This is a genomic window from Methylobacterium sp. Leaf465, from assembly GCF_001424705.1.
Lineage (GTDB): Bacteria > Pseudomonadota > Alphaproteobacteria > Rhizobiales > Beijerinckiaceae > Methylobacterium.
The window spans coordinates 109,798-163,293 of the sequence record NZ_LMRA01000002.1; the positions used below are offsets into that span (position 1 = coordinate 109,798).

Consider the following 53,496-nt stretch of genomic DNA (forward strand, 5'->3'; position numbering starts at 1 on the left):
GGACTAACTCTTCCTGTGACGGAGAACGCTCGCATGTCGCGCATCTTGTCCTTCGCCCTCGCGGGCACCACTGCCATCGGTCTCTCGGCCGGTTCCTTCACCGCCGCTCAGGCCGCCCCGATGCCGACGCTCAGCGCCGCCCAGGTCGGTGGCGGCGCGGCCATCGAAACCGTGCGCTATCGTGGCTATGGCCGGGGCTATCACGGTGGCTACCGTCGCGGGCCCGGAGTCGGCGGCGCGCTCGCGGCCGGTGCGGCCCTCGGCATCATCGGTGGCGCCATCGCCGCCAGTCAGGCCCCGCGCTACGGCTACTACGATCGTGGCTACGTCGGAACGGGCTACGGCTATGGCTACGGCGCGCCCGCCTATGGCTACTATGCCGCCCCGTCTTACGGTTATGGCTACGGCTATCCGACCTACGGCTACGGTTACTGACGTCTCGCCGTCCGGGTGCGCTTTGCGCCCGGACCGGACGTCCATGATCCCGCTGACGGTCGAAGCCGTCGGCGGGATTTTTCATTCCTTCAGGGGGTAGAACAGCGGTGAGCGGGAAAGCTGCGGGCTGGGATGCGTTGCCGATGACGGACGGAGGCAGCGAGACCGAGCATCTCGACCTCACCGGCTTGAAGTGCCCCCTGCCGGCCCTGCGGACCCGGAAAGCGCTGCGCCGGATGCCGTCCGACGCCGTCCTGGTGGTGACGTGCACCGATCCGATGGCGGGGATCGACATTCCGCATCTGGTCAGGGAGGAGGGCGACACCCTCCTCGCGCAGGCGCGGGACGCGGATCGGATGACGTTTACGATCCGCAGAGGCCGCACAATCCCCGAGATTGTTGCCGAAAACACGCGCCTCACGCCTCATTGATGCGCCAACGCCCTGTTAGGGCCCTCCCATCCGGTCGCCGCAGCCTCGGCGATCCGACGGGGGAGAGCAGAATGGCGCCGATTATCCGCGGCACCCGAATCGTGCACGACGGCTGGAGCCGGTTTCTCGTCGCCGAGGTGACGATGGACGACGGCACACGCCTGGCGCGCGAGATCGAGGATCACGGACGGGCGACAGCGGTACTGCCCTACGACCCGACCCGGCGGGTCGCCCTGCTGGTCGAGCAGTTCCGGACCCCGGCCTTCTATGCGGCTGGGGTCACCTCCGTGCTGGAGGTCCCGGCCGGCCTCCTCGACGAGTCGGAGCCCGAGGAAGGCGCACGGCGCGAGGCCTACGAGGAGACCGGCCTGCGTCTCGGTGCCCTCGAACCGGTGACCTGCGGCTGGAGCATGCCGGGAATCTCGACCGAGCAGATGGACCTGTTCCTGGCCCCGTACGAGGCGCCCGACCGGGTCGGTCCCGGCGGCGGCCTTGCCGGGGAGCATGAGGACATCACCGTTCGCGAGATGGCCCTGAGCGAACTTGCGGCCATGACGGATCGCGGCGAGGTCACCGACATCAAGACCCTGGCATTGATCCTGACCCTACGCCTGCGGCATCCGCACCTGTTCGCCGCGGCCTGATACCTCCTCGACGCTTCAGGGCGTATCGGGCGCGCGCCGCGCGTTGGGGGTCGGACGCGGCCGGGCAGCATGGTGACGCTGGCGGGATGTCCCGAGCAGCGATCGGCGCAGGGCAATTCCGATCAGCCCCCAGGAGCGGACGAAGTAGCGGCGGAATAGCCGGTGCGGCGCGTGCCAGAACCGGAAGAACCACTCGAGCCCGAAGCGCTGCATCAGGGCGGGCGCGCGGGGCACCAGCCCGGCCGCGACGTTCAGCGCTTCACCGACGGCCAGGACCACGGGACCGCCGAGGGCATTTCCTTGGCGGTCGACCCAGATTTCCGAGCGCGGCGCACCGACGCCGAAGACCAGGAGGGTCGTCCCGTGCGCCCGCACCGCCGCACAGAGTTGCGCCCCATAGGTCTCATCGTTCTCGAATCCGAAGTGCGGCACCGTGAAGGCGATCGACGCGCGCGGGATCCCCTCCGCCACCAGGCGCTCGGTGAGGTGGAGCCCGACGGCCTCCGTCGAGCAGACGAGGAAAATCTGCTGGCCGGCAGGCCATGGCGCAGCGAAGGCGGCCGCGATCAGATCGTGGCCCGTGACCCGCTGTGCCGATCGGCCCCCGCGGAGCCGGGCGAGCCAGACGAGGGGCATGCCGTCGAGGGTGTGAGCGACGGCGCCCTCATACGCTTTCCGGAACGCCGCGTTCTCCGACAGCGTAACGATGTGATCGAGGTTCGCGGTGACGATCATGCGCGGCCGAGTCGCCGGCTGGCGGGCCGAGGTCGCGAGGATGTCGGAGGCCGATCCGGGCGTGAACGTGATGTCAAATAAGCGAACGCTCATGTCATCGCCTTTGGGACCTGTCCCGTGCGCACCCCGAGGATGAGCGACGGGAACCCGGGGCTGATCCATCGCGCCTCGGGGGAGGCTGGCGCGGGGGAGGTTTGAGGGGATCGATCGTGGGAGCCGTGGCGGACGGCGCTGCGTTCAGGCATCGACAGCTCGGAAGCTGCGGGCCCCGGTCGACCCGCTCGTCCGAGGCGGACGGGTCATCACGCGTCGGTCGCGACGGGCCCCGAGCCAGAGAGCGGCGGCGGCGCCGAGACCCATGCCCAGTAGCAGGGCGAGCGGCAGCACCAGCTTGGGGGAGGGTGGCCAGGCTCGGCTCCGCGGCGGCGTCGCCGTCGAAATGACCCGCACGTTGGAGCTGTTCACGCGCTCCTGTTCGTTGGTCTCCCGTGAGCGGCGCAGGAATGCCTCGTAGATCGACCGCCGGGCATCGAGCTCGCGCTCGAGTTCGCGCAGGCCGACATTGGCGCGATCGTTGCCCGCCGTCTCGGTCTTGGCCCGCTCCAGGCTCCGGCGTACGGCGGACTCGCTCGCCACGGCCCGGTCGTAGTCCTTCTGCGAGGTGTCGATGATGCGCTCCTTCTCGCGCTGGATCAGGCGTTGTAGATCGCGCTGCTGCGCATACTGGTCGGCCATGGCCGGGTGGCGGTCGCCGAGGCGCTGGGCGAGTTCCGCGGTGTTGCGCGAGAGCGTCGCGTATTGCTGCCGCAGGTTCTGCATCTCGAGGGATTGCAGCATCTCCGGCAGGGCGGTCCCGGCTTCGCCGGTGCGCATGTGCCGCGCCTGATCGAGGCGGGCCTTGGCCTCGGCCATTTTCAGGGTCGCGGTGACGAGCTGTTGGTTGAGGTCGCTGAGCTGCTGGTCGCTCAGGAGGCGCCCGCTCGACGTCACCAGCTTGTTCGTCACCCGATATTGCAGGACCCTGCGCTCGGCCTCCTCGACCGATTGGCGCAGCGTCGTCAAACGGCCCGACAGGGCCTCGGAGACACGGCGCGCCGCATCGGTGCGCGCTGCCGCATCCTCCGCGAAATACGCGTCCGCGATGGCATTGGCGATCCGGGCCGACTTCTCCGGGTCCCGGGTCTGGACGTAGACGTCGATGACGAATGTCCGTTCGGCCCGACGCACGCCGAGCTTGAGGCGGAGGTTGTCGAGGGCGAGATTGACCGGCTCGCGGCTCGCCGGCGGCGGCTCCATGCCGAGGAGCGCCTTGAGGCTCAGCACCAGAGGATTTGTCGAGGCTGCGGGAACGAACTCCTCGTCCCGCGTCAGATCGAGGCGGTCGATGACTCGCCGCAGGACGTTGTCGGACTGCATCACCCGCGTCTGGCTCTCGGCGATCGAGACGCCGCTATCCGCCTGGGGCTGCCGGTTGCTCAAGTCGTTCTGGATCACCGGAAGATCGGCCGGATCGACCAGGATCTGCGTCACGGCGGTGTAAGTCGGTGTCACGGCGTTCAGCAGCACCACGGCGAGGATCACGGCCGCGAGCCCGCCGAGCAGGATCACGCCGGTGCCGCGCCACAGGCGACGCAGGATCAGGCCGCTGTCGAGCCCGCTCGGTACTCTGGTCTCGAGGATCACCGGCTCGCCACGGACCGGGCTTCCGAAGTCGAACATCTGTCTCGTCTCCCGACCTGGTCGCCGCTCGCGCGGTTCTTGTCTTCCGCCTCGAACAACTCTGTTCCAGTTTTGTCGCCGGTCTGTTTCGAAACGGAACAGGCGCCCACCGAAAAGTCCTCAACAACGTCGTCTGCGCAGAACCTATGCCAAGGGAGCTGCTGCGCTGTGCGTCGCGATGGCCGCACCCCACGATGTTCTCGTCCAAGCCGGGAATCGAGATGATATTGGCAAGAACAGGCTTGATGACAGGTTGCGATCTACGTAGTCCGCCGGACCTTCGTCATTTGCCTGTGCACAACTGCGCCCGACGTCATGCTGGGTCATGATTGGGTGGCTGTACGAGCCGATCTTCCGCGACCTCGTAGGCGGATGGGCCGACCTTTAGAAATGTCGAGAAACACGCCGCGTCCCCGGCGGCCAAGCGGTTCCAGCGTGCCACGTTGGCCCGGGCGGCCGCCGGGACCCCTGCGAATGCGGGATTCTCGACCCAAGCGAGGATCGCGGCCGCGGCACCCTCCGGATCGGAGGGTTCGATCTGCAAACCGGAGCCGGCCAGGACTTCGGAGAAGACCGGTCCGTGCGGTGAGACGACCGGAAGCCCGCCGTGCTGAGCCTCGAGGAGCGGCAACCCGAGCCCCTCGGCCTTCGAAGTCGAGAGCAGGAGATGACACCGGGCGACGAGGCCGCGCAGGGCCCCGTCGTCGAGATAGCCGTGCAGGGTGAGGAACGGCGGCGGTGCGGCGAGAAACGCATGGTGTCCCCAGCCGACCCGGCCGACCACATGGAGTTCCGCCGCGACCCCGCCCGCATTCAGGGCTGCGACGATCGCGAGCGCGGACGGGTAGTCCTTCCGCGGCTCGATGGTCCCGATGCAGAGCAGCCGAAGCGGCATGCCGGGGGCGGGCGGCGGGCCTGCGGGCAGGTCGGTGAGTCCGAATACATCGCGCACGGCGGGCCGCAGCAGGGCCACCAGGGCCTCGCGGGCGCAGAAGGTCCTTACCGCCTCTCCGGTGGTGCGGGAGTTGACGAGGAAGGTGCGCCCGAAGCGCAGCGCGAAGGCGAAGCTCGGCGCCATGTAGAGGCGGCTCTTCCAGCTGAGGTCGTTTGGGCGCGTCAGCAGAAAGGTGTCGTGCACATACGTGATGCATTGGCGACGGCGCAGGACCGAGAGCGGCCCCGGGGGGAACCCCGGAAAGAGGAACAGGGCCGAGGGATCGCGCAGGGCCCGTAGGGGCAGGCCGAGATGCTGGGCCGCGATCATGCCGGCGATCCCGCGCGCCCGGACCGTGGTGACAGGGTGCGGATGGAGCGTGTCGGACGTGAACAGGTCGAGGGCGACGCGCTCGATCCCGGTGACGTGCCCGCGCAGATGGGTGTGATCGAGATAGAGGCGGCGCGGCTCGGACGGCACGGTCATCGCGCCTCTCCGCCGGGAACGGGCCGGAACGTTCTCCGAAGCGCCGCGACCGCGTAGAGGAGCCGGCGCAGCCACGGCGGCATGTCGCGACCCACGAGAGCGTGCTTGGCCCGCCGGGCCAAGCGGACTCCCCGCGACGCGTCGCCGGGGATCAGGCCCGTACGTCCGGGCGCGCGGTCCAACGCCATCGCGAAGGTCGACAGCATCTCCGGCGCGAAGCGGAGACGTCCGGCCCCGGCCGAGGCCGGCAGGATCCCGCGCGCGACGAACACGTCGTTCAGGCGCATCGCACAGGCGGCGTGGCTGTTGCGGCTCTCGAGGGCGATCCGCCCCAGGGCTCCCAGGCGTCTGCGCTCGGAAGCATCGGCGATCAGCGCTCGGAGTGCGTCCTCGAGGGCGCCCCCGTCCGGTGAGACGAGGCGGCCCGAGACCCCGTCCAGGACGGCGGTGGCGAGACCGGTAGTGCGATAGGCGACGGTCGGAGTTCCGCACAGCCCGGCTTCGACGGGGGTTTGGCCGAACGTCTCCTGGCGGCTCGCCGTGATGGCGAGATCACAGGCACCGTACCAGGCTGCCAGCGTCGCCTCGTCGCCGATGGGACCCGCCGCGATCAAATCCGGGATTCCCAGGGAATCCGGATCGTCGAGCCGCCCGACCGCGACGAAACGGAGCCCCGGCCGGGCGACCCGGCGCAGGATCGCGGTCAGCTCGGTGGTCCCCTTGCTGGGCGCGTCCGCGATCACGGCGGCGAACATGACGAGGACGTCACCGGACGGCAAGCCGAGTTCGCGCCGCAGGGCTTCCCGCGATCCGGGCCGGAACACCCCCGTCGGAAAAGCCAGGTCGATGCGGTGGACGCGTGTCCCCTCCGGCGCCAGCGCGCGCGCCGCGGATTCCGACCAGTCGGAGGCCGCGAGCAGGAAGGGTCCCTCGGGTCCCGCGAGGATCGCCTGCTTTTCCGCATAAACGCCGGCGATCCGCTGCGGCAGCAACTGCGGATAGGCGTTGGGCGAGGGGCAGCGGGCGTCGCATCCCTCGGCGATGATCGGGCAGCCGGACGGGGAGGCGCAGCGCCCGGTGACGGGGAAGAGATCGTGCAGAACGGCGGCGACCGGAACGGTGCGGGCGAGCCGCCCCAGGATCGTGGTGCGGCGGGTCGCGCCATGAAGGTTACCCGCCAGGACAACATCGTAGCCGCCCTGCGACAGGGCATGCTCCGTCTGCGGAAACCGCTCGACCCACTCGGCCGCGGCCGGCGGCGATTCTGCCCCGAGGCAGTGATCGCCGACGGCGTGGCCGGCAAGGGCAAGCGCATCGCATAGGCGCCGGTGGGCGATCCCGGCGCCGCCAAGCTGACCCTGGTCGGTCAGGCTAGCCACCGAGAGGCCGGAGGCCATCGCGGGCGCAACGTTGCCCGGCGCATAGTGCAGGAGCACCGGTCGGCCTACGCGTGCGAGTGCGGCGCCCTGTCGGACGAGGTGGGGCCAGAGGGCGGCTACTGGATGCGCGGCCTCGGGGTCGAGGCCGCCGGCGGCCTGCACGCAGGAGCGCTTGAGCAGAACCTCGCCGCCGGTGAAGGGAGCGAGCGGCCCGTCCGGCGGCGCGGGATCGACGAGCGTCCCCGGCGCCGCCGCCGGTGCGTCGAGACCGAGTGGTCCCATATCGAAGACGACTCGCAGGCCGACGACGACATCGGCGCCACTGAGAAGGAATTGCAGGCCAAGGGCCGCGAGCGCATCCGGGGCCAGAAGATCCCCCGGACGAAGGACCAGAAGAGCGTCCCACCCCTCGTCCGCGACGATGACGGGCAACTGCACCGCGCCCTCTGCCAACGGGATGAGGTCGTGGCGGAGGTTCGGATAGCCCTGAGCCTCCACGGACGCCCGGGTGGCGGCGAGCGGCCCGTCGCACGAGCCATGGACCAGCGTGACGACACGCAGGCGAGGCCAGGCACGATTCGTCAAGGGCGGAACGACCAGAGCGGGACGGGGTGGTCCGAAGGGCCAGGCCGCGATGCCATGCGCACGGGGTCCGAAGCGGTCCGCGACTCCATCGACCGTCGGCTGCGCGACGGATCTGTCCGATAAGTCCGTCACGCTTGCCCGATCACCCTTCGCCCGACCACTGCTTGCCTGGGCGCCGTCGGGAATGCCGAGGGCCGCCGCACAGGATGCGGGGGAAGATCTGAATCGTCCGTATGCGCGGAGCTGAATTCCGGCGGACGACCCCGACGTACCCCCAACGTGCGATCGCCTCACTCCAGACGGACAGTCCGAGCGGACAGGGGCTTGCCTGTCACGCGAACGCGCGGGCCGAATTTTCAGGCGAAGAGGGACGTCGATCGGCCGAGATCGTGACGTCGCGAGGCGCTCCCGTCAGGATAATTCGCACGAAAAGCCGGACAGCTTCTGGTGTTCGATGATCTCGGGAAAGACAGGGTCTTGATGATACTGGTCGGAGTGGCAGGATTTGAACCTGCGACCCCCACGTCCCGAACGGCGTGCCCGCCCATTTCCACCTCGCGCCACCCGGTTCGGGTCCCATCTGAGAATCGCGATTCAGACAACGTTCTCAACCCCTAAGGTAGGGAACCCCGTGCCGTGCCGTTCCGCGGGGTGCCCTACCATTCCGCTCCGTTCCGCCCTGAAAACTTGGCGCAAACTTGGCGCGGCGTGCTTCATTCTCCGCACGCCCTGGCGGCCTTCGTCAGCCCCTGCTCCGCTCCTGGTAGGTCTCGACGAGGAACGTCGCGATGGCGCCGGCCGCGTTGACTGCGAGGCTCGCGTGCCGGGGCGACGGTCGGACCCGGGGCCGCTCCTCCGTCGGCGGGTCGTCGGCATGCGCATCCGAGAACCGGTTCCGCAGGGTGCCGAGCCCGTTCACCAGGTTCATGGCGCCGCCGAGGATGGCCCGGATCGGCTCCTCCCGGTGCTGGTCAGGGGCGAGCTTCAGTCCGCGGGCGACGGCGCCGTAGAGCTTGGGCAGATCGTCCTTCGGGGCGTAGGCGATCCCGAGCCCGTCGAGGATATGCTTGCACACCGCCTCCAGCAGAGTGCGCGCGACCGTGATGGCGCCCTCGGGATCGGCGGTCCGGCGCGCCAGGGCCTTGGCCCAGACCGCATGCACGCCGTCGGCGTCGAACGAGGCGAGCGCGTCCCCTACGACAGCGTCCCCGGGAGCCCGGTTGCGCCCTTCGAGGTGGTCCATGACCGGTGCGAAGGCATCCCGTATGTAGGTCCGCCGCTCCTCGTACCGGTCAAGCCGAGGCTTGATGTGGGACCAGAACGCCCCGAGATCGCGGCAGGTCCGGACGAACTCCGGCAGCATTGGCTTGAGCTCGCCGTCGGCGAGGACCTCCCGGCGCAGGTACTCGTAGGCGTGTCCGTCGGGCGAGCCCCCGGTCGCCCGCGAGGTGAGGATACCCTCCATCATCGCCACCTGCTCGATGCGGGTCTCGGGTATGTCGTCCATCGGGTCCCTCAGCGTTGCGCCCAGGCTATCGTCGTGCCGCGAGGGGTGCACGTGCGCACGCGAGATGCGCGCACGGTAACTCTCCACGTGGCAGGCTGATGCACCTAGCTAAAAGTCGATGTCCCGGAGCGCCTCGGCGTCCTCCGGCAGGATCTCGCCCGTGCTGCGTGCCACGGGCTTGACCGTTGGCTTCCTGACCCTCGGCTTCGGGTCCCAAGGGTATGGCGGCCCGTAGGCCTCCAGCCACATAGCGCGTTTGGGAAGCCATGTTTCAGCGCTATATAGAGCCTTGGCTACTCGCACCTGTCCGGCCTCGCAATAGAGGAATCGCTGCGTGTAGCGCATCTCGCCATACCGCCGCTCATCCTTGCGGCGCTTCACCGAGACTATGAGCGGCGTCTCGTCATACCGTGCTCGGAACTCGTCTCCGAACTTGTCGAAGATCAAGCACAGCCCGACGGTTTCATGAGTGTCGGGCGCGCGGAAAAGCTTGGCCTTGAATGGCTGCTTCATGAGGACTGCCCTAGCATCGTCCGTGATGTCAGCCCTCTGCCAGTGGTGGTTACGCTGCAGGACGGCTGGGTCCGAGGTGACCAAGCGCTCGAAGAACTCAAACCTGGGACTCAGGCTCAGTCTTACCGCCTCGGGTTCGAACCACCGGAATTTGCGCCATCTCGACATGTGAGTTGAGTACCGTGGCGGCGGTTACCGGGCACTCAACGCTGCGGCCGGTCCCGCCTTACCAGAGTATTAAACCACAGGCCGGGAATCCGACGATCCGTTTTGCCAACGCCAGATCCGACCCTGGCAAGGTGCCCTCCATCGGCTCGGGCGGTCCCCGGGCCTCAGTGTGGGGAGTGCGACATGCGCGGCATCAAGCTCGTGGGGGACTACGTTTTCGAGAGGATCGGACTGGAGGCCCAGGAGGTGTACCGGCAGAACTTGCTGCAGGCGATCAGGGGCGACTGCGACGACCCACTACACAACAAGCTCGGCAATGTAGGCGCGGGCGTAAGTACCTCTTCCCTGGACGAGAACGGGCAACTCAGCGACGACCGCCTGAGGGACTACCTTGACTCCATGCATCTCGCTCGGGTGGATTCGGCGTACTCTGACGACTGGTACTGGCGGTTCGTCCTCGAACTTGCGTTCCAACGCAGGGGTTTTGGGTCCTTTCAAGAGCGGGTTCGCCCTCTCTACGTGCAGGCTACCGGCATGAGCGACAGGTTCGCGTTCTCGGATGAGGGGCAGACGTTCTGCGAACAACTCATGCACGCGTGGCTGCACCTCCCGGGGTGCCGGGAATTCGGCTTCTCGCTGACGCCGGCGTCGATCAGGCTCTACGAGCGGGCTGGTATCGCGCCGCACGTCGCGGTGATCCCGGCAAAGCGGGGCGGCACGCCCACGGCCTATGTGTCGGACGAACTCCGGGAGGCGCTAGCGACCTGGAAAGGGCGCTCGGAGGGCTCCTCGGTTGGTCGCCGCTTGCGCAGGCCGAGTCTGCTGTCCGCATAGGCCCGCACCAGGTCCTCGTAGCTGCGGACGCCCCGGCCCCAGACGATGGGCTCCCGCATCGACGCGGGGAACCGCGGGCAGGCTATGCGGAACAGCTTCCGAATCCTTGCAGACGCTGGGAAGATCCGCTTTCCGGCAGCTTGGTGGACGTAGACCTACGACTGCAACGGGTGGTTATCGGCCTGTCAGCTTTGGGGGGCGCGAATTGAGAAAGCGGACGCTTGCTTCGAAGTCACCGCGAGTTGGCTCGCAGCGAGCCGCAAGCCTCCGCTCTTTTCATGACGCGGCCAGCAAGGCCTCCGGCGTCCCGCGGCGGAAGACCGCTCCGGGATGGCTTGCCTTCAGGAGTGGGCCGCTGCCAGGGAAAAGCTTCTCGCGCAGTGTGCCCTCCGAATACTGAGTCTTGAAGGCGCCACGCGTCTGGAGTTCCGGCACGACGAGGTCGACGAAAGCTTCCAGGGTTTCCGGCGCTACCGCGCGGGTCAGGTTGAAGCCGTCGGCGTCAGTGGCCTCGGCCCAGGCGACGAGTTCGTCGGCGACTTCCGAGGGCGCGCCGACGATGAAGGGCGCCCGGGCCCCGCGCGGGCCGAACGCGGCGAAGTCCGCCCGGGTGAAGGGCCGCTCCCCGGCCTGCGTCAGGGTCTCCACCAGGGACTGCATGGCGTTCGTCTGGACATAGGCGAGGCCCTCTTCGGGCCCAAGGGTCGAGAGGTCGATGCCGGTCCAGCCCGAGACCAGGGCGAGCTGGCCCTCGACGTCGATGTAGCGCGCATACTCGTCGCGTAAGGACAGGGCCTCGGCGCGGGTCGGCGCCACGATCACCGTGGCGCCGAGGAACATGCGGATGTCGTAAGGGTCACGCCCGGCGGCGCGGGCCGCCTCGCGCAGGTCGCGCACGGCCTTGGCGGCGAGCGGCTTCGTCTGGCCGTTGAAGAACACGGCCTCGGCGTGGCGCCCCGCGAAGAGCTTGCCCCGCCGGGAGGTGCCCGCCTGGTAGAGCACCGGCGTGCGCTGGGGCGAGGGCTCGGCGAGGTGGCGGCCGTCGACGCGGTAGTAAGGACCGTCGTGCCGGATGCGGTGGACCCGTTCCGGATCGGTGAAGACGCCGCCGGCCCGGTCGCGCCGCACGGCGCCCGCCTCCCAGCTGCCCTCCCACAGCTTGTAGGCGGCCTCCAGAAAGTCGTCCCCCGCCTCGTAGCGGGTGTCGTGCGCCCGGGCCGTGTCCTGGCCCATGCCGCGGGCGCCGCTCTCGAGATAGCCGGTGACGATGTTCCAGCCGACCCGGCCGCCGGTGAGGTGGTCGAGGGTCGTGATCCGGCGGACGAAGGGATAGGGGTGCTCGTAGGTCAGGTTGGCGGTGACGCCGAAACCAAGATGGCGCGTCGCCTGCGCCATGGCGGGCACCAGCAGGAACGGATCGAGATTGGGCGCCTGCGCGGCCCGCGCCAGGGCCGTGTCGGCGCTGCCGCCGTAGACGTCGTATTGCCCGAGCACGTCGGCGAGGAAAATTCCGTCGAAGAGGCCGCGCTCGGCGGTGCGCGCCAGATCGACCCAATAGTCGAGGCTGTTATAGGCGCTGCCGGTGTCGCGCGGATGCCGCCACAGGCCGGCCCAGGTATGGCCCGGCGAGGCCATCTGGAAGGCGTTCAGCCGCAATTCTCGGCGCGTCGTCATCGGAGGATCCGTCCGCAGGGTGGGAAGGTCAGGGTATTGGTCCCGTCCATCCGGTCAACAAGAACGTTCTTTTTCTCAAGGCCTTTGCAGGAGCAGGATCGTTCATTCATAGATGATCGAAGAGATATGCGTCCCAAACTGGTATGATATCACGGTATTATCGGCATGAAGACTTGAGTTTTAAGCGATAATCCCGGATTCCAACGGCTGCCGCCGCGTCTGGTCCGTTGGTTCGGACGCGGCTCAGGACGGGATTGCAGGATCATGTCGCAAACGGATGCGGGCTGGGGTGCCGGCCCGAGCGCTCGCTACGAGGACCTCGCCGCACGCTTCCGACCGGCCTTCGCCGAGATCCGTGCGACCGCCGTGGCCCGGGACGGCGAACGCCGGTTGCCGCATGCCGAGATCGGCTGGCTCAAGGAGGCGGGCTTCACCACCCTTCGGCTACCGGAAGCGGCGGGCGGGCACGGGGCGAGCCTGCCCGAACTGTTCAACCTACTGATCGAGCTCTCGCAGGGGGATTCCAACGTCACCAACGCGTTGCGTGCGCATTTCGGGTTCACCGAGGACGTGCTGTGCTCGACCTCGCCCGAATGGCGGGCGCGCTGGACCGCGCGGATCGCCGCGGGCCAGACCATCGGCAGCGGCGTCTCGGAGACCGGGGAGGCCAAGGTCGGCCAGTTCGACACCATCCTCCGCCGGCGCGGGGCCGAGCGGGTCGTCGACGGCCGGAAGTTCTATACGACCGGCTCGCTCTTCGCAGACTTGATCCACCTCTCGGCCCAGGACGAGGACGGCGCGCCCGTGGTCGCGGCGGTCTCGACCCAGGCCCCGGGCGTTTCCATCGAGGACGACTGGGACGGGTTCGGGCAGGCGCTGACGGCGAGCGGCACCGCGCATTTCACCGGGGTGGTGGTCGAGGCCGATTGGATCAAGCCGGACCCGGCGCGCTTCCCCTACGCCATGGCGTTCTTCCAGCTCGTGCACCTCGCGACTCTTGCCGGCATCGGCCGGGCGGCGGCCGAGGACGTCGCCCGGCTGGTGGCCGAGCGACGGCGTGTCTACAGCCACGGCAATGCCGGGCGCACCGGCGACGACCCGCAGATCCAGGCGGTCGTCGGCCGCGTCCGGGGCAACGCCTACGCGGCCGGCGCCATCGTGCTGAAGGCGGCCGAGGCGGTGCAGCGGGTGTTCGAGGCCCGCCGCGACGGGGCCGATCCGACGGGCCCGGCCGCGCTCGCCGACGTCGAGGTCAACCAGGCGGTCACGGTAGTGACGAACCTCGTGCTGGAGGCCACCACCGGCCTGTTCGACGCGCTCGGCGCCTCGGCGGTGAAGGAGGGCCTGGGCCTCGACCGCTACTGGCGCAACGCCCGCACCATCGCCTCGCACAATCCGCGGATCTACCGCGACCGCATCGTCGGGGCCTTCGCGGTCAACGGCACCGCGCCGCCGCGCGAGTACCGCGTCGGTTCGGCCTGAGGTCAGCCCGCGATGCCGGCCCGCTCCGACCGCATGCGCCTCGGCGCCTTCCTGTATCCCGGCGGGCACCACGTCGCGGCCTGGCGGCACCCGTCCGCCCAGGCCGATGCCGGGGTCAACGCCGCGCATTACCGGCGGATCGCCAGGACGGCGGAGGCGGCGAAGTTCGACCTGATCTTCCTCGCCGACGGCGTCGCCGTCCGGGGCGAGGACATCGACGCCCTCAGCCGGACGGCGATCCGCTACGTCGGGCAGTTCGAGCCCCTGACCCTACTCTCCCACCTCGCGGCGGTGACCGAGCGGATCGGCCTCGTGGCCACGGCCTCCACCACCTACAATGAGCCGTTCCACGTCGCCCGCAAGTTCGCCTCCCTCGACCACCTCAGCGAGGGCCGGGCCGGCTGGAACCTCGTGACCTCGGCCGATCCGCGCGAGGCTTGGAACTTCAGCCGCGAGAGCCACCTCGCCCATGGCCACCGCTACGCCCGGGCGGAGGAATTCGTCGACGTGGTCCGCGGCCTGTGGGATTCCTACGCGGACGACGCCTTCGTGCGCGACCGGGACTCGGGTCGGTTCTTCGACCCGGACCGACTGCACCTCCTGGCCCACGAGGGCGCGCACTTCTCGGTGCGCGGGCCCCTCAACGTGCCACGCCCTCCGCAGGGCCACCCGGTCGTGGTGCAGGCCGGCTCCTCCGAGGCCGGCAAGGCACTGGCCGCCCGCACCGCCGAGATCGTCTTCACCGCGCAAGAGACCCTGGCAGACGCGACCGCCTTCTACGCCGACGTGAAGGGCCGCATGGCCGGCTTCGCGCGCGACCCCAACCATCTCAAGATCATGCCCGGCGCCTTCCCGGTCGTCGGGCGCACGGAGGGCGAGGCCCAGGACCGCTACGGGGCATTGCAGGACCTGATCCACCCCGTGGTCGGCCGCTCGCTGCTCGAACAGCTCGCCGGCGCCGACCTGTCGGCCTATCCGGACGACGCCCTGGTGCCCGACCTGCCCGAGACCGAGGGCGGCAAGAGCCGGCAGGCCCTGATGCTGACGCTGGCGCGGCGCGAGGGGCTGACCATCCGCGAGCTCTACCTGCGCATCGCCGGCGCTCGCGGGCACTGGACCCTGGTCGGCACCCCGGGCCAGATCGCCGACGCGCTGCAGGAGCATTTCGAGGCTCACGGCGCGGACGGCTTCAACATCATGCCGCCGACCCTACCCGGCGGCCTTGACGATTTCGCCACCCTGGTGATCCCCGAGCTCCAGCGCCGCGGCCTGTTCCGCACGGACTACGAGGGCCGCACCCTGCGCGAAAACCTCGGATTGCCGCGCCCGCCCCATCGCCACCCCGCCGCCGCGATCCGGGTGCCGGCCGCCCCGTGATTCCGTCCTCCTCCCCGCACCAGGACCCTGAGCCCATGACGATCCGCCAGCGGCGCCGCCACGCCTCGCACACCCGCCGCACCCTCCTCGCCCTCGCCTGCGCGGCCCTCCTGCCGCTGGGCGCGGCCCGCCGAAGCGAGGCCGCCGAGGTGACGGAGGTTCGCCTCGACTGGGCGACCTACAACCCGGTCAGCCTCGTCCTGAAGGACAAGGGCTTCCTCGAATCCGCCCTGAAGGCGCGCGGCATCGCCGTGCGCTGGACGCAGTCGCTCGGCTCGAACAAGGCGCTCGAATTCCTGAACGGCGGGGCCATCGACTTCGGCTCCTCGGCCGGGGCGGCCGCCCTGCTGGCGCGCATCAACGGCAACCCGGTCAAGGCGATCTACGCCTACTCGCAGCCCGAATGGACCGCCCTGGTAACCACGAAGGACAGCGGCATCCGGACGCCCGCGGACCTCAAGGGCAAGCGGATCGCGGTGACGCGGGGCACCGATCCGCACATCTTCCTCATCCGCGCCCTGCAGGGCGCCGGGCTCACCGAGAAGGACGCCAAGCTCGTCCTGCTCCAGCACGCCGACGGCCGCACCGCCCTGGAGCGCGGCGACGTCGACGCCTGGGCCGGCCTCGACCCGATGATGGCGGCCTCGGAGATCGAGGGCAGCACCCGTCTGTTCTTCCGGGACCCGGCCGCCAACACCTGGGGCGTCCTCGACGTGCGCGAGGATTTCGCCAAGGCCCATCCGGACCTCGTGAAGATCGTCATCGCCGCCTACGAGCAGGCGCGCACCTACGCGATCGCCAACCCGGAGGCCGTGACGCGCGCCCTGGTGGCCGCGACCAAGCTGCCCGAGGCCGTGATCGCCCGCCAGCTCGCCCGCACCGACCTGAGCCGGCCCGAGATCGGCCGGGTCCAGGCCGAGAGCATCCGGGCGGCGGGCCTCGCATTGCAGCAGGCCGGCGTGATCCCGGCGGAGACCAACGTGGCCGCCGCCGTCGATGGGCTCATCGATCCCCGCTTCACCGCCGGATCCGAGCGGTGAGCGCGGGAACCGCGTCCCCGCTCCTCGCGTCCGGCGCGGATGGCGACGGCGCCGCTCCGGCACCGGCCGGGCTGCACCCGTCCTGGCGACGGGATGCCGGGCGCACGGGCGGGCGCCTCGTCCTCGGAATCCTGATCCCCCTGGTCCTCGCCATCGGCTGGGAGCTCGCCATCCGGTCCGGCCTTACCCAGGGGCGGCTGCTGCCGCCGCCGAGCCGGGTCCTCGGGACGCTGCTGGCGCTGGCCCAATCCGGCGATCTCCGCCTGCACGTCCAGGCGACGCTCCTGCGCGTCGCCCTCGGCTTCGTGGCCGGCGCCGGGGCGGGCATCCTCGTGGGCGCCCTCACCGGCACGCTCCCGCTCGCCCGGCACCTTCTCGACCCCAGCCTGCAGGCCCTGCGGGCGGTACCTTCGCTCGCCTGGGTGCCGCTCTTCATCCTCTGGCTCGGCATCCTCGAGACGCCGAAAGTGGTGCTGATCGCCGTCGGGGTGTTCTTCCCGGTCTATGTCGGGGTCTCCGGCGCGATCGCGTCGGTGGATCGCAAGCTCGTGGAGGTCGGGCGCATCTTTCGCCTGTCGCGCCTCGCGCTCGCCCGCCGCATCCTCCTGCCCGCGGTGCTGCCCGGCACTTTGGTGGCGCTCCGCACCGGCCTCGGGCTCGGCTTCCTGTTCGTGGTCGCGGCCGAGCTGATGGGTGCTTCGGAGGGGCTCGGCTACCTCCTGGTGGACGGCCAGCAATTCGGGAAGCCGGACCAGATCCTGGCGGCCATCCTGGCCTTCGCTGGTCTGGGCAAGCTCGCCGACGGCCTCCTCGTCCTGGCGACCCGCCCGCTGCTGCGCTGGCAGGATGTCAGCCGCGGCGTCCTTTAGATTGTTCTTCCGGACCGACCACATGCTGACGATCCAGGACCTTTCGAAGACCTACGCGGACGGGACGCAGGCGCTCTCAGGTCTGACCCTCTCCCTCGCGCCCGGCGAGATCGTCGCCGTGGTCGGCGGCTCGGGCTGCGGCAAGACCACCCTCCTGCGCCTCGTGGCGGGCCTCGACGCGGCGACGGCGGGCCTGATCCGGCTCGACGGCGCCACCCTCGACGGCCCGCATCCCGGACTCGGCCTGGTCTTCCAGGAGCCGCGCCTGCTGCCCTGGCTCAGCATCGCCGAGAATGTCGGCTTCGGCCTCGCGGACCGGCCGGCGGCCGAGCGCCGGACCCGCGTCGCCCGGGCCCTGGCCCGCGTCGGCCTCGCCGACCATGCGGGGCGCTGGCCGCGCGCGCTTTCCGGCGGCCAGCAGCAGCGCGTGTCCATCGCCCGGGCCTTCGTGGCCGACCCCCGGGTTCTCCTGCTGGACGAGCCCTTCTCGGCCCTCGACGCTGTCACGCGCGAGGACCTGCACCGCCACCTGCTGGCCCTCTGGGCCGAGACCCGCCCGACCATCCTCCTGGTCACCCACGACGTCGCCGAGGCAGCCGCCCTGGCGGATCGTGTCGTGGTCATGCGTCCCCATCCCGGCCGCATCCACGAGACGATCACGATCGATGCGCCCCGCTCCGAAGATGCGGCGGACCATCTCCGGACCTCACAGGTCCTGCGGACCCTGCTGGACGCGTCCCTCGCCCCACCCCCGCGCCGGGCGCCCCTCGCCGTCTGACGGGCCTGCGCCCAGCCGCCATCGGCGCGTCCAGGCTGGGGCACCCTACCAGCTCGTGAGCACCGCTCCGCCGAAGGTCGTCTCCACGAAGGCCTTGGTCTCCGGCGTGCGGTAGCTCTCCACCAGGGCCTTGACCCAGGGTTTGTCCTTGTCCGCCTCGCGCACCGCCAGCATGTTCAAATAGGGGCCCTTCGGCTCCTCCTTCAGGAGCGCGTCGGAGGGCTTGAGGCCGGCGGGCGTCGCGTAGTTGGTGTTGACCGCCGCGGCGTCCACGTCATCGAGGGCGCGGGGCGTCTGGGCCGCATCCACCTCGATGAAGCGGAGCTTGCGCGGATTCTCGACGATGTCGGCCACCGTCGGCTTGAAGCCGGTGCCGGGGGCCAGCTTGATCACGCCCTTGTCCTGCAGGAGGAGCAGCGAGCGCCCGCCATTGGTCGGGTCGTTCTGGATCGCCACGGTGCCGCCGCTCGGCACCGCGTCGAAGCTCTTGTGGCGCTTCGAATAGATGCCGAGGGGGAAGTTCACCGTCAGGCCGACGCCGGTGATCCGGTAGCCCCGGTCGGCCTTCTGGTTGTCGAGGAAGGGCTGGTTCTGGAACGAGTTCGCCTCGATCTCGCCGGCCGAGAGGGCCTCGTTCGGCACGACGTAGTCGGAGAACTCGATGATCTGGAGGTCGAGCCCCCGCTTCGCTGCGATCGGCTTCACCGCCTCGAGGATCTGCGCGTGCGGCCCCGGCGTCGCCCCGATGCGGATCCGCGTCAGGGGCTCGGCCCGGGCCGGCCCCGGAAGGAGCAGGGCAGAGGCGGCGAGGAGGGCGGCGAGGGTCAGGGCGCGCGGCATGGCGGATCGTCCGGTTCGGGAACGGGAGGGTGGGACAGAAGAGCGGCGCGTCAGGCCGACCGGATGCGCCGGTTCAGACGCCGGGCCAGGCCCTCGCCGACGGTCTGCACCGCCTGGACGAGGACCACGAGGACGACGACCACGGCCAGCATCATCTCGGGCCGGAAGCGCTGGTAGCCGTAGCGGATGCCGAGGTCGCCGAGCCCTCCGCCGCCGACGGCGCCCACCATGGCGGAGAACCCGAGGAGGGAGACCACCGCCAAAGTCAGGCCCGATACGATGCCGGGCAGCGCCTCGGGGATCAGCACCTTGGCGATGATCTGCCCCGGGCTCGCCCCGAAGGCCCGGGCCGCCTCCACGAGGCCTGGATCGACCTCCCGGATCGCCGCCTCGATCAGGCGCGCCAGGAAGGGCGTCGCCGCCACCGTGAGCGGGACCGTCGCGGCGAGGATCCCGATGGAGGTGCCGGCGATGAGCCGGGTGAAGGGAATGATCGCCACCACCAGGATGATGAAGGGCGTCGAGCGGGTCGCGTTGACGACGAAGCCCAGCACCGCGTTCGCGATCGGCGCGGTGAAGAGTTCGCCCCGCCGGCTCGTCGCTAGGAAGATCCCCAGCGGCAGGCCGAACAGGGTTCCGAGGGAGGCGGAGAGCGCCACCATCGTGAGGGTGTCGCCGGTGGCCTGGACGAGGAGGCGGATCAGTTCAGGCGACACGGGACGCCTCCTGGGCCGGCGGCAGGTATCCCAGGACCTGACTGTCGATGCTGTGCTGCGCGAGGTAGGCCCGCGCCCGTGCCGCCACGTCGGGCGCCGGCGGCAGCCCGATCGCCAGGGAGCCGTACGGACGCCCGCCGATCTCGTCCACGGTGCCGGCCAGGATCGCGGCTTCGATGCCGGTGTCGCGGGCGAGCTTCGCCAGGATCGCGGTGCCGTCCGGGGCGTCCTCGAAGGCGATGCGCAGCACGACCGTCGCGCCCGGGCGTGGGCCGGCTCCGATCCGCGCCGCCAGGACCGGGGGCAGCCCGTGGCCCATCTCCCCGGCGAGGAGGGAGCGGGTGATCTCGGCCCGCGGTCGGGTGAAGACGTCGAAGGCCGAGCCCTCCTCGACGATCGCGCCGTTCTCGATCACCGCGACACGGTCGGCCACGGCGCGGATCACCGACATCTCGTGGGTGATGAGCACAATGGTGAGGCCGAGCTCCCGGTTGATGCGCGCGAGGAGCGCCAGGATCGCGCGGGTGGTCTCGAGATCCAGGGCCGAGGTCGCCTCGTCGGAGAGCAGCACCTCCGGCCGGGTCGCCAGGGCCCGGGCGATGCCGACGCGCTGCTTCTGCCCGCCCGACAGCTCGGCGGGATATCGCCCCGCCTGATCCGCGAGCCCCACGAGATCGAGCAACTCGGCGACCCGCGCCCGGATCGCCGCCGGCGCCCAGCCGGCGATCTCCAGGGGCAGCGCGACGTTGCCGGCGGCGTCCCGCGACGAGAGCAGGTTGAAGTGCTGGAAGATCATCCCGACCCGGGCCCGCAGGGCGCGCAAATCCCGCGGGCGCAGGGCCGACACCTCGGCATCCCCGACCCAGACGCGGCCCGCACTCGGCCGCTCGAGGCCGTTGATCAGGCGGATCAGAGTCGACTTGCCGGCGCCCGAGCGCCCGATGATGCCCAGGATCAACCCGGCCGGAACCGCGAGGTCGATGCCCTCCAGGGCAGCGACCGCCGTCCCGTTGCGCCGGGGCGCGTAGGTCTTCGAGACGGATTCGAAGCGGATCACCGCTTCGGCGGGGTGGCTGGTCGACGGCATGGACGGGGATGATCCTCGGCCCGGTCGCGCGCTTGCCGATCTCAGGATGCGGAAGACGAGAGCAGGTCTCTTGAAGCAGAGGGGGCTGCTCTATTTATCTACGCCTGATGTACCCCCAGTCAATGAAAGCATAGACCAAACTGCGGCGTCGACGAGGATGAAGGTCGTCGTGACGGCCGGGCGCGCGAGAAGGTTCTCCCTCGATGCTGTAGATGGGCCCGCCGAGCGTGCGACACCCGCGCTTTCATCCTCTCGAGGCTTGCTCTCCGGACTTAGGCGCGATCTTTCGTGAGGTCATTCTGGCTATTTCGCCAGATACGAAAACAATCGTCCTAAAAGCCATCGAAATTTGAAAATCCCTTTCCTTGCGAAATCTTGGGAGTTTTTCGTACATCATCGGCACGGGATCGTGATCGTGCGGCGACGACGTCGGCGATGTGCGATCCGGGCCGTGCAGACCGTCGGGTGCACGGCGGGCGACACTTCTCCGGAGACGATCCATGACCGACGACACGCCGCGCGGGGCTGCCCCCTCGCGCCGGACGATCCTGCGCGCCGGCCTCGCGACCGCCGCGCTAGCGCCTCTCGGGATGCCGGCGGTCCGGGCCGCCGAGCGGACGGTCCGCCTGAGCTACCAGCGCTCCTCGACCCTGCTTACCATCCTGAAGGCCAAAGGCACCCTGGACGAACGCCTGAAGCTCCTGGGCTTCGCACCCTCCTGGCACCTCTTCACCAGCGTGATCGAGCCCATGAACGCCGGGGCCGTCGACCTCCACGCGGACGTCGCGGACGCGGTGCCGATCTTCACCCAGGCGGCCAATGCGCCGCTCACCTTCTATGCCCGCGAGGTCGGTTCCCCCGCGGCCGAGGCCATCATTGTTCCCGAGGAGTCGCCGATCCGCTCCATCGCCGACCTGAAGGGGCGCACGGTCGGCGTCTCGCGTGGGTCGGGCTGCCACTTCATCCTGGCAGCCGCCCTCAAGCGGGCGGGCCTCGCCTTCACCGACATCAAGCCGGCCTATCTCCAGGCGCCGGAGGGGCTGGCGGCCTTCGGACAGGGCAGCCTCGACGCCTGGGTGATCTGGGACCCGTTCCTCGCCATCGCTCAGGCCAAGCGGCCGGTGCGGGTGTTGGCCGACGCCACCGGCCTATCGAGCTATCACCGCTACTACCTCGCCAACGACCGCTTCGTGGCCGAGAACCCGCAAGTGGTCGGGATCGTCTACGACGCGCTCCGGCAGGCGGGCCGCTGGGTCAAGGCCGAGCCGGATGCGGCGGTAGCGCTGCTCGCGCCGATCTGGGGCGACCTCTCCCCCGAGGTGGTCGCCACGGTGAACCGGCGCCGGACCTACGCAGTCACGCCGGTGGTGCGGTCCGAACTCGGCGAGCAGCAGGCCATCGCCGACACCTTCCGCGAGGCCAGGCTGATTCCGCGCGACCTCGACGTGACCGCGGTGAATACCTGGCAGCCGCCGGCGGAGCGGGGCTGAGCGCATGACCCATCCGCTCCGCTTCGGAATCTGGGCGGCCGTCCACGGCTCCCGCGCCTCCCACCACGATCCGGACGAGCCGGACGACGCCAGCTGGGACCGCAACCGCGCCCTGGTGCTGGAGGCTGAAGCCCTCGGCTTCGACGCCGTTCTCGTCGCCCAGCACACCGCCAATCCCTACGACGACGGGCGCGACCAGCTCGAAGCCTGGACTGCCTCGGCCGCCCTGGCGGCCCTGACCCGGCGCATCGAGATCATCGCGGCGATCAAGCCCGGGCTCTACCACCCCGTGGTGCTGGCCAAGATGGCCCTGCAGATCGAGCACATCGCGCAGGGGCGGTTCGCCCTGAACCTCGTGAATGCCTGGAACCGGGCCGAGTTCGAGCGGGCGGGACTACCCTTTCCTGCCCACGACGCGCGCTACGCCTACGGCTCCGAGTGGATCGGCCTCGTCGACCGGCTGATGCGGGGCGAGCGCGTCACCCATGCGGGCCCGCACTTCCAGGTGTCGGACTATCAGCTTCGCCCGGCCGGCAGCTTCCGGCCGCGCCCGACGATCTATCTCGGTGGCGAATCCGAACCGGCCCGGGCGCTGGCGGCAAGCCAAGCCGACGTTTGGTTCATCAACGGCCAGCCCCTCGCGGAGGTCGCGGCGCTGATCGCCGACGTGGCCCGTCGGCCCGCTGCCAACGGCCCCTTGCGCTATGGGCTCTCAGCCTTCGTCATCGCCCGCGAGACCGATGCGGAGGCTCAGGCTGAGCACGCGCGCCTGCTGGCCCTGGCCGATCGCGACGCGGCTTTGCGGGCGGACACCCGGGCGCGCACGGACACGGCGAGCGTGATGTTCGCCAAGACCGACGCGGCGGCCTCCCGCCATGTCGGGACCAATGGCGGCACCGCCGCCGGCCTCGTCGGCAGCTACGACACCGTCGCTTCCCGCATCCGCGCCTTCCATGCCGCCGGAATCGAGCTGTTCATGCTGCAATTCCAACCGTTCGAGACCGAGATGCGGCGCTTCGCCGTAGAGGTCCTGCCCCGGGTGCGCTGAGGCTTAGGCGCGGGCGACGAAGCGCTGGTGGGCCGTCATGCCCACGAGCATGGCGGCGACAAAGACCGCTACGGGCAGAGCCCCCGTCGACAGGGCCGCCACGGCGGGGCCGGGACAGAGGCCCGATAGGCCCCAGCCGATCCCGAACAGGGCCGCGCCGCCGATCAGCGACGAGTCGATCCGATGGTTCGTCGGCAGGTCGAAGGCGATAGCCAGTGCCGGGCGCGGCAGGCGCCGGGCCAGGGCGTATCCGAGGCCGGCGACGCTCACCGAGCCGCCGAGCACGAAGGCCAGGGTCGGGTCCCAGGCCTGACGCCCGTCGAAGGCGCCAGTCACGTCGAGGAAGCCCTGGACCCGGGCCGGGTCGAGCATGCCAGAGAGCGACAGGCCGAGCCCGAAGATAAGACCGGCGGCGAGGGCCGCGAGCAAGTGGAGCGCCGCGCTCACGCCAGCGCCCGCAACAGGGCGACGGTGAGCATGCCGGTCCCCAGGAAGGTCAGGACCGCCGCCAGCGAGCGGGCTGAAAGCCGGGCGAGGCCGGCGACGCCGTGGCCGCTGGTGCAGCCCGAGCCGAGACGGGTGCCGAACCCGACGAGGAGGCCGGCGACGGCGAGCACCGGCAGGGAAGCGACGAAGCGCATCGCCGGCCACGCCCCGGTGGCGAGGGCGAAGACCGGCGGACCGGCGATCAGGCCGGCGACGAAGGCGGCATCGACCCACCGACGCAGGCCCCGATCCCGGCCGAGGCCGGCCACGAGGCCGCTGATTCCGGCGATGCGCCCGTTCAGGAGCATCAGGAGCGCCACCGACAGGCCGATCAGCGCGCCGCCGGCGAACCCGGACGCATAGGTATTCATGTGTATCGGCTCTCTTCCGCAACCGCGTGTCGCCTCAAGCTCGAAAGGGCCCTATCCTAGCGGGCCATGCCCCAGCGCCGCACGGTGATCCGCTCGAAGACCGCGAACACCAGGTTCTCGACCACGAGGCCGATGACGATGACCATGACGAGACCGGCAAAGACCCGGTCGGTGTAGAGTTCGTTGCGGTTCTGGAAGATGTACCAGCCGAGGCCACCCCGCCCCGAGGAAGCCCCGAACACCAGCTCGGCCGCGATCAAGGTGCGCCAGGCGAAGGCCCAGCCGATCTTCAGGCCCGACAGGATCGCCGGCAGGGCGGCCGGGATCAGGATCTGCAGGACGTAGGACGGCCCGCGCAGGCCGTAGTTGCGCCCCGCCATCCGCAGGGTCTCGGGCACGCCCTGGAAGCCCGCATAGGTGTTGAGCGCCATCGGCCACAGCACCGAGTGGATCAGCACGAAGATCAGGCTCCCTGAGCCGAGGCCGAACCAGAGCAGGGCGAGCGGAAGCAGGGCGATGGCTGGCAGCGGGTTAAACATCGCCGTCAGGGTCGAAAGCAGGTCGCGGCCGAACTGCGTCGAGACCGCGAGCGTCGTCAGCCCGAAGGCCAGCACGATGCCGGCGAGGTAGCCCTGCACCAGCACGGTGAGCGAGATCCGCACCCGGTCGATGAGCTCGCCGTTGGCGAGGCCGTCGAAGAGGGCCGACATCGTGGCGAGAAATCCGGGCAGCAGCAGGTCGTTGTCCTGCCAGCGCGCCAGCCCCTCCCAGACCAGCGCCAGGGCGGCGATGATCAGGCCCTTGCGCAGCCAGTCCCGCTGCCACAGCCGCGCCCCGAGCGGCAGCGTGCGTTCCACCGGTGCCTCCACGAAGGGCGCGAGCACCCGGTCGTATTCCGGGCGGACCGGCGGCACCAGATCGCACGAGACGCCGTTCCGCGTGAAGAGATCGGGGCGGGTCGCGGACGCGCTCATCGGTTCGCCTCCGCCGGCGCGCCGGTCTCAAACAGGCGCGCGTGCAACCGCTGCACCGCTCCCTGGAAGGCCTCGCTGCCGATGCTGGAAAGATCGAAGGCGTGGCTGTTGAACTCGGCCCGCACCCGGCCGGGATGGGGCGAAAGCAGGGCCACCCGGTTGCCGACCACGAGCGCCTCCTCGATCGAATGCGTGACGAAGAGCAGCGTGAACCGGGCCTCGTCCCAGAGGGCGAGGAGCTCTTCCTGCATTCGCCGCCGGGTCAGGGCGTCGAGCGCTGCGAAGGGCTCGTCCATCATCAGCACCCGGGGCTGCATCGCCAGGGCGCGGGCAATGGCGACCCGCTGCTTCATGCCGCCCGAGAGCTGGTGCGGGTAGCTGTCGGCGAAGGGCGTGAGTCCGACCTTGTCGATGTAGTGGCGCGCGCGCTCCTGCGCCTCCCGCCGGCTGAGCGCCTTGGCGGCGCGCAGCGGGAAGGCGACGTTCTGCACCACCGTCTTCCAGGGCGGCAGTTGGTCGAATTCCTGGAACACCACGATGCGGTCGGGCCCGGGCGCGCGCACCGGAGCGCCTGCTAGGGTGATCGCGCCCTCCACTGGCGTGATGAAGCCGGCCGCCGCTTTCAACAGGGTGGACTTGCCGCAGCCCGAGGGCCCGAGCAGGACGAAGCGGTCGCCCGCATGGATGTCGAGGTCGATCCGGTGCGTGGCCCGCACCACCCGCTGCGGCGTGCAGTATTCCAGGGTAACGCCCCGGATCTGCAGCAGGGGCGACGGGTCGGGCGCGGGGGGCGGCGGCGGCTCCGGTGACGGCCGGGCGGGGGCGGCCTCGCGTCGAGCGCCGCCGCGCGGGCGCGGCTCGGCCAGTTCGAGGACGGAGAGGTCGGACAGAGTGGCGGCGCAGATCATCGCGGGCCGCTCAGCTGCCGGTGTCGATGCGCGGATCGGCGAAGAAGTAATCGCCAATGGCCTGGGGCGCGGACTTGATCGCCCCGACCCGATGCATGAACTGGCCCAGCCCAAGGGTGTTCTCCGGCGTCACCTTGAAGGTCACGGCCGGGTTGGTGATGATGGTCTTCAGCAGCGCCGGATCGAGCTTGCTGCTGGTCGTCCGGACATAGATTTCGGCCGCCTTGCCGGGGTTCTCGGTGATGAACTTCGCTGCCTCGTCGAGCGCGTCCAGGAAGGCCTTGTAGGTCTTCGGGCTGGATTTGTAGAACGCCTCCGTCCCGTAGAGCACCGTCGAGGAGGACGGGCCGCCCTGGACGTCGTACGAATTCAAGACGATGCGGGCCTTGGGGTTCTCGGCCAGTTCCTGGTCCTGGAAGGGCGGATTGCCGAAATGCGCGGAGATCTCGGTGCCGCCTTTGATGATCGCGGCGGCCGCCTCCGGGTGCGGGACCGCGACGCTGATCCGGTCGAGCTTGGCGAAGTCCTTGTCGCCCCAGAGCTTGGCCGAGGCCCACTGCAGGATGCGCGACTGCACCGAGACGCCCACCGCAGGCACTGCGATTCGGTCCTTCTCACCGAAGTCGGCGATGCTCCTCACCTCGGGATTGTTGGTGACGAGGTAGTAGGGAAAGTTGCCGAGCGAGGCGATGCCCTTGACGTTCTGCCGGCCCCGGGTGCGGTCCCAGAGCGTGAACAGTGGCCCGACGCCGGCCCCCGCGACCTCGATGTTGCCCGACAGCAGCGCGTCGTTGACCGCCGCACCACCCGAGAGCTGGACGTAGTCGACCTTGATGTCGAGGCCAGCCGCGTTGCCGTGCTTCTCGATGAGCCTCTGGTCCTCGACCACGTTGAGGAGCAGGTAGACGACGCCGAACTGCTTGGCGATCCGTAGCTGTCCCTCGGCCGCCGCCGCGCCGCCAGCGAGCGACGCGCACAGGGCCAGCCCGCCGAGCAAGGCACCCGCCAGGCGCCGCGGGAGAATGAAGTGTTGCCTGGTCGTCATTGTGTCCGCCGCCGACATGTCTGGAGAAGTTGTCTTGTCTAAAGGCAATCCAGGTGATCCGGGTCGATAAAGAGCCGTGGATCGATGGCGCAGATGGTATCTTGTGTCGGGGTTAGGTCAATAAAAGCGCCATCTTTATTCCGATCGCCCTGGAGAATGCTTGTGTCTCATGCGCGGTCTTCCGGAGAGCATTTCTCCCGACGGGCAATTTAGCGCCGGAAACCCGTTTTGGTGCGGGGAAGTACCGCTTCCTTTCGCCGGACCTCTCTGCAGGCGTTGCGCTCTCCGCGGGGACCGGAGTCAGAATGAACGTCCTGGCCGGAATTTCTCCCTGAAACCGGCGTATCCGGAGGCTATTTCTATTGCCGTGCGCTGAATATGGAAAGATTTTTGCGTTGATAACCTCGGCCGAATACATTTGAATTTCGCTCTCGGAGGCGCTGTCGCCTCTGCCCTCACGCACTTCGTGTCATGCGGCTCCGCCTCGCGATCGTTCCCCACCCCTGTTCGACTACATCCGCTGCGCCAGCCAGTTCGACGCGCCGCAATCCATCGGTGCGGACGAGACCTACCCCCTAAGCGCCTAAGTCCCTCACCCCGAAGGACTTCTGCCGCAGGACTCCGGCACGCTCCCGGCGGTGGCGATGCCGAACCGGCAGGGCTTCACCGGGGATGCACGCCCCGACATCCCGGTGACAGTTCGCTGAGCTGGTAAGGTCGGCCGCGCAGGAGAAGCCTGCTGTCAGGACCCATCCGGAAGGAAGGCTGTGCCCGCAGGCCACCGATCTTTGGAAACCGCTCTCATTGACCCTGGAGGCCCCGGATCGGCACACTTCCCCGAGGCGCGGCGCTCCCGTCCGTGCCCCGCAAAGGTCCGTCCGTGGACCCCGGACCGCGCCACCGGCACCCCCTCGCCACCCTTCTCGAGCGACGACTTTCAGACCGGAGAAAACGATGGTTCTCGGAGATCAGGTTGTATTTGCCCGGCTCGACGTGGCCGATGCCCTCGGGATCTGGCGCCACGCCACCGGGCGAATCGTCGACGTCCTGCCGGCCCGGGACGGGGCGCAGGTCGTGGACGTGCAATTCGACGGACATGGCCTCCTCGTGGGCTACATCGCCGCTCTCTTCCAGCGCGTCGGGTGAGGCCGATGCCGCCGCGCACCGCCCGGACCTCGCGATCCGCATGAGCCGATACACATGACCGCCGGCAGTCAGGCCTCGCGCAGTCCCAGCAACCTCCTGCGCCCGCCCCTGCGCAGCGTGAGCCAGACCACGGCCGGCTCCGACGTCTGGCGGGCGATGCGTGCCGAGGCGGAGGCGGCCCTGATCGAGGAGCCGCTCTATGCCGGCATCATCCAGGCGACGGTGCTCGACCAGCCCAGTCTGATCCACGCCTTCGCCTACAGGCTCGCCCATCGCCTCGGCGACGGCGACCTCGCGCGGCTCTCCACCCGCGATCTCTGCCTCTCGGCCTTCGAGGCCGACCCGCATGCGGGCGAGCACGCCGTGCGCGACCTCGTGGCCATCCGCGAGCGTGACCCGACCTGCCGGCGCTACCTCGACCCCTTCCTCTTCTACAAGGGGCTTGCTGCCCTGGAGGGCTACCGGGTGGCGCACTGGCTCTGGCACCAGGGCCGGGCCACCCTGGCGCTGCACATCCAGAGCCGGATCTCCGAGGTGTTCGGCGCCGATATCCACCCGGCAGCGCGGATCGGCTCGGGCGTCTTCATCGACCACGCCACCGGCGTCGTCATCGGAGAGACCACGGTGATCGCCGACGACGTCTCGATCCTGCAATCGGTGACGCTCGGGGGCAACGGCAAGGAGAGCGGCGACCGCCACCCGAAGATCGAGCGCGGCGTGCTCCTCAGCGTCGGCGCCAAGGTGCTCGGCAACATCCGGGTCGGCGAAGGCGCGAAGGTGGCCGCCGCGGCCGTCGTCCTGCACGACGTGCCGGCCCACACCACCGTGGCAGGCGTGCCGGCCCGCGTCGTGTCGCGCATCAGTTCGGCCGAGGACCCCGCTCAGACCATGGACCAGTTCTTCGGCGACGGGATCTGACAGGTGCGGGGGCCGGACGTCCCCCGGGGCAGCGACTGACCCGTCCATCGATCTCCGGCCGGTCCCCATACCCGGCCGCACAAGCGGGTCTCCCTTGCCGGGCGGACCGGATTTCAGGCCAAGTCGCTCCGACCGTTTCCCGCCCCCCTTATCTCGGACAACAATTTCCTCCAATCTCGCAGTAATATAATCTAAATTTTTGCCATCATTGATTTATAGACTGATTGAGTCTCATAAATATTCAAATATAGAATATCTTTCCGTTGACGTTCGCGCAAAGTAACGGTTAGAACCGCATCGCGTCCGGCGCTGTACAATTTATTATGCCGGGTACGACAGGACTATGCGGTGTTCCCCGCAGCGCTGTCCTTGATCGCGTAGTCGCTCGACTGCGCACGCGAAGATCCATGGCCGGATGCGCACGGCATTACCCAACAATCCAGACGGACCACACGGAGACGACCAGACATGAGCGGACAGGGGCAGAGCGTGGGCGCATCCGCAGCACGCAATCTATCGACGGCGACCGTCACGTCGGTCCAGAACCTCGCCAACACCCCGCGCTGGTTCCTGCGGCTTCTGCCCTTCGTCAACGTGGATGGCGGCGTCTACCGCGTGAACCGGCGCGCCGTCGTGCTGGCCAAGCCCGGCCGCATCGCGTTCGCCAGCGCCGACAAAGCGCGCACGATCAGCCCCGCTTCCCTGCGCGCCGTGCCGCCGTTCAGCCGTCTGGGCGATGCCGAACTCGCGGCCCTCGCCGACCGGTTCACCGAGAGCAAGCACAAAGCCGGAGAGACGATCTCGGAAGGGGGCGCGGGCGACCGCAGCCTGACCATCGTCGCCGACGGCACCGTCGAACTGTCCCTGTCCGGGCCCTACCAGAACCGCCTGCGTTCGGGGCTCGCCACCCGCGGCGACTTCTTCGGTGACGACGCCCTCACGGGCGACGGCCAGCCCGCTCCCGCCGTCAAGGCGCTCTCGGCCGTCACGCTGCTGACCCTTGACCGGGCGGCCCTGGACGACGCCGCCGTCAAGAATCGCATCGCGCAGTATGTCGAGGAGCGCGACCGCTTGAAGGGTCACACCAACAGCCACGGCGAGCAGGGCATCGAGCTGCTCGCGGTGCAGACCGGCGCGCCGCGCCTGCCGAGCACCTTCGTGGATTACGAGATCGACCCGCGCGAGTACCACCTCTCCACGATCCAGACGATCCTCAACACCCATACCCGCGTCACCGACCTCTACTCCAACGAGATCGACCAGCTACGCGAGCAGATCCGCCTCACGGTCGACGCCGTGAAGGAGCGGGAGGAGTGGGAGCTGCTCAACAATTCCGAGTTCGGCCTGCTGAACGAGGTCGGCGGACGCCAGCGCATCCCCACCCGCGGCGGCCCGCCGACCCCGGACGACCTCGACGAGCTGCTGACGCTGGTCTGGAAGAAGCCCGCGTTCTTCGTGGCGCATCCCCGCGCCATCGCGGCCTTCGGCCGGGAAGCCACCCGCCGCGGCGTGCCCCCGGTGGTGATCCACTTGTTCGGCGCGCCCTTCATCACCTGGCGCGGCGTGCCGCTGGTGCCGAGCGACAAGCTGCCGATCGACACCGATCCGGTCACCGGATCCCAGACCACCTCGATCCTGCTGCTGCGCGTCGGCGAGGGCGAGCAGGGCGTGGTCGGCCTGCAGAAATCCGGCGTCACCGGCGAGATCGAGCCTGGCCTGTCGGTGCGCTACATGGGGACCAACGACCATTCCATCGCTTCCCACCTCGTGACCCGCTACTTCTCCGCCGCAGTGCTGGTGGAGGATGCCATCGCACGCCTCGATAACGTTCTGCTGGGCAACTACCATGACTACGCCTGAGGCCGGCGTGTTGGGCTCGTCCGGCTTCGGTCTGCCCATGGGCGCGGGCGGCGACTCCGCCGGTTCCTTGGCGCATGCCGACCTCGTCGGACGCCTCGCCCGCGAGATCTACGGCCAGGGCCAAGCGGCGTCCGCGCCGCTGGCCCCCGCGCTGCCGGCCGCGTCGCAGGGTCCCCAGGGTCTGGAAAGCCTTCCCCAGGCCCCCGGGCAGCCATCGCTTCCGGGTGACGTCATCGGCACGCCCTTGGTGCCCTCGGACGCCCTGCCGTCGGGCTTCCAGCCCGACGCCGCGGCCCTCGGGGCGCGCAATTTCGGTGGCCCGCGCGTCGGGCTTCCGGGCCTGACCGGGCCGTCGGCCGCCAACCCGTTCGGTGCCACGCCAGCGCCAGCGGGCGCCGGCTTCCTCGACACGGCGACGATCCCTTCGGTCCATCCCCTCACCGACCCGTTATCGGTCCGGCACGGCCTCCCGGAATTCTTCGTGCCCACCGTGCCGGAAGTGGCCGCCTTCCTACCCGGCGGCCCCGACCTGCACCGGACGATCGCCCAGGATCATCCGCGCGCGAACGCCTTCGCGCACGCGATCGCACCGAGCCTCGTGCCGGCCGATCCAGCGAAGCGTGGCGGGGACGTCGCTCAGGCAAACTCTCAGCGCACAGGGCGCCTCTCGGGAGAGCCCGTCCGCTCGGCGCAGCCGGGCGGTGACGCGGCGTCCGCTTCCGGCGACTATTATTTCCTGTCCGATTCTTCCCCGACACAGTCCCAGCGCGCCTCGAGGCCGCACGCCTCCCCGCGCGCCGAGCCCTCGCGGCACGGCGGGCCGGCTCCGCGCGTGAGCTCCCACGAGTCGAGCCCGGTGGCGGCGCCCTTCGATGTCGAGCGCGTCCGCAAGGACTTCCCGGCCCTCCACCAGAGCGTCAACGGGCACCCCCTGGTCTGGCTCGACAACGCGGCCACCACCCACAAGCCGCAGAGCGTCATCGACGCCACGTCCGAGTTCTACGCGCGCCACAACTCGAACATCCACCGGGCCGCCCACACCCTGGCGGCGCGTTCCACCGACTTGTTCGAGGGCGGGCGCGAGAAGGTCCGGCGCTTCCTCAACGCGCCCTTCAAGGACAACATCGTCTTCCTGCGTGGCACCACGGAGGCGATCAACCTCGTGGCCAACGCGTATGGCCGCGCCAACATCGGTCCAGGCGACGAGATCATCGTCTCTCAGATCGAGCACCACGCCAACATCGTGCCCTGGCAGCTGCTGACCCAGGCTACGGGCGCGACCCTGCGGGTGATCCCGGTGGACGACCGCGGCGAGATCATCTTCGAGCAGTTCGCCGCCCTGCTCTCGGGCCGCACCAAGATCGTCTCGGTAACCCACGTCGCGAACGCACTCGGCACCATCAACCCGGTCCGTGAGATCATCGCGCTGTCCCACGCCTACGGCGTGCCGGTGCTGGTGGATGCGGCGCAGTCCTCGCCCCACATCCCCCTCGACGTGCAGGCGCTCGATGCCGACTTCCTCGTCTTCTCCGGCCACAAGGTGTTCGGGCCGACGGGAATCGGTGCCCTCTACGGCAAGAAGCACCTCCTGGAAGCGATGCCGCCCTGGCAGGGCGGCGGCCACATGATCGAGGACGTCACCTTCGCGAAGACCGTCTACAAGGGCGCGCCGGAGAAGTTCGAGGCCGGCACGCCCGACATTGCCGGCGCGGTCGGCCTCGGCGCCGCCCTCGACTACCTGAATGGGGTCGGACTGCCCGGCATCGCCGCCTACGAGCACGACCTGCTGGACTACGCGCAGGCCGGCCTCGCCGACGTGAAGGGTCTGCGCCTGATCGGTACCGCCCGCCAGAAGGCAAGCGTGATGTCCTTCGTCATCGACGGGCACACAAATGAAGCTGTGGCCCACCATCTCGATGCCCACGGCATCGCGGTGCGATCGGGCCATCATTGCGCCCTTCCGGCCCTGCGCCGTTTCGGCGTCGACCAGTCGGTGCGGGCCTCGCTCGCCTTCTACAACACCCGCGCGGACGTGGATGCCTTCCTGACGGCGATGCACCGCTTGCCGCGGCGATAGGAAAGGCGGTCTTGCCTTGGCCGAGTTAAAAAATGACCGGTCCGCTGGAGTCCGCAATTCGGCAGCCTTGACGAACGCATGTACGACCGGGTTGGGTCGGGATCCGTTCGTCCGCTCTACGTCTGGGTTGGTTGGAAAGCAGTCCGGCTGCTATCGGAGGCGTGCTGTGCTTAAGCAGACTTAGGCACATGAAACGGGTGCCAGACGACTGGCTCATCTGCTTCTATCGGCAAGGCTGGAAAACGCTCTAGGAGTGCCACCGCGTACGGCTCCTTTGGCCTATTCGACGTCCAACTTGGATGGCACCTATCGGCCGCACCCGGTCAGGCTGGTACCGACGGAGATAAGGGCGATGCCCCCGGCCCCGAGCAAGAGTCGTCCCAAGACAAGAAAGGCCAACGTACGCCCGACGTGTGCCGGTCGCTGCGCCGGCACGGGCATATCGTCGTTCGCAGAATGATGCAGGCAGCCGCGGAAGGGCGAGGCCGTCCCAATGCCCGAGATGGCGGGCATCGAGGACTTCTGCGGATGACTGCGGTGCGCGCACATGGGCCCGCCCCTTTCGTCCGCGATCATGCTCCGGGTCCATCGAAGCCGCAAGCCGGTGGACCGACTTGCGGAACCAAGGTGTCGTTCGCTCAGGGCTTGGCCTCAAGCGACACCACCTCGTCGCCGTGCCATCGCACCTGGAAGCCAGCCTCGGCGGTCGCTTCCGAGACAATGGCCTTCCAGTCCGAAGGATGGCGCTCGGCGGCTCGTTCGTAGACCAGTTCGCAGATGCGCGTGACGCTCCCAACGGACGTCGCGCCGCGGCTGGTCCAGTAGCGGTTCAGGCTGGCGAAGGCGACGTCGTACAGGCGCGCCTGCTCGGCAGCGAGGAAATCCAGCCGCATGTCCTCGAATTCAGCGGGTCTGAGCATCGGCAAGGCGCTCCCAGGTCACAGCCATGTCGATCCGGCGGATGCCGAACCGACCCCGTCCTGCCGGGACTACGGCAATGCACCGATCATGCCCTTGGCCTCGCTCATGGTGTTCTCGCAGGCACGCTTGTCGCCGCTGCGGTCCTCGCCGACTGCACGGAGGATGAGGGTTCGGGCCTCCGCCACGTGAGTGGCCGTCGAGACCATCGCGAGGTCGCTCGGTGCGTCGAGGCGAGCCGCCTGGATGCCACGGGGCGAACCGGTGCGCAGCGTATGGCCTTCCTGCAGGCCGGTGACCTGGATGGCACCGGCACTGTCGAGGCGTCGCTCGATGGTACCGATCTGCTCGGCGCAGGAAGAGGCGAGCGCCGGAAGCGGCAGGGCGGCGATGGCAAAGGTCGCGAGAATGTAGGCTGGGCGCATCTTGAGACTTCCCGGGCGGTGGCAGCATCCCAGCCTCGTTCCACGAACGGGTAACCGGATGCCGTCCCTCACGCGGCGATGCGAGGGTAGCGTCCACTCAACGGCTCGCCAGCGCTTTGTGTTGCATCGCAACATGAAGCGCGGGGCTGCCCTGCATTGGGCGACGCGACGAACCGTCAGACTTCAGAGCCCTCAGACGGCGAAAGCTCGCCGCAGGGCATCGGCGTCGTAGGGCTTCTTGACTACAGGCACGGTTCCGAGGTCGGCCGGGATCCTGAAGCTTTCGCCATAGCCCGTCGCGAAGGCGTAGGGGATGCCGAGTTCGGCCAGCCGACGAGCGACCGCGATGCTCGTCTCGGAACCGAGGTTGACGTCGAGGAGGGCCCGGTCGGGCGGCGATGCCTCGATCAGGCGCAGGGCGTCCCGGGTCGATGCCGCCATGTCGACGGTCTCGGCGCCGAGCGCGGTCAGCACCTCCTCGGCTTCCAGGGCGATGATCATATTGTCCTCGACCACCAGGACCGTGCCGGTCAGTTGAAGCGGGACCGCCGGCTGCTCGCGCTTGACGGGGGACGCGGAGACAGGCGGGGCGGCCCGGAGGTACACCGGCGGCAGCGAGAACCGCGCCTCGACGCCGGTGAGCTCGTATCGGATCTCGGCCGTGCCTTGCAGTTCGTACGGGATCGACCGTTCGATAATGGTGGTGCCGAAGCCTCGGCGCTTAGGTGCACGCACCGTCGGTCCCCCGCTCTCACGCCAGTGCAGGACGAGGTAGTCGAGCGCGTCGCGTTCCCAGCGGATGTCGACCCGGCCGTGCCGGTCGCAGAGAGCGCCGTACTTGGCTGAGTTCGTCATCATCTCGTGCACGACGAGCGCGATCGTCGAGAACGCCTGCGGCTCCAGGAGGACGTCGGCCCCCTCCAGCACCAGCCGGTCGGCCTTCTCGCCAAGGTAGGCGCCAGCCTCCAGCAGGATGAGATTGCGCAGGGAGCCGGGCCCCCAGTTCGAGGTGGTGATCTGGTCGTGGGCCCGGGCAAGGGCCTGGATGCGGCTGCCGACCAGGGCCGCGAACTCCTCGCCGCTGAGCTCGCTGGAGCGGCTCTGCGTGACCACGCCCCGGATCAGGTTGAGGATGTTGCGGACGCGGTGATTGAGCTCGGCGATAAGGAGTTCCTGCCGCTCCTGGGCGCCCTTGCGCTCCTTCTCGGCCGAATCCGTGAGCCGCAGGATGACCTCAAGCAGGGTGACCCGGAGTGCTTCGGCGGTCCGTAACTCGACCTCGGCCCAGGGAAGGGATCGCCCGTGCACGACCTCGCGCCAAGCCTCGAAGCTCTTGCGCGGGGTCAGGCGCACGCCGTTCGGGCCCGGGATCGCGGGCTTCTCGGGATTGCCTGCCCAGGTCACCGTGCGCGAGACCTCGGAGCGGAAGAACACGAGGAAGTCGCGCGGGGTACGGGAGACCGGGATGGCGAGCATGCCGGCGGCGCGTTCGGTGAAGTCCTGTCCAGGCTCGTGCACCCGCCCGATCTCGTCGATGGCATAGGGTCGGCTCGCCGCCGTCCGGTTGAGGAAGCGCACGAGGCCGGCGAACTCCTCCGCCGTCGGCGTCGCGCCCTGGAGCGTGACCTCGCCGTTGACCCAAAGCCCGATGCCGTCGCAGGGCACGATGCCGGAGAGTTCGTCTAGGAAGCCGGAGAGCTCCTCAAGGCTGGTCCCGCCCGAGGCGAGCGCGCTCATCAGGCGGGTATGGATCTCGCGCGAGCGGCCCTCCTGGGCGGCCTCGACCTCGCGCTCGCGGCTCTCCAGGATCCAGGAGAACATCTGCCCGAACAGCTCCGCGCCGGTCCGGCGCTCCAGGGTGATGTGGCGCGGCTCCATGTGGTGGCAGGCAAACAGGCCCCAGAGACGACCGTTGCGCAGGATCGAGACCGACAGCGAGGCGGCCACGCCCATGTTGCGCAGGTATTCGAGGTGGATCGGCGAGACCGTGCGAAGGGTCGAGAGGGAGAGGTCGAGCGGCGCTCCGTCGGGGTCGCGCGCCGGCACCACCGCGGCGCCGGGTGCGTCGACGTCGGCGATGATGCGCAGCCAGTTGCGTTCGTAGAGGGCGCGGGCCTGCTTCGGGATGTCGGAGGCCGGGTAGTGCAGGCCGAGGTAGCGGTCGAGGCCGGAGCGCACCGCCTCCGCGACGACCTCACCCGAGCCGTCCTGCGCGAAGCGATAGACCATGACCCGGTCGAAGCCGGTCAGCGCCCGCATCTGCCGGGCGGCCTCGCGGCAGAGCGGCTCGAACCCGGCTGTCTGCTGGAGACGGGTGACCATGCTGCGCACAAGGTTGCCGGCACTGAGATGCTCCGGCGCGCTGGGTTCGGCCTCGATGACGATGGAGCCGCCCGAAAGGTGTAGGGCGACGTCGAACAGGGGCTGGTCCAGCAGCAACCGGACCCCGAACACCCGGTCGACGGCATCGGGGCCGCGCAGGGTCTGAAGGTGACCCCGCAGGACGTGAATAGCCTCGCTGTCGATGAGCTCGTCCAGCGGCAGGCCGAGCATCGCCTCGACGGGACGCCCCAGCCACTCCGATGCGTTCGCGCTCGCCCGCGCCACGATCCAGTCCGGGGACACGGCCAGCAGGAAGCCGAAGCCTTGGACGGCCCCGAGGATGTGGATCGGCTCGCGGTCGCACGAGCTCAGGTCGACGGATGCGGGGGGCTGGCCGTCAATCGTCTGGGTCATGTCTTGGGAAGCTTGGGGCACGCGAACCGCCTCTCGGTTCGCCCTGCATTCTCTTCCGAGGCATTCACGGCAAACCGATGGCGGTCACTACAGAGAAAATGCGGAGATGCCCGTTCCGTCGATACGTCGATCCGGGTCGAGGACGTGGTTCAATCATGCGGGAACGGACCATTGTATAGTTTCATACGTTGTACTTGCGTCGGCTCCGGATGCAGTCGACCACATCGTGTACCGGGAGGCGACCATGCCCATCAGGATACCCTCACGACCAGGGTTTGACCGGGCAGCATGCCTGACGGAGTTGAGCGCCTGCATCGCCGAGGCCGAGGCGTCCTCCTCCGCCCAGGCCGCCACGGTCCGCATCCTTTCTCGGACGGGGTACGATGCGTCCGAGGCCATCCAGGCCTTGTGGGGCGAGATGGATGCCCTTGCAGCCTTGCGGGAAGTCCGAAGCTTCCTCGGAACGGGCCATCCTTAGAACGAGAGCCAGCCTCTCCCTGCGGTAAGGTGACCAGGGCCGGCCGCCGATGCCTCAGCGCTGCAGGCGGTCCCTTGCCGACACGGCGCGCCGGAGCGTGCGCGAGAGATCCTCCACCGAGTAGGGTTTTTTCAGGAATGGGAAGCCGTGGGTGCCTTCCTCCGCCAAGGGTGCGTCGAACCTCAATGTGACTTCCTTACCCCTGGACTGATCGGGATTGTTCACTAGAACGATTCCGATCAACGGGATTGGCGTAGCTTGAACGACACTGAGGACGGCGCCCGGATCGACGCCGAGATCACCAGCACCGTCGTCGGCTCCGACCCCTTCGCCGCCGCCGTCCGCGCGACGCGCATGCCGATGGTCATCACCGACCCGCGGCTGCCCGACAATCCCATCGTCTACGTGAACGACGCTTTCGTGAAGCTGACGGGCTACGCGCGCGACGAGATCCTCGGCCGCAATTGCCGCTTCCTTCAGGGCCCCGAGACGGACCCCGGGGACGTCGCGCGGGTGCGGGATGCCATTGAGCGGCGCGTGACGATCGAGATCGACCTGAAGAACCGGCGCAAGGACGGCACGGCCTTCTGGAACCGCCTCCTCGTCTCGCCCGTCTTCGCGCCCGACGGCGAGCTCACCTACTTCTTCGCCTCGCAGTACGACGTGACCCTCGAAAAGGAGCGGCTCGTGCTCCTGAAGAAGGACCGGGATGCGCTCGAAGCCGAGGCCGCGCGCCGGTCCCTGGAACTGCTGCAGAGCGAGGAGCGCCTCCGGTTCACCCTGAAGGCCGGCCGCCTCGGAGCCTGGACCCTCGACCTCGGCGTCATGCGCCTGATCTCGTCGGATGGGTTCAAGGAGAACCTCGGGCGCTCGCCGAACGATACGCTGACCTACGAGGAGATGCTCGCGGCCATCCATCCGGAGGACCTCCCGAGGAAGCTCTCGGCCCGAGACGCGGCCATCGCCGGGCATTCGGATTACGACGTCGAGATCCGGGTCATCACCCCTCATGGCGAGACCCGTTGGCTGCAGTTCCGCGGGCAGGCCTCGTACCGGGCGGACGGGACGCCCCTGAGCATCGCCGGCATCAGCCTCGACATCACGGACCGCAAGCGGGCGGAGGAGCACCGCGACCTCCTGGCGGGCGAACTCAGCCACCGCATCCAGAACACCCTGGCGACCGTGCAGTCCATCGCCCGGCAGACGCTGCGGGGGGCGGCCTCGCTGGAAGAGGCCGGGGTCGCGATGGAGGCCCGGCTGCGGTCGTTGTCGGCCGCCACGGAGATGCTGGCCCGCGGCAGCGGCGAGTGGGCGACCCTGACGGAGGTGGTCATCGCGGCCCTGCACCCGTTCGGCGTCGAGCAGGACCACCGCTTCAAGATCGGCGGCCCGATCCTCCGCCTCGCGCCGCGCGTCGCCCTGGCCTTCAGCCTCGCGATCCACGAGCTCGCGACGAACTCTGTCAAGTACGGGTCCCTCTCATCGGACGATGGACGCGTCATCGTGAGCTGGGACGTCGTGGACGGCTCCAATCCGGACCGGCTTTGGTTCCAGTGGCAGGAGGTAGGCGGCCCCCGGGTCTCGCCCCCGACGCGAACGGGCTTCGGCTCTCGAATGATCGAGCGGGCCCTGGCCCGAGAGATCGGCGGCAAGGCGGAGATCGAGTATCGGCCGCGCGGTGTCGTGTTCACGGCCGAGGCGCCGCTGCCGGAGATTACGCGGGACTGAGCGACGGCGGGAGCTTTTTGTCAGTTCGGACGTATCGCATCCATGGACGCCTCCCCTGCCTCCCTGCCGCCGTTTGCCCTCGTGGTCGAGGGGAACATCCTCGTGCGGATGGACGCCGCGGACATCCTTGAGCAGGCGGGCTTCCGAGTCCTCGACGTCGCGACGGCCGATATGGCCATGCAGGTCCTGCAGCGGCACGGCCACGAGTTGAACCTGCTGTTTACGGCCGTCGGGCTTCAAGGCACCCACAACGGGTTCGCGCTGGCACGCCGAGCCGCGGCGGACCACCCGCACATCAGCGTGGTGGTGGCTTCGGGCCATGACCGGCCGGGTCCGGGCGAGCTGCCGGACACCGCCTGCTTTATCGAGAAGCCCTTCAGCGCGGAGATCGTCCATGCACATCTGCAGCGGATCATGCCCGACGAGCGGAAGCCTGCGCCCCTGAGGGAGAAGCAGGCGTCCAGCCACTGACGGTGTTCCATCCGACACAAGCCGCCGGACTTGATCTACGACAGGGACGGATTGCGTCGGACGTGCAGGGCTAAGATCCCGGCCGAAGAACCATTCCGAGCGATATGCGATGCCCCGATTCTACTTCGATTTCCAGAACGGAACCTCACGCATCGACGATGAGGAGGGCGTCGAGTTGGAGGGCCTTGAGACCGGTCGGCGCGAGGCGCTGAGGACCCTGGGCGAGGTCGCCAGGGAGGCGCTATCCAAGGGGGACGAGCAGACGTTGCGTGCGTCCATCCGGGATGCGAATGGGCATGTCGCCTACACGGCGACGGTGACGGTTACCGGCACGTGGCACCCGACATCCATCGACCCTGTCAGCCGCCCTCGGGAGCGAGGTTGAGGTAGGTCGGGTCGAACTCGGCGATGGACGTCAGCCTCGGTAGGTCGAGAATCGTGAGGCGACGCTCGGCGAGCCGGATGACCCGCTGGTGACGAAGCTCCTGCAGGGAGCGGTTGGTATGGACGCCGGACAGACCGAGCGTGTGGGCCAGATCGACCTGCGTGACGGGCAGGGAAAAGCTGTTGCCGTTCGTGAGCCCGACTGCGCGGAGGCGATGGAAGAGCTCACAGATCAGATGGGCGAGGCGCTCGACGCCGGACCGGCAGCCGAGGTTGAGCAACCACTCGCCGGAGGTGGCTTCCTCGATGAGCGACAGCATTCGCGCAGCCTGGGACAGAGCCTGCGATTGGTAGATCGTCTCATTCAGGACCCTGGGCGACAGGCGCGCGATCCGGCAGGGCGTGATCGTCGAGACGCCATGGGGCATCCGGTCCTGGAAGACCGCGTCGAGATCGCTCATATCCCCTGGCAGCAGGTACGCCGTGATCTGACGCCGGCCGTTGGAGCGCTGCTTGTAGCGACAGGCGATGCCCTCAAGGATGAGGATGGCGCCGTCCGGATCGCTCCCCTCGACAATCAAATCCGTCCTGGCGCCAACGAGCCGTGCTTCGGCCTCGACGCGTCCCAGCCATTCCCTGTCCGCGGCGGATAGGACGACCAAGCGTTCCAGCTTCCGGATGGCAGGGTTCGGCCTCGTCTGCACCGAGCGTTCGTCCAAGGCCGCTCAATGCTCCCGTTGGCGCGAACCTCTCGACACAATGTCCAGGCGCGTCTCAGAAAGGATTTTATTCGAAATTGCGTTCGATGATACAGGAATCACGAAAGCGAGATCAGTGATTATTCCTGGCTCGGGACAATCAGGCCGTTAAACATCAGCGTCGCCGTGTAGACGGTCTCGTGCCTGTCGTTCCGGACGCGGACGGTCAGGGTGAGGTGGTCGCCGTCCTCGGGGAGTATCTCCCCCGCGATGGCAGGCAGGGCGCGCTTTGCCTCGCGCCGGACGGCATCGAAGTCCGCGCATTCCAAGCCGTCCTCGTCGAGCCGGAACGAGCCGTCATTGATGTCGAAGAAATAGCGGGCCATGCCGGTCTCCACACGCAGCGGGCGGGAGCACACGCGGTCTCACAGGCGCGGAGAGCCAAGGATCGGGCCGCGATGGTACGGTTCTATACGGTTCTCGTGGAATTGCACCCGGGGCGTTGGCCCCACCGGCGTTCCTTCGAAACCGGGGCGATGCCGTCCTAGCGTCCGGACCCCTAACGGTGGCGCGGACGGCGTAGGTGTGATTCACGGCTCCCATGGGAGGGGCCGATGGATCAGTTCTGGCTGACGGACGAGCAGTTTGCGCGGATCGCACCGCACCTGCCCACCGACACGCGGGGCAAGGAGCGCGTGGACGACCGGCGGGTGATCAGTGGTATCGTCCACGTGCTCAAGTCCGGCGGCCGTTGGACGGACGCGCCGCGGGACGTCTACGGGCCGAAGAAGACGCTCTACAACCGCTTCGTGCGCTGGGCGGCCAAGGGGGTCTGGGTCGGGTTATTCGAGACGCTGTCCCAGGCCGGCGGGCCGCCCTCCCAGGTGCTGATCGACTCCACCGCCGTGAAAGCCCACCGCTGCGCCGCCGGGGGTAAAGGGGGGAGCAAAACCAGGCCATCGGCCGCTCGCGGGGCGGGCGCACGACCAAGATCCATGCTCTCACCGACCGCGCCTGCCGCCCGCTCGCCTTCCTGCCGACTGGCGGGCAGGTCGCCGACTGCAAGGCCGGTGCGCTGCTGCTCGAACGCCTGCCCGCCTGCCGCGTCGTGCTGGCTGACAAGGGCTACGACAGCGATGCCATCCGCCGACAAATCGAGGCGGCCGGAGCCGCGCCCAACATCCCGCCCAAGGTCAACCGGCGCTGGAAGCCGTGCTTCTCGCCTGTGCTCTATCGGGGCCGCAACAGCATCGAGCGGATGTTCGGTCGCCTGAAAGACTTCCGCCGGATCGCCACGCGCGACGACCGCTCGGCGATCAACTTCCTCGCCGCCGTCTGTCTCGCCGCGACCGTCAGCTACTGGTTATGAGTCCGGACGCTAGGACATGACTGCTGATGGCCGTCCGAACCGTTACCGCTGACGCAAGGAAGACTTCGGTTCTCCTTTGGGATCCACAGCTCCACGAGCCGGCTCAAGCGTGGCCGCTTGTACGGAGCCCGCTTCGCGTGTTCACGTTTTGTGCGTGCATTCGCTGAGCAGGCGCATGCAGGTCATCGACGTCATCATAGGCATGCCCATGCCTGCAGCCGCGTAGGTGGCTAGTCGAGCGCTTCTTCGGATGGATCAGCCGCAACCGACGCCTCTAGAAGGACCCGGAAGCGACCCTCGCCTCCGCACACGCCTTCCTCTACGCCGCCGCCGTCATGATCCTCGTCCGAAGGCTGGGGCGAGCAGCATGATTTATCGGAAAGCCTCTAAGCAGCCATGAAGCGGACCTTCCCAGGGACTGCGAAGGGTCGATAGCAACCTGAACGATGTGTCAAGTATTCGATCGGATATCCGCTATGGAGATCACTCGGACGAATATCTGGTTTCAAAAGTTTCAAGAGGATCCGCTTCAGGCGGGTAATCACCCCAAGCCGAAGCTTCCGGAAGACTGACGAACGACCGCTTTTGAGAAGCGTCAACGGCGGTCCGGGCGACTGGGTTGGGTTGGACACAGCTGGGCTGCATTCTAGGCTTGGCCGCTGAGTGGCACAGATCCCGAACGTCGAACCGGTGGTGCGCAGACTACGTTCGCAGCGCCCTTTCTCTCCCTGCCGGCATCTGCCGGTTGGGAGATGAGAAATGGGACATTCACAGCACGACCCAGCCTTCAAGAACCGACGTCCGTGGAACGTAGGACGGAAGCTCGGCGCCAAGCGCGCTCTCAAGCCTCAGCAGGTTTGGGCCATCCGTTTCTGGCTCGACGGAAAGCGGCGTGTACGCGACCGCGCCATGTTTGACCTCGCCATCGACAGTAAGCTGCGCGGTTGTGACATCGTCAAATTGAAGATCGGTGAGCTTGTCAGCGGCGAGCGGGTGCGGGCGCGGGTCATCGTCGTTCAGCGAAAGACTGGACGGCCTGTACAGTTCGAACTGCTTGAACCAGCACGTACCAGCATTCTGACTTGGCTTGAGTGTCGAGGGGGCAGGCTTGATGATTACGCTTTTCCCAGCCGGATCGACCATAAAGCGCACATAAGCACCCGACAGTACGCCCGTCTGGTAGATGAATGGGTGACAGGTATAGGGCTCCGGCGCGAGGACTACGGAACACATTCCCTACGTCGAACAAAGGCGGCGTTGATCTATAAGCGAACAGGCAACTTGCGCGCTGTGCAAATTCTGCTCGGGCATACGAAAATCGAGAGTACGGTACGCTACCTCGGCGTGGACGTTGAAGACGCACTCGCTCTGGCCGAAGGGACCGAAATCTGAAGCCCGGCCTCCTCGGCGGCAGAGTTGAGGAGGCCATGCATGCTTCGGGAATGCAGCGCATGTAATGGAGTCGGTTACCCCGACATAATACCGTCCCGGACATAGGCGTTCTCGAACGAACCCAGCCCTTCCGCCCTGGGTGGATTTCTGCCTGTCCGCTAACTGACATCAAACGGGTTAAAGCGGACGCCCGCTTGAGACCTGGACTCATAATTCCATCCCATGTGCCTACGGGAGTGGATTGGTCGCTTGGAGTGCGAGTAAGCATCGCCGGCAGCCCGTGAATTTCGCCAGCATCCTGATGGGACACTTATGCGGAAGTCCTAGGCTCCCGCTCGAACCCTTATGCGTGCGGGTCCAGCTTACGGGAGCGGTCCGCCGACGGATCGCGTAACCCCCCGACGCTCCATGCCCGTCACCATTCCAGCCGCCGTCATCGTCTCCGAGGCGGCCCCGTCCCCATCGATCCGGTTCATCGTCGGCCAGGACCCGCAGGGGCACTGGGTCGCTGTGGACGTTCACGGCTTGGGCGGCGGCATATTCCGCACCCGGCAGCACGCGCTCCACTATGCGGTCGACCTCACCGGTCATCGTCCCGATGCGGTCGCCATCGCGACGGATCGCATCGAGCTTCGAATCTGAGATGGGCGTCGCGGCACGGCGCCTCCGGGCACGTCGTGCCCGACGACTCGTCGCTCGCTTCGCCCTGTGGGGTTGTGCCCTCGCCTTAGGTGCCGTCGCCGGGTGGGCCGGAGGACTCACCGCCTCAGCCACCATAGCGACGCTCTGCATCGGGTTATCGACAGCGGCCCTGATCCTTCACCTTGCCGCTTGGGTGCAGGGTCATCGGCGGAAGGAAGGCGTAAGCGAACGGCGGCCCATCCGGCACACCCGCGACCGTCGTCGGTCGCTCGTACGAGGCGCCTTAAGCCATGCCACTGACACCAGACGAGATCGAGCGGATGGCGGCAAGCCTCGCCGCGGCCCATGCCTCGGGCAGGGAGAGCCGCGAGGCGGCCCTTCATCGCCTGACAGGGATGGCCGATGCCGAGAATATCCAGGAGGCGATGCTGAGGATGCTGGCCGACGCCCAGGTCGGCTACGCGCTGGGCGCCTCCAGTCCGACGACAGCGCGGCTCCTCGGCACCAATGCACCGATCCTCGCCCCCTTGCTTCGCGGCAGCTTGCTCGATGACGGGTCGACCTATCTCCTCCCGCAGGGGACCATCGGGCTCGGTGCCGGGTTCTGCTTCGTACTCGGGCGCCCCTTGGAGGATGTATCGGACGGTCCGGCCGGAGATCGCAAGGCCACCGATGCCTGCATCGCTTGCCACCTTGAACTCCACATCCTTGGACGGCGTGTCCCCCATGGAACGCCCCTGAATGAATGGACGGCGACGGCCGATCTCGGGCTGGACGTTGTCCATGTGCTCGGGCCCCGGGTCACGGACTGGCGCTCGATCGACCTTACTTCGACAGTCATCCGTGTCCGTCTCGACGGGAACGCCGTTACCCAGGGGCACGGATCGGACGCGTTCGGCGCGCCGGTCGGCGCCGTCGCCTGGACGGCACGATGGCTGGTCGGTCGAGGGCGACGCATCGAGGCTGGCGAGTTGGTTACCACCGGCAGTCTCACGGGCTTGGTGCGCGTCATTCCGGGCCAGCGGGTCAGCGCCGATGTCGAAGGCGTCGGCGCTGTCACCCTGAACCTCATATAATCGCAAAACCGTGCATCCAGGCTTCACCTTGGCCGCAACGGCGTCGGATGGCGGGTCGATGAGGATCCCGCCTATACCTGCGCTGCGGTTTCAGTGACCAGACAGGCAGGTGTCGACCGTTGGGAGCCCTGCGAGGCTCAATCGAGTTGTGGAAAGGGAAGATCGACTGGTGGGCTTACAAGTAGCTTAACCCCGACCAGGCCGCTCGGCGCTTCAGCCGGACCATCCAGCGGCAGGCGAGCCAGAGCGGCGGGACCAGGATCGCCGCGACAAGCCAGATCTGCCACGGGGCCCCCGCCTCGATTCGGTTGGATGGGCCGCCGAGGCCGAGCGCCAGTGCGCCGTCGTGGAGCAGTCGCAGCAGCCAGAGATGCGCGAGGTAGAAGAACAGCGGCGCGCCCCCGAAGGTACGTAGAACACCGAGGCTTCGCGCCGGCACCGCCTCGAACAGGGCGAGGAGCCCGATGCCGAGGCCCAGGGTTAGCAGCAGGAAGTCGGCTGAGGGCGGGTACTTCGTCAGGTTGACGAAGGAGAGCGCGGTGAGGAGTGGCGTCGCCCCCGACTGCCATGGCGCCGGCTCGCCGTAGCCGTTGAGGCTCCGCAGGATCAGGAAGGCGGAGAGCGCCGCGCCGCCGAGTGCCAGGAGCCCCGTGCGGCGGGTGGCCGGCGCGACCGCTCCGGCGAAGAGCGGCCCCAGGGCGTAGCCCGCCGCGATCACGCCGAACCAGGGCAGCACGGGATAAGAGGTGCGCGCCACGCCCCAGGGCAGTTCGATGACGCCCCGCTGGTGCAGGATCGACCAGGGCACGTAGCCCGTATCTCCTGATTGGAGCACGAGTCCGTCGAGCAGGTTGTGGCCGAGCATCACCGCCGCGGCGAAAAGGACGAGGGCAGCACGCGGCAGCCAGAGCAGGGCGGCGAGAGCCAGCATGCTGAGGCCGATGGCCCAAATCACCTGCAGGTAGAGGATCGGTGGCGTCAGGCTGCGGGTCCAGGCGAGGCTGACCAGCGTCACCTCCAGAAGGATCAGCAGCAGGCCGCGCTTCGCCAGAAACACGCTGGTCGCCCGCCGGTCGCCGTGCTTCTGCGCATGGAGGCTGGCCGAGAGGCCGGTCAGCAGGATGAAGACCGGCGCGCAGAGGTGCGCGGTGAGCCGGGTCAGGACGAGGCCGGGCGGCGTCACGGCCAGATCCATCGGGTCACGGACCTGGGCGTGCAGGTAGACGAACTCCCGCACGTGGTCGACGAGCATGAGCAGCATGACGAGGCCGCGCAGGGCGTCGATGGAGACGATGCGGGACTGTGGACCCTGCGCTCCCTCGGAGGCTGTCGGTCTCATCGCACGCGCTCCGTTCCGATCCGATGCAGGAGCCGGCCGACATCCACGGGTGTCCAGACCGCGCCGCCGCGCGGCTTGCGGACCCCACGCCGCGTCAACTCGGGAGCGAGGCACTGGGGCGTCCGCCCGACTTCTCCGCCAATCGATTCCAGAATCGGCATGAGGTCGAGCACGTAGCGGCGCGCGCGCTCGGACGAGGCCCCGCGCCCCGCATCCCCGCGCCGGACATGGGCGGCAGGCGCATCAACAAGCTGGGCCGCCGGGCTGCCATCCCCGGCTGCACCCTTCCGGTTCGCGCGCATCATGCGGGCCATTCGGCGAGGCGGCGGAGAGCCAGCGCGGCGAGGAGTAGGGTTCCCGCGACCAAGCAACCGAGGGCCACCATCGCCTGGCGCTCCGCCGCGGCGCGGGGCACGGAGGGCGCGAATGCCGGCACGGCATCGTAGGCGGCAAAATCGAGCCGCGCGGGACAGCCCGGACAGACCGGCGCGGGGTCCAGTGCCTGGGCGAGGATGCGAGGCTCGAAGAACGCACGCAGGTCCCGGCGGTACGCGGCGCCTGCCGCCAGGAAGGCGGAATGGCGCTCGGCGTCGGTTCCCGCCGCCATCTCAAGCGCAAGGGCGAGGACCGTCGCGGGCGACAGGATCGCCAGGCGTCGGCTCCAGGTCGCCGCCGTCCGGGCATGGTCCCGCGCGGCATCCCGATAGCTCGCCAGCGCTTCGTCGTAGAACGCATCGCGGGCGAGGCGCTTGACCTCGGGCGCCTCCGCCAGTCCCGGCCGGCTCGCGGCGTCCGGAACCTTGCCGGTCAGCCAGGCCGCGGTGATCCGTGCGCCTTCCTCCCCGGTGTAGAACCGGACCTGTGCCCGCCGGCTCGCATCGATCGCCGCGATCCGCGAGGGCGTCGGTGCGAGGACCTCAACCGCGAGGCCGAGCGTGCTTGGCAGGGCCACCGTAACGCAGGCCCAGGCTAGCACGAGGATCGCGAGGGCGGCGACGCCCCCGCGCCACAGGCTGGCCGCCAGGGCGCAGGCCGACACCCACAGGACGACGTAGGCGGCCAGGGCCGCCGCGAGGAGGGCCAGCGTGCCCACCCAACCGTCGAGCTCTCCGAGACCGCCCGAGACGATGAGCGCCAGCGCCGTTGCCCCGAGAACGGCCGCGATGGCGACCAGAGCCACGGCCCCGAACTTCGCGCCTGCCACGCGACGCGGCCCGACTGGCTGCGACGCGATCATGCGCAGGATGCCGCTGTCGAACTCGGAGGAGAGCCGCGTGCCGGCGAGCGCGATAACCACGAGCGGCACGAGGTAGACCAGCGCGAAGGTGAGATCGAACGGACCAAGCCTGAGCCGAGCCGTCGAGCCGGGCTCGTAGGCGGTGTCGTCGAAGACGGTGCTGAAGCCGAAGCTGGCCCGCATGATCGCGGGCTGCACGTCGGACTGACCTGCCGCGAACGCGGCGAGCGGCGTCGGAGGCTTCACCGCGTAGGCGGCCATGAAGTAGGTCATGAAGCCGAAGGCGTCCGTGGGGTCCTGCCAGTAATTCACCTTGATCGGCGAGGGCTTGCCGTAGCGTTCATGGGCGGCCTTGGCGTCCCGCACGACCCGGTCGGTGTCGGCGACGGCCTGCGCGAGGGCGGCCCGCTCCGTTGCGACGCGCCCGGCGCCCGTCCACGCTGCCAGGCAGAGCGCCGCGACAAGGGCGGCGAGGATCGCCCAGGTCAGGCGCTCGCGCAGGATGAGGCGCAACTCGGCGCCGAGCAGCACAGGGAACCGTACGGTTGTCACGGCTTCAGCCTCCGGACCAGGGGACGGCACAGGAGCGCCAGCAGACCGAGCCAGAGGGCTAGGACGAGGGCCGGAACGCGTGCGTTCGCCAGCGTGGTCGCGAACGGCAATGGCCGGTGGACGAACGGCGGGATCTCCTCCCAGAGATCCCGCCCGGAAACGAGGATGGTCCCGCCGCGCTGGGGATGGTCGCGGATCTCTGCGTTCATGCGTTCGGAGATGTCGCGCCGATAGGCTTCCGCCGTCCAGACGAAGTGGGCATGCTGGGCGAAATCGGTGCCGGCCAGCGTCTGCGAGAGGGCCTGCAGGGCAACCCGCGGCGAGAGGAGGCCGGCCCAGGCCAAGGCCCTGTCCTGGGCCGCGAGGCTGTCGAAGAATGCTCCGAGCTCGCGGTCGTAGACCGCGAAGTTGTGCCCCTCGTTTTCGGACATCATCAGGCCGCGCAGGTCGACGGGCAATTCGTCGGGGTCGCTCACGCCGTAGCGGGCCAGAACCTCGCGCGTACGGATGTCGTTCGCCTCTGCAGTACGATGGGCCCGAAATCCGGCCTCGATCCGCGCACGGACATCCCGGTAGGACAAGGCAGGCACGACGGCGTCGACTCCGACGACCGCGAGGCGGGGGGCCGCGACGCAGAGGAGGGCCCAGGCCGCAAGTGTCGCCGCGAGCGCGCCCCGGGCCGTGCGGGCGACCAGTGAGACGAGCATCGCGAGCAGTAGGAACACGGCGGTGTAGGCGAGTTGCGCAGCGACCCAGATCAGCAGGCGCGGAACGACCTGCCAGCCCGCACCATCCTGACTCACCACCGCAAGCGCGCCGATCCCGAGGAGCGGTAGGCCCGCCACGAGGGCGAGCGCGGCGAAAAGGGCCGCGAACCGGCTCGCGAAGAGCCGGCCCGGCGGGACGCCGTTGCCGAGTGCGAGACGCAGCGTCCCACGCTCGCGGTCGGCCGCGAAGGCGGAGAAGCCCAGCAGGATGGCGGCGAGCGGCACCACGAGCTGGACGATGTCGGCGACGCTGCTGAGGCCGGATCGGGTGAGCGGGCCGGCATCCTGGACGGCGCGGTAAACCGCGTCGTTGAACACGTGGGCCTCCACACGCACCATCCGGCCCGTATAGGGCTCGGTGCCGGGATCGAGGACGGCAAGCGGTGCGGAGGGACGGAACACCCACAGCCCGAAATGGTCGGCCGAATGCGGGTTCTTGGCATCCTGGCCGAGCCAGCGCGCGCGCTCGGCGGCCGCGACCTGAGCGACCTCGCCGGCGTAGCGCGTGGAATCCCGCCAGCCGCCGAGGCCCGCGACCGTAAGGAGCAGGACGAGGACGGCACCGATCCAGCGAAGGCGCACATCGCGGGCGGTGCGCGCAAGTTCGGCTAGGAGTTGCCTCACGCCGCGCTCCCCGCCAGCCGCTGGATGTAGAGCCGCTCCAGGCCGACGTGGTCGAGAGTCCTAGGGTCGATTTCCTCGACGATGCGGCCACGGCTCAAGACCCCGACTTGCCCGGCCATCTCGTGCACCCGATAGAGGTCGTGGGTCGCCATCAGGATAGCGGTGCCGCGCGTTGCCGCCGCCCGGACCGTGGTCGAGAAGTCCGCGGCTGCTCTCGGATCGAGGCCGGAGGTGGGCTCATCGAGGAGAAGGAGCCGGGCACGGCGCGCGAGCGCCACCGCGATGCCGACCTTCTGGCGCATACCCTTGGAATAAGAGCCGGCGGGACTCTCGTGTGCAGTCTCGGCAAGACCGGCCTCGGCCAGGAGCGTGCGGGCTGTCCCCTTGCCCAGGTCGAGGCCGGCCAGGGTCGTGAAGTAGCGCAGGTTCTCTACGCCGGAGAGGCCGGGATAGAGTGCTACCTGTTCGGGGATGTAGGCCACGTGGCGGCGGGCGCCGACCGGGTCAGCGCCGGCATCGATTCCGCAGACCCGGACCGTGCCGGCATCCGCCTTCAGGAAGCCGAGGATCAGGTTAACCGTGGTGGTCTTGCCGGCACCGTTCGGTCCGAGCAGGGCGAAGACCTCGCCGGGGCGGAGCGACAGGTCGAGGCCATCGAGGGCCTGGCGTTCGCCGAAGCGCTTGCCCGCCCCCCGGATCTCCAGGACGAAGTCACCCGCATGGGTCGTGACGTCAGCCATTAGAACCGCACCGAGATCGTGCCGGTGAAGCGCCGGGGCGCGCCGGGATAGACCCGGAAGGCGTTGTTCGAGCTCTCGTAGTAGGTGGCGTCGAAGATGTTCTCGACGTTGAGGCCGAAGCGCATGTTCTCGTAGCGATAGTAGGCCAGGGCATCGACCGCGATGTAGGCCGGGAGCACGAAGCCGGAGCCTGCGGCGTCTCCGGCGCGTTCGCCGACACCGCGCACGCCGCCGCCGAGGCCGAGGCCCTTCCAGGGGCCGGCCTGCACCTCGTGCACGGCGAGCAGGCTGCCGGAGTGGCGCGGGATATTGACCAGCGGAGCGCCTACGGGGAGCACGTTGTCCTTCGTGACCAGGGCGTCGGCGTAGACGTAGCCGGCCAGGAGCTTGATCTCGGGGGTGATCTGACCGGCGGCCGTGAGCTCGAAGCCCTGGCTGCTTACCCCGCCAGCCGCCAGGGAGAAGCCCGGGTTGTTGGGGTCGGCCGTGAGCACGTTCTGCCGCTCGATGCGGAAGGCCGCCGCCGTCAGGCCGAGCGCGCCGCCGAACAGGTCGAGCTTGGCGCCGACTTCGTAGCCGAGCCCGGTCTCGGGCTCGAAGGGCACGGAGCGGGCCACCGCGAAGGCGTCGGGGCCGATATTGGGCCGGAAGCTGGTGCCCACGTTGGTGTAGAGGGCGAGCTCCGGCAGGGGCTGGTAGACGAGGCCGGCGCGCGGTGTCGCCGCCACCCGGGACTGGTCGACCTGGGTCGCCGTGGTGCGCTCGCGGAAGGACTGCTCGAAGAAATCGAATCGCACGCCGAGCAGGGCTTTCCACTCCGGACTGAGCGCGATCTGGTCCTGGGCGTAGAGGGCTGTGTTGGTGACCCGCTCCAGGTTGTTGCGCCGGATGGTGAGCGGCGGCAGGGCCTGGCCGTAGCGCGGATCGTAGATGTCGAGGCTGTAGGGGCTCTGACGGAAGTTCGAGCGGTCGTAGACCACGCGGCTGTCGGTGCTCTCCCGCTCGAAGCCGAGCAGCACGGTATGGCCGAGATCGCCGGTGGCGAAGCGTCCCACAACCTCGGCCTGGCCGATGGCGGTATCCCAGCGGTAATCGCGAAAATTCCGGTCGCGCAGGACGGTGCGATTGTCGGCAGCGAGGCCACGCACCTCTGCCGATTCCCCGACCAGCGAGCCGGTGTTGAAGTGGGTCGCCAGCCGCATCTGCCAGTCGGCGTCGAAGCGGTGCTCCACCCGGACCTGCATCGTGTCCGAGCTCTGGTACGTGCTCTGCCCGGGCTCACCGAGGAAGCGGGAGATCGGCAGGAATCCGAGCTGCTTGTTGATCGCGATCACGCCCCGGTCGACGACGATGCGGTTGCGCAGAAACTCGGTCTCGACGGTGACCTTCGTGTCCGGCGTGACCTGCCAGCTCACCACGGGCGCGACGAGGAGCCGGTCGCCATCCACGAAATCGCGAAAGCTGTTCTGGCGGCCGCCCGCGAAGTTGAAGCGGTAGAGCAGCGTGCCGTCCTCGTTGAGTTCGCCGCCGGCATCGACAGTGCCGCGGAATTGCTCGAACGAGCCCCAAAGGCCGCCCATCTCGACGAAGCGCTCGGCCGTCGGCTGCTTCGTGACAAAGTTGACGAGGCCGCCCGGGTCGCTGCGCCCGAACAGGCCGCCGCCGGGGCCCTTGAGCACCTCGATGCGCTCCACGTTCTGGGTATCGGGCGGCGGCGGCGAACCGCGGTTGATCGGGAAGCCGTTGCGGTAGAGCTCCGAGGTGGTCGTGCCGCGGATGGCGTAGCTGAATACCGTCAGGCCGCCGAAATTGTTCTGCTGGGCCACGCCCGGCGTGTAGTTGAAGATGCGGTCGACGCGGGTGGCGGCAAGATCGGTGATGACCTCGCGCGGCGCGACGGTGACGACCTGCGGCACGTCGCGCTGAGGGGTGTCGGTCTTGGTGCTGCTCACCGCCCGGTCGGCCCGGTAGCCCGGGGTCGGACCGATCAGACCTATTCCCGGGTTGGGGCCAGCACCAACGGCGACCGGGGCGCCCCCGCCAGCCCCCTCGACGGAAAGTTCCTCCAGCGTGACGGCTTCCTGCGCTCGGGCCTCCCAGGCGGGTGAACCCGTCGAGAGGATCGCGGCGAGGGCGCAACGCGATCCCGGGCGTCCGGCCCTCCAGCGGCGTTTGGTGGATCCGGGCGGGTTCGGGATCTGGGCCGTCGCGGTGGGCAGGCTCGGACGAGGGAACACCGGTGCACTCAAGGTTGTCGAGCGACAGCCGAGCGGGTGCCCTCACGGGATCGGCCGCGTCAGCAGCCAAGCCCGTTCCAGCGCTCCGCCGGGACACCCCGCCCGAGAGACGTATCGTCGTGCAAGGCAGGTCTCCTGGCTCGCGGGTCGTCGCCCTCTCCTCGGCCTTCCCAGTGCGACGCACCAGTGACCCTGGACGGAAAGAGCTCGCCGCTGACAGTTGCGGGGGCAGCTTCGGAAGCGCTCCTGCGAGTACCCCGAATTCCCTCTTAGCCCACGAGCCGACGACCCGCAGGAACCTTGACGGTCGAACAATCGCCGCGCTTCGGCTGGTAGTCAATCGCGAGACGTTGAATTTTTGAAACATTGTAACATTGCGCTCGCTTGTAATGGCTTCGGTCGACCCGGCGATGGGCGCAAGTGTGAACGCCGCACGCTGGGCGATTGACCGTCCCCGGCACCCGGCCGTAAATGCGGCGATGCGCGGATGCCTGCCACGGATGGTCCAAGGCCGCGCGATCATCTCGGTGGTCGCGCTCTACGCGCTTGTGCTTCAGGCCGTTCTCGGCGGCCTGGTTCCGTTGCCATCCGCACCGGTCGGCGCCGTGATCTGCGCCGAGCATGACGGTTCGACCGGGCCGGGCGATCACGGGCCGGCTTGCCAGCATCACGCCTGTTGCACGATGGCCCAGGCCGTACAGTTGCTCCATCCGCTTCTGTGGGCGTTTGCAGCGGTCGCTTGGGCCCCCGCTCGGGTGACCTCCGCCCCGTGGCGAGACGCAGGTGCGGTCCAGGCGCGCGCGCCTCCCGACCCGTCCGTCAGTCCGCGAGGTCCGCCCACCGCCTGATCGATCCGCTTCCCGATCGCTCAGACCCGGACCCGAACCCATGTCCCAGACCCTCCAGGGTGATGCGACGGCATTGTCCGCCGTTGCGCTCGCGCGCCCGGCTCAGGATGCCGTCCACCGCGCCGTCTGGCGTTGGCATTTCTACGCCGGCCTGCTCTGCCTGCCCTTCCTCGTCCTGCTTGTCCGACGTCAGCACCTGTGGGACAGATTGAGGGTCTTCACGAACGGAGGATGGCTGGTTCATCGTAGCCCCTGAGGAGCGAAGATGAAGCAGACATC

At 68.8% G+C, this 53,496-nt stretch carries 48 protein-coding genes, 2 pseudogenes and 1 riboswitch; of the genes and pseudogenes, 24 read left to right on the forward strand and 26 right to left on the reverse strand.

Annotated features, from left to right (window positions below; translation table 11 throughout):
• Nucleotides 1-33: 33 nt before the first annotated feature.
• The 3 genes from ASG51_RS03320 (at nucleotide 34) to ASG51_RS03330 (ending at nucleotide 1,510) form a co-directional block, all read left to right on the forward strand.
• On the forward strand, nucleotides 34-435 hold the full coding sequence (locus ASG51_RS03320) for a hypothetical protein (RefSeq protein ID WP_056379085.1): 402 nt from the start codon (nucleotides 34-36) through the stop codon (nucleotides 433-435).
• A 143-nt stretch (nucleotides 436-578) separates the two neighbouring features.
• On the forward strand, nucleotides 579-866 hold the full coding sequence (locus ASG51_RS03325) for a sulfurtransferase TusA family protein (RefSeq protein WP_056379087.1): 288 nt from the start codon (nucleotides 579-581) through the stop codon (nucleotides 864-866).
• Nucleotides 867-937: 71 nt separating this feature from the next.
• Nucleotides 938-1,510, forward strand: a complete 573-nt coding sequence (locus ASG51_RS03330; RefSeq protein WP_056212160.1) for an NUDIX hydrolase — start codon at nucleotides 938-940, stop codon at nucleotides 1,508-1,510.
• A 15-nt stretch (nucleotides 1,511-1,525) separates the two neighbouring features.
• Here the strand turns inward: ASG51_RS03330 and ASG51_RS03335 are convergent, their stop codons facing one another.
• From ASG51_RS03335 to ASG51_RS03360, 6 genes are all read right to left on the reverse strand, one after another.
• Nucleotides 1,526-2,338 carry a WecB/TagA/CpsF family glycosyltransferase gene (locus ASG51_RS03335; RefSeq protein WP_244480046.1) on the reverse strand — a complete coding sequence of 271 codons (813 nt, stop codon included), beginning with the start codon at nucleotides 2,336-2,338 and terminating at the stop codon, nucleotides 1,526-1,528.
• Nucleotides 2,339-2,482: 144 nt separating this feature from the next.
• Complete coding sequence (locus ASG51_RS03340) at nucleotides 2,483-3,964, reverse strand: GumC family protein (protein WP_056379089.1); 1,482 nt, start codon at nucleotides 3,962-3,964, stop codon at nucleotides 2,483-2,485.
• Nucleotides 3,965-4,277: 313 nt separating this feature from the next.
• Nucleotides 4,278-5,384: a glycosyltransferase gene (locus tag ASG51_RS03345; protein WP_056379091.1), complete on the reverse strand. Its 1,107-nt coding sequence runs from the start codon at nucleotides 5,382-5,384 to the stop codon at nucleotides 4,278-4,280.
• Complete coding sequence (locus tag ASG51_RS03350; RefSeq protein WP_244480047.1) at nucleotides 5,381-7,348, reverse strand: glycosyltransferase; 1,968 nt, start codon at nucleotides 7,346-7,348, stop codon at nucleotides 5,381-5,383. The genes ASG51_RS03345 and ASG51_RS03350 overlap by 4 nt, the downstream gene beginning before the upstream one ends.
• 742 nt (nucleotides 7,349-8,090) lie before the next feature.
• Nucleotides 8,091-8,855, reverse strand: coding sequence for an abortive infection family protein (locus tag ASG51_RS03355; protein ID WP_056379093.1), 765 nt, complete (start codon nucleotides 8,853-8,855; stop codon nucleotides 8,091-8,093).
• A 108-nt stretch (nucleotides 8,856-8,963) separates the two neighbouring features.
• Nucleotides 8,964-9,368, reverse strand: coding sequence for a hypothetical protein (locus ASG51_RS03360; protein ID WP_156389550.1), 405 nt, complete (start codon nucleotides 9,366-9,368; stop codon nucleotides 8,964-8,966).
• Nucleotides 9,369-9,719: 351 nt separating this feature from the next.
• On the opposite strand from ASG51_RS03360, the gene ASG51_RS03365 reads away from it, so the two are divergent.
• Nucleotides 9,720-10,370 carry a hypothetical protein gene (locus tag ASG51_RS03365; RefSeq protein ID WP_056379097.1) on the forward strand — a complete coding sequence of 217 codons (651 nt, stop codon included), beginning with the start codon at nucleotides 9,720-9,722 and terminating at the stop codon, nucleotides 10,368-10,370.
• Nucleotides 10,371-10,646: 276 nt separating this feature from the next.
• Here the strand turns inward: ASG51_RS03365 and ASG51_RS03370 are convergent, their stop codons facing one another.
• Nucleotides 10,647-12,044, reverse strand: coding sequence for an LLM class flavin-dependent oxidoreductase (locus ASG51_RS03370; protein ID WP_056213007.1), 1,398 nt, complete (start codon nucleotides 12,042-12,044; stop codon nucleotides 10,647-10,649).
• 264 nt (nucleotides 12,045-12,308) lie between these two features.
• Between ASG51_RS03370 and ASG51_RS03375 the strand changes: the two genes are divergently transcribed.
• From ASG51_RS03375 to ASG51_RS03395, 5 genes are all read left to right on the forward strand, one after another.
• On the forward strand, nucleotides 12,309-13,526 hold the full coding sequence (locus ASG51_RS03375; RefSeq protein ID WP_056379098.1) for an acyl-CoA dehydrogenase family protein: 1,218 nt from the start codon (nucleotides 12,309-12,311) through the stop codon (nucleotides 13,524-13,526).
• 12 nt (nucleotides 13,527-13,538) lie between these two features.
• Nucleotides 13,539-14,903 (forward strand): LLM class flavin-dependent oxidoreductase, encoded by a 1,365-nt coding sequence (locus ASG51_RS03380; RefSeq protein WP_056379100.1) that lies wholly within the window; start codon nucleotides 13,539-13,541, stop codon nucleotides 14,901-14,903.
• Nucleotides 14,904-14,938: 35 nt separating this feature from the next.
• On the forward strand, nucleotides 14,939-15,943 hold the full coding sequence (locus ASG51_RS03385; RefSeq protein WP_082513854.1) for an aliphatic sulfonate ABC transporter substrate-binding protein: 1,005 nt from the start codon (nucleotides 14,939-14,941) through the stop codon (nucleotides 15,941-15,943).
• Between the two features lie 71 nt (nucleotides 15,944-16,014).
• Nucleotides 16,015-16,812, forward strand: coding sequence for an ABC transporter permease (locus ASG51_RS03390; protein WP_056213104.1), 798 nt, complete (start codon nucleotides 16,015-16,017; stop codon nucleotides 16,810-16,812).
• 22 nt (nucleotides 16,813-16,834) lie between these two features.
• Complete coding sequence (locus ASG51_RS03395; protein ID WP_056379153.1) at nucleotides 16,835-17,590, forward strand: ABC transporter ATP-binding protein; 756 nt, start codon at nucleotides 16,835-16,837, stop codon at nucleotides 17,588-17,590.
• Nucleotides 17,591-17,635: 45 nt separating this feature from the next.
• Here the strand turns inward: ASG51_RS03395 and ASG51_RS03400 are convergent, their stop codons facing one another.
• Genes ASG51_RS03400 through ASG51_RS03410 form a run of 3 tightly spaced genes read right to left on the reverse strand, consistent with a single transcriptional unit; the run spans nucleotide 17,636 to nucleotide 20,233 of the window.
• Nucleotides 17,636-18,430, reverse strand: a complete 795-nt coding sequence (locus tag ASG51_RS03400; protein WP_056379102.1) for a MetQ/NlpA family ABC transporter substrate-binding protein — start codon at nucleotides 18,428-18,430, stop codon at nucleotides 17,636-17,638.
• Nucleotides 18,431-18,480: 50 nt separating this feature from the next.
• A complete protein-coding gene (locus ASG51_RS03405; RefSeq protein WP_056379104.1) occupies nucleotides 18,481-19,146 on the reverse strand; it encodes a methionine ABC transporter permease in 666 nt (221 codons plus the stop codon).
• Entirely contained in the window at nucleotides 19,136-20,233 is a 1,098-nt protein-coding gene (locus ASG51_RS03410; protein WP_056379105.1) for an ATP-binding cassette domain-containing protein, read from the reverse strand. The genes ASG51_RS03405 and ASG51_RS03410 overlap by 11 nt, the downstream gene beginning before the upstream one ends.
• 500 nt (nucleotides 20,234-20,733) lie before the next feature.
• Between ASG51_RS03410 and ASG51_RS03415 the strand changes: the two genes are divergently transcribed.
• Both ASG51_RS03415 and ASG51_RS03420 read left to right on the forward strand, forming a co-directional pair.
• Nucleotides 20,734-21,723 carry an ABC transporter substrate-binding protein gene (locus tag ASG51_RS03415; RefSeq protein ID WP_082513855.1) on the forward strand — a complete coding sequence of 330 codons (990 nt, stop codon included), beginning with the start codon at nucleotides 20,734-20,736 and terminating at the stop codon, nucleotides 21,721-21,723.
• A gap of 4 nt (nucleotides 21,724-21,727) precedes the next feature.
• Nucleotides 21,728-22,771 (forward strand): LLM class flavin-dependent oxidoreductase, encoded by a 1,044-nt coding sequence (locus tag ASG51_RS03420; protein ID WP_056213019.1) that lies wholly within the window; start codon nucleotides 21,728-21,730, stop codon nucleotides 22,769-22,771.
• Nucleotides 22,772-22,774: 3 nt separating this feature from the next.
• Here ASG51_RS03420 and ASG51_RS03425 read toward each other — a convergent pair whose 3' ends face one another.
• From ASG51_RS03425 to ASG51_RS03445, 5 genes are read right to left on the reverse strand one after another with little or no spacing between them, the layout of a single operon-like run.
• A complete protein-coding gene (locus ASG51_RS03425; protein ID WP_056213022.1) occupies nucleotides 22,775-23,218 on the reverse strand; it encodes a DUF6691 family protein in 444 nt (147 codons plus the stop codon).
• Complete coding sequence (locus ASG51_RS03430) at nucleotides 23,215-23,628, reverse strand: YeeE/YedE family protein (protein WP_056213024.1); 414 nt, start codon at nucleotides 23,626-23,628, stop codon at nucleotides 23,215-23,217. Before ASG51_RS03430 ends, ASG51_RS03425 begins: the two co-directional genes overlap by 4 nt.
• Before the next feature lie 56 nt (nucleotides 23,629-23,684).
• The gene (locus tag ASG51_RS03435; RefSeq protein ID WP_056213027.1) at nucleotides 23,685-24,602 is read right to left on the reverse strand and encodes an ABC transporter permease; all 918 of its coding nucleotides are present in this window, start codon (nucleotides 24,600-24,602) and stop codon (nucleotides 23,685-23,687) included.
• On the reverse strand, nucleotides 24,599-25,510 hold the full coding sequence (locus ASG51_RS03440) for an ABC transporter ATP-binding protein (protein WP_056379107.1): 912 nt from the start codon (nucleotides 25,508-25,510) through the stop codon (nucleotides 24,599-24,601). The genes ASG51_RS03435 and ASG51_RS03440 overlap by 4 nt, the downstream gene beginning before the upstream one ends.
• 10 nt (nucleotides 25,511-25,520) lie before the next feature.
• Nucleotides 25,521-26,555: an ABC transporter substrate-binding protein gene (locus ASG51_RS03445; RefSeq protein ID WP_056213032.1), complete on the reverse strand. Its 1,035-nt coding sequence runs from the start codon at nucleotides 26,553-26,555 to the stop codon at nucleotides 25,521-25,523.
• A gap of 954 nt (nucleotides 26,556-27,509) precedes the next feature.
• On the opposite strand from ASG51_RS03445, the gene ASG51_RS03450 reads away from it, so the two are divergent.
• The 4 genes from ASG51_RS03450 (at nucleotide 27,510) to ASG51_RS03465 (ending at nucleotide 32,556) form a co-directional block, all read left to right on the forward strand.
• Nucleotides 27,510-27,701 (forward strand): hypothetical protein, encoded by a 192-nt coding sequence (locus ASG51_RS03450; RefSeq protein WP_056213034.1) that lies wholly within the window; start codon nucleotides 27,510-27,512, stop codon nucleotides 27,699-27,701.
• Between the two features lie 54 nt (nucleotides 27,702-27,755).
• A complete protein-coding gene (gene cysE, locus ASG51_RS03455; protein WP_056213036.1) occupies nucleotides 27,756-28,619 on the forward strand; it encodes a serine O-acetyltransferase in 864 nt (287 codons plus the stop codon).
• A gap of 468 nt (nucleotides 28,620-29,087) precedes the next feature.
• The gene (locus tag ASG51_RS25315) at nucleotides 29,088-30,479 is read left to right on the forward strand and encodes a family 2B encapsulin nanocompartment shell protein (RefSeq protein ID WP_056213039.1); all 1,392 of its coding nucleotides are present in this window, start codon (nucleotides 29,088-29,090) and stop codon (nucleotides 30,477-30,479) included.
• Nucleotides 30,466-32,556: a family 2A encapsulin nanocompartment cargo protein cysteine desulfurase gene (locus ASG51_RS03465; RefSeq protein ID WP_056379108.1), complete on the forward strand. Its 2,091-nt coding sequence runs from the start codon at nucleotides 30,466-30,468 to the stop codon at nucleotides 32,554-32,556. Before ASG51_RS25315 ends, ASG51_RS03465 begins: the two co-directional genes overlap by 14 nt.
• 638 nt (nucleotides 32,557-33,194) lie before the next feature.
• On the opposite strand, the gene ASG51_RS03475 is transcribed toward ASG51_RS03465, so the two are convergent.
• The 3 genes from ASG51_RS03475 to ASG51_RS03485 form a co-directional block, all read right to left on the reverse strand.
• Entirely contained in the window at nucleotides 33,195-33,476 is a 282-nt protein-coding gene (locus tag ASG51_RS03475; protein ID WP_056379110.1) for a hypothetical protein, read from the reverse strand.
• Nucleotides 33,477-33,545: 69 nt separating this feature from the next.
• Complete coding sequence (locus tag ASG51_RS03480; RefSeq protein WP_055955800.1) at nucleotides 33,546-33,899, reverse strand: hypothetical protein; 354 nt, start codon at nucleotides 33,897-33,899, stop codon at nucleotides 33,546-33,548.
• Nucleotides 33,900-34,091: 192 nt separating this feature from the next.
• A complete protein-coding gene (locus ASG51_RS03485; protein WP_056379112.1) occupies nucleotides 34,092-36,635 on the reverse strand; it encodes an HWE histidine kinase domain-containing protein in 2,544 nt (847 codons plus the stop codon).
• Nucleotides 36,636-37,371: 736 nt separating this feature from the next.
• Between ASG51_RS03485 and ASG51_RS03495 the strand changes: the two genes are divergently transcribed.
• From ASG51_RS03495 to ASG51_RS03505, 3 genes are all read left to right on the forward strand, one after another.
• Nucleotides 37,372-38,841, forward strand: coding sequence for a PAS domain-containing protein (locus tag ASG51_RS03495; protein WP_056379114.1), 1,470 nt, complete (start codon nucleotides 37,372-37,374; stop codon nucleotides 38,839-38,841).
• Nucleotides 38,842-38,883: 42 nt separating this feature from the next.
• A complete protein-coding gene (locus ASG51_RS03500; protein WP_200930223.1) occupies nucleotides 38,884-39,312 on the forward strand; it encodes a response regulator in 429 nt (142 codons plus the stop codon).
• Nucleotides 39,313-39,421: 109 nt separating this feature from the next.
• Entirely contained in the window at nucleotides 39,422-39,697 is a 276-nt protein-coding gene (locus tag ASG51_RS03505; protein WP_056379116.1) for a hypothetical protein, read from the forward strand.
• On the opposite strand, the gene ASG51_RS03510 is transcribed toward ASG51_RS03505, so the two are convergent.
• Nucleotides 39,672-40,358, reverse strand: coding sequence for a Crp/Fnr family transcriptional regulator (locus ASG51_RS03510; protein WP_244480048.1), 687 nt, complete (start codon nucleotides 40,356-40,358; stop codon nucleotides 39,672-39,674). The genes ASG51_RS03505 and ASG51_RS03510 overlap by 26 nt on opposite strands.
• 176 nt (nucleotides 40,359-40,534) lie before the next feature.
• Nucleotides 40,535-40,780, reverse strand: coding sequence for a hypothetical protein (locus ASG51_RS03515; protein WP_056379119.1), 246 nt, complete (start codon nucleotides 40,778-40,780; stop codon nucleotides 40,535-40,537).
• Nucleotides 40,781-41,008: 228 nt separating this feature from the next.
• On the opposite strand from ASG51_RS03515, the gene ASG51_RS23135 reads away from it, so the two are divergent.
• The 5 genes and pseudogenes from ASG51_RS23135 to ASG51_RS03540 all read left to right on the forward strand — a co-directional run bounded on the left by ASG51_RS23135 (nucleotide 41,009) and on the right by ASG51_RS03540 (nucleotide 44,873).
• Nucleotides 41,009-41,763, forward strand: a protein-coding gene (locus ASG51_RS23135) for an IS5 family transposase (protein ID WP_156389551.1) whose coding sequence is annotated in 2 segments (ribosomal slippage) — nucleotides 41,009-41,339 and nucleotides 41,339-41,763 — 756 coding nt in all. Because the reading frame shifts where the segments join, the coding sequence is not laid out codon by codon here.
• Nucleotides 41,764-41,975: 212 nt separating this feature from the next.
• Nucleotides 41,976-42,134, forward strand: a pseudogene (locus ASG51_RS23140) (IS5/IS1182 family transposase); the annotation flags it as partial.
• Nucleotides 42,135-42,522: 388 nt separating this feature from the next.
• Nucleotides 42,523-43,155, forward strand: coding sequence for a tyrosine-type recombinase/integrase (locus tag ASG51_RS23145; RefSeq protein WP_082513856.1), 633 nt, complete (start codon nucleotides 42,523-42,525; stop codon nucleotides 43,153-43,155).
• Nucleotides 43,156-43,563: 408 nt separating this feature from the next.
• The gene (locus ASG51_RS03535) at nucleotides 43,564-43,797 is read left to right on the forward strand and encodes a hypothetical protein (RefSeq protein ID WP_056379127.1); all 234 of its coding nucleotides are present in this window, start codon (nucleotides 43,564-43,566) and stop codon (nucleotides 43,795-43,797) included.
• Nucleotides 43,798-44,087: 290 nt separating this feature from the next.
• Nucleotides 44,088-44,873, forward strand: coding sequence for a fumarylacetoacetate hydrolase family protein (locus ASG51_RS03540; RefSeq protein ID WP_056379129.1), 786 nt, complete (start codon nucleotides 44,088-44,090; stop codon nucleotides 44,871-44,873).
• A 175-nt stretch (nucleotides 44,874-45,048) separates the two neighbouring features.
• Here the strand turns inward: ASG51_RS03540 and ASG51_RS03545 are convergent, their stop codons facing one another.
• From ASG51_RS03545 to ASG51_RS03570, 6 genes are read right to left on the reverse strand one after another with little or no spacing between them, the layout of a single operon-like run.
• The gene (locus ASG51_RS03545; protein ID WP_056379131.1) at nucleotides 45,049-46,212 is read right to left on the reverse strand and encodes a heparan-alpha-glucosaminide N-acetyltransferase domain-containing protein; all 1,164 of its coding nucleotides are present in this window, start codon (nucleotides 46,210-46,212) and stop codon (nucleotides 45,049-45,051) included.
• On the reverse strand, nucleotides 46,209-46,517 hold the full coding sequence (locus ASG51_RS03550) for a hypothetical protein (RefSeq protein ID WP_244480049.1): 309 nt from the start codon (nucleotides 46,515-46,517) through the stop codon (nucleotides 46,209-46,211). Before ASG51_RS03550 ends, ASG51_RS03545 begins: the two co-directional genes overlap by 4 nt.
• The gene (locus ASG51_RS03555; RefSeq protein WP_162245230.1) at nucleotides 46,514-48,001 is read right to left on the reverse strand and encodes a DUF3526 domain-containing protein; all 1,488 of its coding nucleotides are present in this window, start codon (nucleotides 47,999-48,001) and stop codon (nucleotides 46,514-46,516) included. The genes ASG51_RS03550 and ASG51_RS03555 overlap by 4 nt, the downstream gene beginning before the upstream one ends.
• The gene (locus ASG51_RS03560) at nucleotides 47,998-49,392 is read right to left on the reverse strand and encodes a DUF3526 domain-containing protein (protein ID WP_082513857.1); all 1,395 of its coding nucleotides are present in this window, start codon (nucleotides 49,390-49,392) and stop codon (nucleotides 47,998-48,000) included. Before ASG51_RS03560 ends, ASG51_RS03555 begins: the two co-directional genes overlap by 4 nt.
• Nucleotides 49,389-50,132, reverse strand: coding sequence for an ABC transporter ATP-binding protein (locus ASG51_RS03565; protein WP_056379137.1), 744 nt, complete (start codon nucleotides 50,130-50,132; stop codon nucleotides 49,389-49,391). Before ASG51_RS03565 ends, ASG51_RS03560 begins: the two co-directional genes overlap by 4 nt.
• A complete protein-coding gene (locus ASG51_RS03570; protein WP_056379158.1) occupies nucleotides 50,132-52,255 on the reverse strand; it encodes a TonB-dependent siderophore receptor in 2,124 nt (707 codons plus the stop codon). Before ASG51_RS03570 ends, ASG51_RS03565 begins: the two co-directional genes overlap by 1 nt.
• 221 nt (nucleotides 52,256-52,476) lie before the next feature.
• Nucleotides 52,477-52,687: riboswitch (cobalamin riboswitch) on the reverse strand.
• A 570-nt stretch (nucleotides 52,688-53,257) separates the two neighbouring features.
• Between ASG51_RS03570 and ASG51_RS24875 the strand changes: the two are divergent.
• Nucleotides 53,258-53,398 (forward strand): annotated as a pseudogene (locus tag ASG51_RS24875) (PepSY domain-containing protein); the annotation flags it as partial.
• Nucleotides 53,399-53,496 lie beyond the last annotated feature (98 nt).

What these genes read in the sequence shown, in the direction of transcription:
- ASG51_RS03320 (WP_056379085.1), top strand. Translation starts at nt 34, where the DNA reads ATGTCGCGCATCTTGTCCTTCGCCCTCGCGGGCACCACTGCCATCGGT.
- ASG51_RS03325 (WP_056379087.1), top strand. Translation starts at nt 579, where the DNA reads ATGACGGACGGAGGCAGCGAGACCGAGCATCTCGACCTCACCGGCTTG.
- ASG51_RS03330 (WP_056212160.1), top strand. Translation starts at nt 938, where the DNA reads ATGGCGCCGATTATCCGCGGCACCCGAATCGTGCACGACGGCTGGAGC.
- ASG51_RS03335 (WP_244480046.1), bottom strand. Translation starts at nt 2,338, where the DNA reads ATGAGCGTTCGCTTATTTGACATCACGTTCACGCCCGGATCGGCCTCC.
- ASG51_RS03340 (WP_056379089.1), bottom strand. Translation starts at nt 3,964, where the DNA reads ATGTTCGACTTCGGAAGCCCGGTCCGTGGCGAGCCGGTGATCCTCGAG.
- ASG51_RS03345 (WP_056379091.1), bottom strand. Translation starts at nt 5,384, where the DNA reads ATGACCGTGCCGTCCGAGCCGCGCCGCCTCTATCTCGATCACACCCAT.
- ASG51_RS03355 (WP_056379093.1), bottom strand. Translation starts at nt 8,855, where the DNA reads ATGGACGACATACCCGAGACCCGCATCGAGCAGGTGGCGATGATGGAG.
- ASG51_RS03360 (WP_156389550.1), bottom strand. Translation starts at nt 9,368, where the DNA reads ATGAAGCAGCCATTCAAGGCCAAGCTTTTCCGCGCGCCCGACACTCAT.
- ASG51_RS03365 (WP_056379097.1), top strand. Translation starts at nt 9,720, where the DNA reads ATGCGCGGCATCAAGCTCGTGGGGGACTACGTTTTCGAGAGGATCGGA.
- ASG51_RS03370 (WP_056213007.1), bottom strand. Translation starts at nt 12,044, where the DNA reads ATGACGACGCGCCGAGAATTGCGGCTGAACGCCTTCCAGATGGCCTCG.
- ASG51_RS03375 (WP_056379098.1), top strand. Translation starts at nt 12,309, where the DNA reads ATGTCGCAAACGGATGCGGGCTGGGGTGCCGGCCCGAGCGCTCGCTAC.
- ASG51_RS03380 (WP_056379100.1), top strand. Translation starts at nt 13,539, where the DNA reads ATGCCGGCCCGCTCCGACCGCATGCGCCTCGGCGCCTTCCTGTATCCC.
- ASG51_RS03385 (WP_082513854.1), top strand. Translation starts at nt 14,939, where the DNA reads ATGACGATCCGCCAGCGGCGCCGCCACGCCTCGCACACCCGCCGCACC.
- ASG51_RS03395 (WP_056379153.1), top strand. Translation starts at nt 16,835, where the DNA reads ATGCTGACGATCCAGGACCTTTCGAAGACCTACGCGGACGGGACGCAG.
- ASG51_RS03400 (WP_056379102.1), bottom strand. Translation starts at nt 18,430, where the DNA reads ATGCCGCGCGCCCTGACCCTCGCCGCCCTCCTCGCCGCCTCTGCCCTG.
- ASG51_RS03410 (WP_056379105.1), bottom strand. Translation starts at nt 20,233, where the DNA reads ATGCCGTCGACCAGCCACCCCGCCGAAGCGGTGATCCGCTTCGAATCC.
- ASG51_RS03415 (WP_082513855.1), top strand. Translation starts at nt 20,734, where the DNA reads ATGACCGACGACACGCCGCGCGGGGCTGCCCCCTCGCGCCGGACGATC.
- ASG51_RS03420 (WP_056213019.1), top strand. Translation starts at nt 21,728, where the DNA reads ATGACCCATCCGCTCCGCTTCGGAATCTGGGCGGCCGTCCACGGCTCC.
- ASG51_RS03430 (WP_056213024.1), bottom strand. Translation starts at nt 23,628, where the DNA reads ATGAATACCTATGCGTCCGGGTTCGCCGGCGGCGCGCTGATCGGCCTG.
- ASG51_RS03435 (WP_056213027.1), bottom strand. Translation starts at nt 24,602, where the DNA reads ATGAGCGCGTCCGCGACCCGCCCCGATCTCTTCACGCGGAACGGCGTC.
- ASG51_RS03440 (WP_056379107.1), bottom strand. Translation starts at nt 25,510, where the DNA reads ATGATCTGCGCCGCCACTCTGTCCGACCTCTCCGTCCTCGAACTGGCC.
- ASG51_RS03445 (WP_056213032.1), bottom strand. Translation starts at nt 26,555, where the DNA reads ATGACGACCAGGCAACACTTCATTCTCCCGCGGCGCCTGGCGGGTGCC.
- ASG51_RS03450 (WP_056213034.1), top strand. Translation starts at nt 27,510, where the DNA reads ATGGTTCTCGGAGATCAGGTTGTATTTGCCCGGCTCGACGTGGCCGAT.
- cysE (WP_056213036.1), top strand. Translation starts at nt 27,756, where the DNA reads ATGACCGCCGGCAGTCAGGCCTCGCGCAGTCCCAGCAACCTCCTGCGC.
- ASG51_RS25315 (WP_056213039.1), top strand. Translation starts at nt 29,088, where the DNA reads ATGAGCGGACAGGGGCAGAGCGTGGGCGCATCCGCAGCACGCAATCTA.
- ASG51_RS03465 (WP_056379108.1), top strand. Translation starts at nt 30,466, where the DNA reads ATGACTACGCCTGAGGCCGGCGTGTTGGGCTCGTCCGGCTTCGGTCTG.
- ASG51_RS03475 (WP_056379110.1), bottom strand. Translation starts at nt 33,476, where the DNA reads ATGCTCAGACCCGCTGAATTCGAGGACATGCGGCTGGATTTCCTCGCT.
- ASG51_RS03480 (WP_055955800.1), bottom strand. Translation starts at nt 33,899, where the DNA reads ATGCGCCCAGCCTACATTCTCGCGACCTTTGCCATCGCCGCCCTGCCG.
- ASG51_RS03485 (WP_056379112.1), bottom strand. Translation starts at nt 36,635, where the DNA reads ATGACCCAGACGATTGACGGCCAGCCCCCCGCATCCGTCGACCTGAGC.
- ASG51_RS03500 (WP_200930223.1), top strand. Translation starts at nt 38,884, where the DNA reads ATGGACGCCTCCCCTGCCTCCCTGCCGCCGTTTGCCCTCGTGGTCGAG.
- ASG51_RS03505 (WP_056379116.1), top strand. Translation starts at nt 39,422, where the DNA reads ATGCCCCGATTCTACTTCGATTTCCAGAACGGAACCTCACGCATCGAC.
- ASG51_RS03515 (WP_056379119.1), bottom strand. Translation starts at nt 40,780, where the DNA reads ATGGCCCGCTATTTCTTCGACATCAATGACGGCTCGTTCCGGCTCGAC.
- ASG51_RS23145 (WP_082513856.1), top strand. Translation starts at nt 42,523, where the DNA reads ATGGGACATTCACAGCACGACCCAGCCTTCAAGAACCGACGTCCGTGG.
- ASG51_RS03535 (WP_056379127.1), top strand. Translation starts at nt 43,564, where the DNA reads ATGCCCGTCACCATTCCAGCCGCCGTCATCGTCTCCGAGGCGGCCCCG.
- ASG51_RS03540 (WP_056379129.1), top strand. Translation starts at nt 44,088, where the DNA reads ATGCCACTGACACCAGACGAGATCGAGCGGATGGCGGCAAGCCTCGCC.
- ASG51_RS03545 (WP_056379131.1), bottom strand. Translation starts at nt 46,212, where the DNA reads ATGAGACCGACAGCCTCCGAGGGAGCGCAGGGTCCACAGTCCCGCATC.
- ASG51_RS03550 (WP_244480049.1), bottom strand. Translation starts at nt 46,517, where the DNA reads ATGATGCGCGCGAACCGGAAGGGTGCAGCCGGGGATGGCAGCCCGGCG.
- ASG51_RS03565 (WP_056379137.1), bottom strand. Translation starts at nt 50,132, where the DNA reads ATGGCTGACGTCACGACCCATGCGGGTGACTTCGTCCTGGAGATCCGG.